Source organism: Curtobacterium sp. ME12 (assembly GCF_903970855.1).
Classification (GTDB): Bacteria; Actinomycetota; Actinomycetes; order Actinomycetales; family Microbacteriaceae; genus Curtobacterium; species Curtobacterium poinsettiae_A.
On the sequence record NZ_CAJCKD010000005.1, the window covers coordinates 1 to 57,671 of the forward strand.

The 57,671-nt window shown below is 71.3% G+C and carries 50 protein-coding genes and 3 tRNA genes (1 of these 53 running past the window's edge); 18 read left to right on the forward strand and 35 right to left on the reverse strand.

Annotated features, from left to right (window positions below):
• Positions 1–103: 103 nt before the first annotated feature.
• Positions 104–490, reverse strand: a complete 387-nt coding sequence (locus tag H7A73_RS04165; protein WP_146250021.1) for a hypothetical protein — start codon at positions 488–490, stop codon at positions 104–106.
• A 123-nt stretch (positions 491–613) separates the two neighbouring features.
• On the opposite strand from H7A73_RS04165, the gene H7A73_RS04170 reads away from it, so the two are divergent.
• Together H7A73_RS04170 and H7A73_RS04175 are read left to right on the forward strand one after the other, a co-directional pair.
• Positions 614–1,291, forward strand: a complete 678-nt coding sequence (locus H7A73_RS04170) for a response regulator transcription factor (protein ID WP_017885962.1) — start codon at positions 614–616, stop codon at positions 1,289–1,291.
• Positions 1,288–2,796: a sensor histidine kinase gene (locus H7A73_RS04175; RefSeq protein ID WP_182064810.1), complete on the forward strand. Its 1,509-nt coding sequence runs from the start codon at positions 1,288–1,290 to the stop codon at positions 2,794–2,796. Before H7A73_RS04170 ends, H7A73_RS04175 begins: the two co-directional genes overlap by 4 nt.
• Positions 2,797–2,840: 44 nt before the next feature.
• Here H7A73_RS04175 and H7A73_RS04180 read toward each other — a convergent pair whose 3' ends face one another.
• The 15 genes from H7A73_RS04180 to rplU form a co-directional block, all read right to left on the reverse strand.
• Positions 2,841–6,251 carry an error-prone DNA polymerase gene (locus H7A73_RS04180; protein WP_182064811.1) on the reverse strand — a complete coding sequence of 1,137 codons (3,411 nt, stop codon included), beginning with the start codon at positions 6,249–6,251 and terminating at the stop codon, positions 2,841–2,843.
• 28 nt (positions 6,252–6,279) lie between these two features.
• The gene (locus H7A73_RS04185) at positions 6,280–7,908 is read right to left on the reverse strand and encodes a DNA polymerase Y family protein (protein WP_182064812.1); all 1,629 of its coding nucleotides are present in this window, start codon (positions 7,906–7,908) and stop codon (positions 6,280–6,282) included.
• A complete protein-coding gene (locus tag H7A73_RS04190) occupies positions 7,905–8,774 on the reverse strand; it encodes a hypothetical protein (RefSeq protein WP_182064813.1) in 870 nt (289 codons plus the stop codon). Before H7A73_RS04190 ends, H7A73_RS04185 begins: the two co-directional genes overlap by 4 nt.
• 45 nt (positions 8,775–8,819) lie before the next feature.
• Entirely contained in the window at positions 8,820–10,337 is a 1,518-nt protein-coding gene (locus H7A73_RS04195; protein WP_182064814.1) for an anthranilate synthase component I family protein, read from the reverse strand.
• Positions 10,316–11,239 (reverse strand): aldose 1-epimerase family protein, encoded by a 924-nt coding sequence (locus tag H7A73_RS04200; protein ID WP_182064815.1) that lies wholly within the window; start codon positions 11,237–11,239, stop codon positions 10,316–10,318. Before H7A73_RS04200 ends, H7A73_RS04195 begins: the two co-directional genes overlap by 22 nt.
• Positions 11,240–11,342: 103 nt before the next feature.
• Positions 11,343–11,415, reverse strand: a tRNA-Ala gene (locus H7A73_RS04205).
• Positions 11,416–11,523: 108 nt separating this feature from the next.
• Positions 11,524–11,898, reverse strand: coding sequence for a ribosome silencing factor (gene rsfS, locus H7A73_RS04210; RefSeq protein ID WP_027464721.1), 375 nt, complete (start codon positions 11,896–11,898; stop codon positions 11,524–11,526).
• 132 nt (positions 11,899–12,030) lie between these two features.
• On the reverse strand, positions 12,031–13,509 hold the full coding sequence (locus tag H7A73_RS04215; RefSeq protein ID WP_182064816.1) for a hypothetical protein: 1,479 nt from the start codon (positions 13,507–13,509) through the stop codon (positions 12,031–12,033).
• Positions 13,506–14,105, reverse strand: a complete 600-nt coding sequence (gene nadD, locus H7A73_RS04220) for a nicotinate-nucleotide adenylyltransferase (RefSeq protein ID WP_182064817.1) — start codon at positions 14,103–14,105, stop codon at positions 13,506–13,508. The genes H7A73_RS04215 and nadD overlap by 4 nt, the downstream gene beginning before the upstream one ends.
• Positions 14,106–14,116: 11 nt before the next feature.
• Positions 14,117–14,317, reverse strand: coding sequence for a hypothetical protein (locus H7A73_RS04225; protein WP_035807661.1), 201 nt, complete (start codon positions 14,315–14,317; stop codon positions 14,117–14,119).
• Between the two features lie 40 nt (positions 14,318–14,357).
• Positions 14,358–15,623 (reverse strand): glutamate-5-semialdehyde dehydrogenase, encoded by a 1,266-nt coding sequence (locus H7A73_RS04230; RefSeq protein WP_182064818.1) that lies wholly within the window; start codon positions 15,621–15,623, stop codon positions 14,358–14,360.
• Between the two features lie 401 nt (positions 15,624–16,024).
• Positions 16,025–16,843 carry a glutamate 5-kinase gene (proB, locus tag H7A73_RS04235; RefSeq protein ID WP_259362697.1) on the reverse strand — a complete coding sequence of 273 codons (819 nt, stop codon included), beginning with the start codon at positions 16,841–16,843 and terminating at the stop codon, positions 16,025–16,027.
• 7 nt (positions 16,844–16,850) lie between these two features.
• Complete coding sequence (gene obgE / locus H7A73_RS04240; protein WP_182064819.1) at positions 16,851–18,413, reverse strand: GTPase ObgE; 1,563 nt, start codon at positions 18,411–18,413, stop codon at positions 16,851–16,853.
• Positions 18,414–18,517: 104 nt separating this feature from the next.
• Positions 18,518–18,769: a 50S ribosomal protein L27 gene (rpmA, locus tag H7A73_RS04245; RefSeq protein ID WP_017885976.1), complete on the reverse strand. Its 252-nt coding sequence runs from the start codon at positions 18,767–18,769 to the stop codon at positions 18,518–18,520.
• Between the two features lie 12 nt (positions 18,770–18,781).
• Entirely contained in the window at positions 18,782–19,090 is a 309-nt protein-coding gene (rplU, locus tag H7A73_RS04250) for a 50S ribosomal protein L21 (protein WP_027464715.1), read from the reverse strand.
• 179 nt (positions 19,091–19,269) lie between these two features.
• Here rplU and H7A73_RS04255 point away from each other — a divergent pair, with 179 nt between their 5' ends.
• Positions 19,270–19,542 (forward strand): DUF4031 domain-containing protein, encoded by a 273-nt coding sequence (locus H7A73_RS04255; protein WP_110859229.1) that lies wholly within the window; start codon positions 19,270–19,272, stop codon positions 19,540–19,542.
• 216 nt (positions 19,543–19,758) lie between these two features.
• Here the strand turns inward: H7A73_RS04255 and H7A73_RS04260 are convergent, their stop codons facing one another.
• The gene (locus tag H7A73_RS04260; protein WP_182064820.1) at positions 19,759–20,676 is read right to left on the reverse strand and encodes a hypothetical protein; all 918 of its coding nucleotides are present in this window, start codon (positions 20,674–20,676) and stop codon (positions 19,759–19,761) included.
• Position 20,677: 1 nt separating this feature from the next.
• A complete protein-coding gene (locus H7A73_RS04265) occupies positions 20,678–23,650 on the reverse strand; it encodes an Rne/Rng family ribonuclease (RefSeq protein WP_182064821.1) in 2,973 nt (990 codons plus the stop codon).
• Positions 23,651–23,997: 347 nt separating this feature from the next.
• Between H7A73_RS04265 and H7A73_RS04270 the strand changes: the two genes are divergently transcribed.
• Positions 23,998–24,600: a vitamin K epoxide reductase family protein gene (locus H7A73_RS04270; RefSeq protein ID WP_259362699.1), complete on the forward strand. Its 603-nt coding sequence runs from the start codon at positions 23,998–24,000 to the stop codon at positions 24,598–24,600.
• A gap of 31 nt (positions 24,601–24,631) precedes the next feature.
• Entirely contained in the window at positions 24,632–25,495 is an 864-nt protein-coding gene (locus tag H7A73_RS04275) for a DsbA family protein (RefSeq protein WP_182064822.1), read from the forward strand.
• 77 nt (positions 25,496–25,572) lie between these two features.
• Here the strand turns inward: H7A73_RS04275 and H7A73_RS04280 are convergent, their stop codons facing one another.
• From H7A73_RS04280 to ileS, 5 genes are read right to left on the reverse strand one after another with little or no spacing between them, the layout of a single operon-like run.
• Positions 25,573–26,421 (reverse strand): DsbA family protein, encoded by an 849-nt coding sequence (locus tag H7A73_RS04280; protein WP_182064823.1) that lies wholly within the window; start codon positions 26,419–26,421, stop codon positions 25,573–25,575.
• A gap of 14 nt (positions 26,422–26,435) precedes the next feature.
• Positions 26,436–26,855, reverse strand: a complete 420-nt coding sequence (ndk, locus tag H7A73_RS04285) for a nucleoside-diphosphate kinase (RefSeq protein WP_182064824.1) — start codon at positions 26,853–26,855, stop codon at positions 26,436–26,438.
• A gap of 35 nt (positions 26,856–26,890) precedes the next feature.
• Positions 26,891–27,307 (reverse strand): DUF4233 domain-containing protein, encoded by a 417-nt coding sequence (locus H7A73_RS04290; protein ID WP_182064825.1) that lies wholly within the window; start codon positions 27,305–27,307, stop codon positions 26,891–26,893.
• Positions 27,304–28,797, reverse strand: a complete 1,494-nt coding sequence (locus H7A73_RS04295) for a bifunctional folylpolyglutamate synthase/dihydrofolate synthase (RefSeq protein WP_182064826.1) — start codon at positions 28,795–28,797, stop codon at positions 27,304–27,306. The genes H7A73_RS04290 and H7A73_RS04295 overlap by 4 nt, the downstream gene beginning before the upstream one ends.
• Positions 28,794–32,051: an isoleucine--tRNA ligase gene (gene ileS / locus H7A73_RS04300; protein WP_182064827.1), complete on the reverse strand. Its 3,258-nt coding sequence runs from the start codon at positions 32,049–32,051 to the stop codon at positions 28,794–28,796. Before ileS ends, H7A73_RS04295 begins: the two co-directional genes overlap by 4 nt.
• A 243-nt stretch (positions 32,052–32,294) precedes the next feature.
• On the opposite strand from ileS, the gene H7A73_RS04305 reads away from it, so the two are divergent.
• Positions 32,295–33,317, forward strand: coding sequence for a cation diffusion facilitator family transporter (locus H7A73_RS04305; protein ID WP_182064828.1), 1,023 nt, complete (start codon positions 32,295–32,297; stop codon positions 33,315–33,317).
• A gap of 31 nt (positions 33,318–33,348) precedes the next feature.
• Here the strand turns inward: H7A73_RS04305 and H7A73_RS04310 are convergent, their stop codons facing one another.
• Complete coding sequence (locus tag H7A73_RS04310; RefSeq protein ID WP_182064829.1) at positions 33,349–33,948, reverse strand: TetR family transcriptional regulator; 600 nt, start codon at positions 33,946–33,948, stop codon at positions 33,349–33,351.
• Between the two features lie 32 nt (positions 33,949–33,980).
• On the opposite strand from H7A73_RS04310, the gene H7A73_RS04315 reads away from it, so the two are divergent.
• The 4 genes from H7A73_RS04315 to H7A73_RS04330 are packed head-to-tail and all read left to right on the forward strand — an operon-like array spanning position 33,981 to position 39,152.
• Positions 33,981–35,600, forward strand: coding sequence for an ABC transporter substrate-binding protein (locus H7A73_RS04315; RefSeq protein ID WP_182064830.1), 1,620 nt, complete (start codon positions 33,981–33,983; stop codon positions 35,598–35,600).
• Positions 35,601–35,605: 5 nt separating this feature from the next.
• Positions 35,606–36,601: an ABC transporter permease gene (locus tag H7A73_RS04320; RefSeq protein ID WP_182064831.1), complete on the forward strand. Its 996-nt coding sequence runs from the start codon at positions 35,606–35,608 to the stop codon at positions 36,599–36,601.
• Entirely contained in the window at positions 36,598–37,497 is a 900-nt protein-coding gene (locus tag H7A73_RS04325) for an ABC transporter permease (protein ID WP_182064832.1), read from the forward strand. Before H7A73_RS04320 ends, H7A73_RS04325 begins: the two co-directional genes overlap by 4 nt.
• Positions 37,494–39,152: an ABC transporter ATP-binding protein gene (locus tag H7A73_RS04330; protein ID WP_182064833.1), complete on the forward strand. Its 1,659-nt coding sequence runs from the start codon at positions 37,494–37,496 to the stop codon at positions 39,150–39,152. The genes H7A73_RS04325 and H7A73_RS04330 overlap by 4 nt, the downstream gene beginning before the upstream one ends.
• A gap of 148 nt (positions 39,153–39,300) precedes the next feature.
• Here the strand turns inward: H7A73_RS04330 and proP are convergent, their stop codons facing one another.
• Complete coding sequence (proP, locus tag H7A73_RS04335; RefSeq protein WP_182064888.1) at positions 39,301–40,836, reverse strand: glycine betaine/L-proline transporter ProP; 1,536 nt, start codon at positions 40,834–40,836, stop codon at positions 39,301–39,303.
• A 329-nt stretch (positions 40,837–41,165) separates the two neighbouring features.
• Between proP and valS the strand changes: the two genes are divergently transcribed.
• Entirely contained in the window at positions 41,166–43,760 is a 2,595-nt protein-coding gene (valS, locus tag H7A73_RS04340) for a valine--tRNA ligase (protein WP_259362701.1), read from the forward strand.
• A 65-nt stretch (positions 43,761–43,825) separates the two neighbouring features.
• Positions 43,826–44,077, forward strand: coding sequence for a hypothetical protein (locus tag H7A73_RS04345; protein ID WP_027464702.1), 252 nt, complete (start codon positions 43,826–43,828; stop codon positions 44,075–44,077).
• Between the two features lie 119 nt (positions 44,078–44,196).
• On the opposite strand, the gene H7A73_RS04350 is transcribed toward H7A73_RS04345, so the two are convergent.
• Positions 44,197–45,036, reverse strand: a complete 840-nt coding sequence (locus H7A73_RS04350; RefSeq protein ID WP_182064834.1) for an alpha/beta fold hydrolase — start codon at positions 45,034–45,036, stop codon at positions 44,197–44,199.
• 122 nt (positions 45,037–45,158) lie between these two features.
• On the opposite strand from H7A73_RS04350, the gene H7A73_RS04355 reads away from it, so the two are divergent.
• Entirely contained in the window at positions 45,159–45,740 is a 582-nt protein-coding gene (locus tag H7A73_RS04355; protein WP_027464700.1) for a TetR/AcrR family transcriptional regulator, read from the forward strand.
• Positions 45,741–45,966: 226 nt separating this feature from the next.
• Positions 45,967–47,991 (forward strand): M3 family metallopeptidase, encoded by a 2,025-nt coding sequence (locus H7A73_RS04360; protein ID WP_182064835.1) that lies wholly within the window; start codon positions 45,967–45,969, stop codon positions 47,989–47,991.
• 108 nt (positions 47,992–48,099) lie between these two features.
• Here H7A73_RS04360 and clpX read toward each other — a convergent pair whose 3' ends face one another.
• Positions 48,100–49,380 carry an ATP-dependent Clp protease ATP-binding subunit ClpX gene (gene clpX, locus H7A73_RS04365; RefSeq protein ID WP_182064836.1) on the reverse strand — a complete coding sequence of 427 codons (1,281 nt, stop codon included), beginning with the start codon at positions 49,378–49,380 and terminating at the stop codon, positions 48,100–48,102.
• 235 nt (positions 49,381–49,615) lie between these two features.
• Between clpX and H7A73_RS04370 the strand changes: the two genes are divergently transcribed.
• Positions 49,616–50,338, forward strand: a complete 723-nt coding sequence (locus H7A73_RS04370) for a YcnI family protein (RefSeq protein WP_182064837.1) — start codon at positions 49,616–49,618, stop codon at positions 50,336–50,338.
• A gap of 50 nt (positions 50,339–50,388) precedes the next feature.
• Complete coding sequence (locus tag H7A73_RS04375) at positions 50,389–50,997, forward strand: copper resistance protein CopC (RefSeq protein ID WP_182064838.1); 609 nt, start codon at positions 50,389–50,391, stop codon at positions 50,995–50,997.
• Between the two features lie 62 nt (positions 50,998–51,059).
• On the opposite strand, the gene H7A73_RS04380 is transcribed toward H7A73_RS04375, so the two are convergent.
• The 5 genes from H7A73_RS04380 to H7A73_RS04400 form a co-directional block, all read right to left on the reverse strand.
• A complete protein-coding gene (locus H7A73_RS04380; protein ID WP_027464696.1) occupies positions 51,060–51,719 on the reverse strand; it encodes an ATP-dependent Clp protease proteolytic subunit in 660 nt (219 codons plus the stop codon).
• A gap of 26 nt (positions 51,720–51,745) precedes the next feature.
• Positions 51,746–52,375 carry an ATP-dependent Clp protease proteolytic subunit gene (locus H7A73_RS04385; protein WP_182064839.1) on the reverse strand — a complete coding sequence of 210 codons (630 nt, stop codon included), beginning with the start codon at positions 52,373–52,375 and terminating at the stop codon, positions 51,746–51,748.
• Positions 52,376–52,543: 168 nt separating this feature from the next.
• Entirely contained in the window at positions 52,544–53,851 is a 1,308-nt protein-coding gene (gene tig, locus H7A73_RS04390; protein ID WP_182064840.1) for a trigger factor, read from the reverse strand.
• A gap of 53 nt (positions 53,852–53,904) precedes the next feature.
• A tRNA-Pro gene (locus tag H7A73_RS04395) sits at positions 53,905–53,981 on the reverse strand.
• A 93-nt stretch (positions 53,982–54,074) separates the two neighbouring features.
• Complete coding sequence (locus H7A73_RS04400) at positions 54,075–54,350, reverse strand: hypothetical protein (protein WP_182064841.1); 276 nt, start codon at positions 54,348–54,350, stop codon at positions 54,075–54,077.
• Between the two features lie 54 nt (positions 54,351–54,404).
• On the opposite strand from H7A73_RS04400, the gene H7A73_RS04405 reads away from it, so the two are divergent.
• Positions 54,405–54,475, forward strand: a tRNA-Gly gene (locus H7A73_RS04405).
• Between the two features lie 259 nt (positions 54,476–54,734).
• Complete coding sequence (locus tag H7A73_RS04410) at positions 54,735–55,520, forward strand: DUF3761 domain-containing protein (protein ID WP_259362702.1); 786 nt, start codon at positions 54,735–54,737, stop codon at positions 55,518–55,520.
• 47 nt (positions 55,521–55,567) lie between these two features.
• Here the strand turns inward: H7A73_RS04410 and H7A73_RS04415 are convergent, their stop codons facing one another.
• From H7A73_RS04415 to H7A73_RS04425, 3 genes are all read right to left on the reverse strand, one after another.
• Positions 55,568–55,900 (reverse strand): hypothetical protein, encoded by a 333-nt coding sequence (locus H7A73_RS04415; protein ID WP_182064842.1) that lies wholly within the window; start codon positions 55,898–55,900, stop codon positions 55,568–55,570.
• 348 nt (positions 55,901–56,248) lie between these two features.
• Positions 56,249–56,539 (reverse strand): DUF1905 domain-containing protein, encoded by a 291-nt coding sequence (locus tag H7A73_RS04420; RefSeq protein WP_182064843.1) that lies wholly within the window; start codon positions 56,537–56,539, stop codon positions 56,249–56,251.
• A 283-nt stretch (positions 56,540–56,822) separates the two neighbouring features.
• Positions 56,823–57,671, reverse strand: partial view of an endo-beta-N-acetylglucosaminidase H gene (locus H7A73_RS04425; protein WP_182064844.1) — the 3' portion only. The gene runs 120 nt beyond the window's last position; only the last 849 of its 969 coding nucleotides appear in the window; its start codon lies beyond the right edge, outside the window; it ends in the stop codon at positions 56,823–56,825.

The following is a 57,671-nucleotide window of genomic DNA, read 5'->3' on the forward strand; positions in this document are numbered from 1 at the left end:
TCGGTCCGCGTCAGCGCGCTGCGCAGGCCGCTCGGTCCGCGTCAGCGCGCTGCGCAGGCCGCTCGGTCCGCGTCAGCGCGCTGCGCAGGCCGCTCGGTCCGCGTCAGCGCGCTGCGCAGGCCGCTTCCGACGCTGTCCGGACGACGTCCGACCAGATCACCGCGGTCGGCACGACGTCGGTCGCGGTCGCACCCGGGATGCCGGCGTCGGCGTACCGGCTGATCTCGGCGACGACGGCCTCGGTGCCGACCTCTCGTGCAGCACGGCTCGCCACGTCCGGCACGGCCGTCCGCAGTTCCGCGACCACGCGGTCGCGCGGTGCGTCCTCCAGCTGCGCGAGCGCGCCGATGCCCTTCCACGCGGCGTCCAGTTCGGCGCGGAGGCGCACGATGGCCGGGTGGTCGATCGAGTCGTTCATGATCCCCCAGTGCGGGCGGCGCATCGGGTCGCGCTGTCCGCTGCCGGAGCCTAGCAACGAAGCAAGCGGCACTCACGTCCCTAGAACGTGGGACAGACCGTTCTGCCTCGTCCTGTGACGAGATTCAGCGAGTCGGGCCCGGAGAACGGCCCTCCGCGGCGGTTCGATGCCACGATGGGTCCGAGGAGGTCCACTATGCGGCTGTTGGTGGTCGAGGACGACGACGAGATGCGTGCCCTGATGGAACGCGGACTCGCGGCTGAGGGGTACCGGGTCACGGCGGTCGAGAACGGTGTCGAGGCGCTCATCGCCCTCGGCGAGCAGGCGTTCGACCTGGCGGTCGTGGACGTGATGATGCCCGGGATGTCCGGCTTCGAGCTCGCCCGGCGGATCCGTGAGCGCGAGGACCCCGTGCGGATCCTGCTCGTGACCGCGCGTGATGCCGTCGACGACCGCGTGTTCGGGCTCGACGCGGGCGCGGACGACTACCTCACCAAGCCCTTCGCCTTCGCCGAGCTCACCGCCCGGCTGCGTGCGCTCGGCCGTCGCGAGTCCGCCGGGGCGCCCCGCACGATCGAGGTCGGGGACGTCTCCATCGACTCCGAGGCCCGCCGGATCTCGATCAAGGGACAGCGCGTCGCCGTGAGCCCCACCGAGTTCGCCCTGCTCCGCCTGCTCGCCCGCTCCGCCGGCAGTGTCGTCGACCGCCCGAAGATCCTCGAAGAGGTCTGGGACGGTTCGCAGCACGTCGACCCGAACGTGGTCGAGCAGTACATCTCGTACCTCCGCAAGAAGCTCACCGCGCACGAGGCAACCGTCGCCATCGCCACGGTCCGCGGCCGCGGGTACCGCCTGGATCTGCTCGGGGCGTGAACGGGGCAGATGCCCCACGATCGGACCGCCGACGCGGCGGTCCGATCCGGCCGCTGCGTCGGCTGTCGCTGCGCGCCCGGATCACGATCGGCTCGACGGCGATCGCCGCGATCGTCATCCTGCTGCTCGTCCTGGTGATGCGCTTCCAGGTGGTGAGCGTCGTCGCGAGTGCGACCCGCACCCTGCTCGACGCCGATGCCGACCCGTACGTCGCCACGCTCGAGGTCGACAGCGACCCCGACCTCTCGCCGCCGGGCAACGCGCAGCTCGTCGCCGTCGTGTCCCCGTCCGGCGAGATCGTGCTGTCGACGATGCCCGATCGTGTCGAGCAGGCGCTCGGCAGTCTGCGGTCCACCCCTGCCGGCACCTCGATCATCACGGCATCCGGCTCGGCGTACCGCGTCGTGGTGGAGCACCCCGTCAACGAGGCCGGCCGCTGGACCGTCGTCGCCGCCCGCAACTCGCAGGCCGAGGCCATCGTCGTCGACGACCTCACGACGACCCTGTCGCTGACCGGCCTGGCCATCCTGCTCGCCTTCGGTGTCGCGTCCTGGGTGCTCGCGACCACCGCGCTGCGCCCGGTGAACCGGATGCGCCGCGAGGCCGAACGGCTCTCCGTCGCCCCGGAGCGTGCCGAACTGCCGGTGGGCCCCGCCCAGGACGAGCTGGCGTCCCTGGCGACCACGCTCAACGCCTTCCTCGCGCGGACCCGGCAGGCGACCGAGCGTGAACGCCAGATGGTGTCGGACGCCAGCCACGAGCTCCGGACGCCCCTGGCGATCCTGACGACCCAGCTCGACCTCGCCTCGCTCGACGGCAACGACGCCGCCGCCCTCGCCGCCCACATCGAACGCGCGAAGCACAGCGTCGCGCGGTTGTCGCGGCTGGCGAACGACCTGCTCGCCCTGTCACGGATCGAGGAGTCGGAGCGCCGCGAACAGGACGGCGACCGGCGCCCCGAGACCGCGTGGTCGGACCTCGGCGACGAGGTGATGGCCGCGGTCGACCGCGTCCGGCTCATCGCGTCGGCGAAGGACGTCACCGTCGACTTCGACCTCGAGCCGCCCGTCGCCGTCGGCGGTTCCGGCCCGGGCATCGGTGGCGGCACCGTCGAACCGCGGTACCGGATCGACACGGGCGGGATGGCCCAGCTCGTCACGAACATCGCGGGCAACGCCGTGGCCGCGCTCCCCCGCGGCGGCGGCATCTTCGTGTCCTGGCGGAGCACCGGCGGCGAGGGCGTGCTGCAGATCACCGACGACGGCCCCGGCGTGCCCGAGTCATTCATCCCGGTGGCGTTCGACCGCTTCACCCGTCCGGACGAGGCCCGGACGTCCCGCCCGAACCCGGACCCGTCGACCGGTGCCGGCGCCCTGCCCGGCGGCTCGGGGCTGGGACTCGCGATCGTGCGTGCGGTGGCGGAACGGGCGGGAGGCACGGCGTCGCTCCGCAACGTGCCCGCCGGTGGACTCGAGGTCACGATCAGCCTGCCCGAGGTGCGGTGAGCACGACCGCCCACACGCACGACCGCTCGCCCGCGCACGACCGCTCACTGGAAGTCCCGCGAGCGGGTGCGGACGGACAGCGACAGGTGCTCGATGCGGTCCGCCACCAGGTTGACCACCCCGTCGGGCGAGCGCTCGAGGATGCCCCGGACGATCACCGCCGGGGACTCCCGCGCCACCCGGCGGAAGCGTCCCCAGACCCCGACGCTGCAGATGACGTTGACCAGCCCGGTCTCGTCCTCGACGTTCAGGAACGTGATGCCGGAGGCCGTCGCCGGACGCTGCCGGTGCGTCACGATCCCGCCGACCTCGACCCGTCGTCCGGTCTCGGCGGTCGCGGTGTCCTGCACGCTGAGCACCCGGCGGGCGGCGAGGCGGTCGCGCACGTGCCGGACGGGGTGGTCGTCGGTCGTCATGCCCGTCGACCACATGTCGGCGATGAGCACGTCCCCGCTCGTCATCTGCCCGAACAGCGGCGGCTGCACGAACACCTGCGTGTCCGGCAACTGGTCCGGACGCTCGGCGGCCGCCTGGGCAGCCGACCACATCGCACCGCGGCGGTCGATGTCGAAGGGGGCGAAGGCGTCGGCCGCGGCGAGGGCCTCGAGCTGCGGCGTGGTGAGTCCGACCCGCCGGGCCAGGTCCGACATGTCGCGGAAGGGGCCGTTCGCGTCCCGCTCCGCGACGATCTTCTCGGCGCTCTTCCGGCTGAGCGACGCGACCTCGGCGAGCCCGAGCCGCACGGCGAAGGCACCGTCGCGCCGGTGGCTCGCGGTGTCGTCGGGGAGCGCCTTGTCGAAGGGCAGCACCGGGGGCTGCTCGGTGGCCAGGCACGCGTCGTCACCGGCCGGAGCGTCCCCGTCCGGCAGCGGTTCGAGCGTGGCGTCGACACCGGACCGCAGGATGTCCGGTCGCAGCACGCGGACGCCGTGCCGTCGGGCGTCGGCGACCAGGGTCTGCGGTGAGTAGAACCCCATCGGCTGCGCCCGGAGCAGCGCCGCCAGGAACGCCCCGGGGTAGTGCAGCCGCATCCACGCGCTCGCGTAGACGATGAGGGCGAAGCTGATCGAGTGGCTCTCCGCGAAGCCGAAGTTCGCGAAGGCCTGGATCTTCGCGTAGATCGCGTCGGCGTCCGCGCCGTGGATGCCGTTGTCCGCCATCCCCGTGTAGAGCTTGTCGCGCAGCCGGTCGATCTTCTCGTGCCCGCGCTTGGACCCCATCGCCCTTCGCAGCAGGTCGGCGTCGTCACCGGAGCAGTTGCCGACCGCGATCGCCATCTGCATGAGCTGTTCCTGGAACAGCGGGACCCCGAGGGTGCGTTCGAGCACGGGTTCGAGCGCCGGGTGCATGTACGTGATCGGTTCCTCACCCGTGCGCCGGCGGATGTACGGGTGCACCGCGCCGCCCTGGATGGGCCCGGGTCGGACGAGTGCGACCTCGATCACCAGGTCGTAGAACCGCCGCGGGAGCAGTCGGGGCAGGGTGCCCATCTGCGCGCGGGACTCCACCTGGAACACCCCGATCGTGTCCGCGCGGCAGAGCTGGTCGTAGACCCCCTGTTCCTCCTTCGGGATGGAGTGCATCTCCCAGCGCTCCCCACAGTGCTCTGCCGCCAGGTCGAACGAGTACTGCAGGGCAGCGAGCATGCCGAGGCCGAGCATGTCGAACTTCACGAGCCCCATGTAGGCGCAGTCGTCCTTGTCCCACTGCAGCACGGTGCGGCCGTCCATCCGGGCGTGCTCGATCGGCACGACCTCGCCCACCGGGCGGTCGGTCAGCACCATGCCGCCGGAGTGGATGCCGAGGTGCCGCGGGAACCCGAGGACGTCGCTCGCGAGTCCGACGACCGCCGGTGGGATGTCGTGGTCCTGGCTCTCGGTCACCGAGCCCCACCGCTCGACCTGCTTCGACCAGGCGTCCTGTTGCCCGGGGCTGTGGCCGAGCGCCTTCGCCATGTCACGCACCGCACCCTTGGGGCGGTAGGTGATGACGTTCGCGACCTGGGCGGCGTTGTGCCGGCCGTACTTGGCGTACACGTACTGGATCACCTCTTCGCGGCGGTCCGAGTCGAAGTCGACGTCGATGTCGGGTTCCTCGTCGCGCATCGCCGACAGGAACCGCTCGAACGGCAGCCCGTACCGGATCGAGTCCACCGCGGTGATCTCGAGCAGGTAGCAGACCGCCGAGTTCGCCGCCGAGCCCCGCCCCTGGCAGAGGATGCCCCGACCGCGGGCGTACTGCACCATGTCGCGCACGATCAGGAAGTACCCCGGGAAGTTCTTCTCCTCGATCACGGACAGCTCACGCTCGATGCGCTCCCGCTTGCGGGGGTCGACGCCGTCGGCACTGCCGGGGTAGAACCGCCGGGCACCCGTCCACGTCAGCTCGCGGAGCCACGACATCGCGGTGTGTCCGTCCGGGACGTCGAGGTCGGGCAGCCCGGGCTGCACGGTCTTCAGCCGGAACCCGAGCTCGTCGGCGAGCTCCACGGTCCGCTCGATCGCGCCGGGGTAGCGCCCGAACCGTCTGGCCATCTCGGCACCGGAGCGCAGGTGGGCGGTGTCCGCGGCCGGCAGCCAGCCGTCGATCTCGTCGAGGCTGCGGCGGGCGCGCACCGCCGCCAGCGCGGTCGCCACCGGGAACCGGTCGGGGGTGGCGTAGTGCACGTTGCCGGTGGCGACCAGGGGCAGCGCGTGCTTCGCGGCGAGGGCGGCCAGGGCGTCGTTGCGGGCGCTGTCGAGCGGGTCGCCGTGGTCGAGCAGCTCCACGACGACGTTGCGGCTGCCGAACCGGTCGAGCAGCACCCGGAGCGCGGTCTCGGCGGCGGACTCGCCACCCTGCTCGAGGGCTTGCCGTACGGAGCCCTTCCGGCACCCGGTCAGGACCCGCCAGTGCCCGTCCGCCCGCGCGGCGAGGTCGTCGAGGTCGTACTGCGGGCTGCCCTTCTCGGACCCGGCGGCCAGGTGTGCGCTCGTCACCGCGCCGGCGAGCCGGTGGTAGCCGTCCTGGCCGTCGGCGAGCAGGAGCAGGTGCGAACCCTCGGGGTCGGGCACACCGTTCTGCGGTTCGGTCAGCCCCAGGGACAGTTCGGTGCCGAAGACGGTGCCGACCTGCGGGTACGACTCGGCGACCTCGGCCATCCGGGCGGCCCCGTAGAAGCCGTCGTGGTCGGTGAGCGCGAGGGCGTGCAGTCGGAGCCGAGCAGCTTCTTCGAACAGGTGCTCGGGCTGACTGGCGCCGTCGAGGAAGCTGAAGGCCGAGTGCGCGTGCAGTTCGGCGTACGCCACCACGGGCCCGCCGTCGGTGTCGAGCGGTGACGGGACGTACGGCTCGCGCTTCCGCGACCACGCCGGGCTGTCGCCGCCGTCGCCGTCGTGCGCCGTGCCCGGGCTCCGCTTGTCGGACAGCGCGCGCTCGAACTGCGACCACGGGATGGGTGGGTTGCTGTAGCCCATCAGGTCACGCTCCTGTCGGTGGTCGGGGTCACGTCGCGATTGCCTCGGCCCACCAGCGGTGGTCCGCCAGCACCAGGTACCAGGCACGCCCCTCGGCGTCGACGAGCTGCAGCCGGTGCAGGCGTCGGCCGCCGGACTCCCACCACCGGACGACGAGCGGCCACGGACCCGCCCAGGCCGTCACGGCCGAGAAGCCGCCGCCCCGGTCGCCCTCGGCACGGAACCGTTCGGGTGCTCCGGACAGCACGCCACGCTCGTCGACGTCGACGCTCGCACCACCGACGGCGACGACGTCGACCGGTCGGGGGCGCTCGAGCACGGTGGCGGGGGGCGGGCCGGGCAGCTTGCCGGGCCACGGGCGGTCGCGGACGGTCGCCAGGGCTCGCTCACCACCGGCGGGTGCGTCGCCCCACGGCACGAGCACCACGCGCTCGGACAGGGTGCGGCCCCCACCGATGCGCGGACTCACCACACCGTCGTGGCCGACCATGCCCTGGATCCGCGCGAGGCCGTGGTGCACGCGCTCGTCCGGGCCGGAGCCCCACAGCCCGCGTTCGTGGTTCGCCATGTCGTCGACGGCGACCGGCTCGAGCACGACCGAGGTGACCGGCGCCTCGAGCCCGCTGGGGTCCACCCCACCGGCGAGCTGCCACCGCACCCGGTCGACCACGTCGGCGGCGTCGAACCAGCGCGGGTGCGCCCAGGTCCGTTCGAGCAGGATGTCGCGCTCGTCGACGATCCCCACTCGGATGGTCGTCGCCACGAGCCCCGCGGCCCGGAGTCGCTCGGCGAAGTCGTCGGCGGATCGCCGGAACGCGAACGCGATCTGGTCGGCACGGTCCAGCGGGGGTTCGAACGACGCCTCGACCCGGAGTTCCGGCGGGATCTCCCGCGCCGCGATCTCGCGGGGGTCACGGCCCCCGGCCAACCGGTGCAGGAACGCCCCGGCCACGCCGAAGCGGTCTCGCACCTGTTCGTCGCCGAGTGCCGCGAAGTCGCCGAGCGTGGTGATGCCGAGCCGGTCGAGCACCGTCGTGAGGTCGGGGTCGCCGAGCACGCCGAGCGGCAGGTGTGCGAGGAAGTCCGCCGATCCCCCGACGGGCACGAGCCGCACCCGCTCGCCGGGACGCACCGGACGGGCCCGGGCGGCCTGGTCCGCCGCGAACGGGGTGTCGGCCACCCCGGCCCGCACCGCGGGGGCGCCGTGGTCGGCCGCGATGCCGGCAAGGGTCGCCGCCGCCGCGCGCTCCCCGCCGTAGTACCGGGCCGGCCCGCGGGCGCGGAGCGCGAGGGTGCCCGGCCGCAGGACCTCGACCCCGGGGACCGCCGCCTCGACCGCACGGATGACGGGCTCGAACGCGCGGTGGTCGAGGGCGTCGTCGTAGGGCTGCACGAGGAGGTCGGGGCACCGCGCCTGCGCCTCACGCACGCGGAGCCCCCGCACGACACCCTGCTCACGCGCGGACGCGGAGCTCGCGAACACGAGTCCCTTGGCGGTCAGGGCGAGGGGCTGCTCCGGCGGGGTGCCACCGGCCCGAGCCGCCGCGATGACCGGCCAGTCCGGGCACCAGAGCACGATCGTCCGGGTCGGGGGTGGTTCGGGCAGCGCCGCTCCCCGCGTGATCGCGTCGGTCCGGACGCGCCCGGAGGCGATCACGACGCCACCGCCACGGGCCGCAGCACGCGGGTGTCCCCGGAGCCCACCGTCGGCACCGGTGTGGCGGCCCGGACCGCACCGTCGGCCGCGGGCAGGAGCAGCTCGGCGGTCGCCGGACGCACCGCGCCGGCACGCCCGGTCGCGGTCACGGTGGCCCGGCGCTCCGTCAGGTGGCCGTGGCCCTGACCGATGCCGCTCCACGTCGAGGACGTGACCCGCAGCGTGACGTCCGCCCCGGGCCAGGAGCCGAGCGCGACGAGTGCGCCACCGCGCTGTCGCAGCCGGGCCGACAGCCGTGCCACGTCGCCCGGCACGACCCGGCCGAGCGGTCGGGTGAGGACGATCTGGGCGACGTCGGCCATCGCCGCCGTCACGGCGAGCCACTGGTCACCGGGATCGGGGACGAGCACGAGCCGTTCGAGGTCGATCCCGGCGGCGGCGGCGGCTTCGATCCCGAAGGACGGCACCCCGACGACCGCACACCACGCTCCGGCCGCCGAGGCCGCCTGCAGCATCGTGATCGCGAGCAGCACCGACTCGGGGACCGCGTACGTGCCACCGACCCGGATCGCGCCGCCGGGCAGCAGGGGTTCGAGCGCCGGGGCCGTGGGGAGCCCGGCGGTGTCGACCCGGGTGGACTCCATGTCGGCCACCCGGGACCGCAGGGACGTGATGCGGTCGAGCGCGGCCCGGGCATCGTTCAGGTGGTCCGTCCCCCGGCGCACACCACCACTGCCCGCACCGCTGCCGCCGCGTGCGGCACCGCTCCGCCCGCCCCGGTCCGGGGTGGGCGACCGGAGTGCCGCCGCCGTCTGCATGCCCTCATATTCGAACATGTGTTCGATGATGTCAATCGCGTCCGACATCTGTGGACAGTCACGATCGAACACGTGTTCGGATCGGGCTTCAGTTCACCAGCTGGCGACCGCCCCGACCCCGTCGAGCACCGACCGCGTCTTGGTCTCGACCTCGTCCGCCTCGTCCGCGGGCACCGACGACCAGGTCACCGCTCCCCCGGCTCCGAGGGTCCGGGAGCGCACCGTCCCCGATTCGTCGAGCACGGTCACGAGGCTACGGATCGCCACCGACAGGTCGACCGCCCCGCTCGCCGAGAAGTACCCGATCGCCCCCGAGTACACCCCGCGCGGCGCCCCCTCGAGCCGGTCCGCGATCGCCGTGGCACTGCTCTTCGGCGCCCCGGTCATCGACCCCGGCGGGAACGCCGCGTGCACCACGTCGGCCCGCGACGTCCCCGGCGGCAGCACCGCCCCGATCGTCGAGACCAGCTGGTGCACGCTGGCGTACGTCTCGACGGCGCACAGCCGCTCGACGTGCACCGACCCGGGCACCGCGGTCCGCAGCAGGTCGTTCCGCAGCAGGTCGACGATCATCACGTTCTCGGCACGGTCCTTCGGACTCGCCGCCAGGTCGTCCCGCGCGGCCGCGTCCGCCGAAGCGTCGGCGAGCCGCCGCCGCGTGCCCTTGATCGGCTCCGCGAGCACCGCTCCGGCCGCGTCGATCCGCAGGAACCGCTCCGGTGACCGGCTCGCCACGCGCAGCGGGCCGAGCCGCAGGAACGCGCCGAACGGCACCGGGTCGGACGCCCGCATCCGCAGGTACTCGCCCAGGTGCGGGTCCGTACCGGGGCCGCCACGGGCCTCCAGGCCGACCGCGAAGGCGGTGGTGAGGCAGACCTGGAACGCGTTCCCCTCGCGGATCTCCGCGCGGCACACGTCGACCGCGCGCTCGTAGGCGGCGCGCGTCACGCGTCCGGTCGCCGCGGACACCCCGGCCGGGAGGCCCGTGGCCGCGTCGGCGACGCCGACCGACGTCGCGGGGGTGGTCGCCTCCTCGAGCCACGCGCGGTTGTGCGCACTGGCCGCCGGTTCCGCGTCGGCGACGAGCGCGAGCGCCCAGGCGCCACCGGTGTGGTCGACGACGACGGCTCGGTCGACGAACCGCAGGTCGGCGTCGGCGTGCCCGTCGGCGGTGCGGTCCGGGCCGCCGGATTCGCGGCCGAGCTCGTAGCCGAGGAAACCGACCCAGCCCAGCGCGAACCCGCACCCGATGACCGGCTCGGGCAGGCGGGGCGTGCGTCGGAGCAGGTCCGCCAGCACCGTGAAGGCCGGACGCTCCTCGGATCGGGCAGGCCCGAACCACTCCTCGGCGGGCGCGGCGACCGTCAGGTGCGCACGACGGTCCTGGTGCCGGAACCGGGCGGCGAACGGTCCGTCCGTCCACGCCAGCACGGACCAGCGCGCCCGGGGCCGAGCCGTGGCGGGAGCACCGTCCGGCAGGCCGGAGTCGAGCCACACCAGGTCCCCGGCGACCTGCGCCGCCAGGGCCGCGAGGTCGGGGACCGGGTCGAGCCGGCGGACCTCGACGCGGACGCCGGGGTCGGGGGTGCTCAGATCGCGGCGATCGTCCATGCGGCGGCGTGCGAGGCACCGGACGCGAGCACCACGAGGCCGCGCTCCTCGCCGTCGTTGAAGGCGTCCGGGGCGCACGTCATCGGCTCGACGGCGAGACCGGCGCGGTGGTACTCGGGGACGACGTGGTCGGCGGTGTGCACCTGGACCCAGCCGCACTCCGTCCCGAAGGTCGCACGGACCCCGTGACCGTCCGCCGCCGTGACCGCGATGGTGGCGAGGCCGGCGGCGTCGCGCTCGAAGCCGGTGAAGGCGTGGTCGATGAACCGGTCGCCGATCAGCGTGGGCGTGCGCAGGTCGAACTCGTCGTGGACGGGGACCAGGTCGGTCGGGACGAGCCGGTCCGACGTCACCTCGAGCACCTGGGCGGCGGGGAGCGTCAGGGTCCAGCCGTCGACGGTGCCGGCACCCGCGACGAGGTACGGGTGCGGGCCGGTCCCCCACGGTGCGTCCTCGGCCCCGGTGTTCGTCCCGGTGATCGTGGTGTGCAGCCCCTCGGCGTCGAGCCGGTACTCCACGGAGACCTCGACGCGGTACGGGTAGCCCTGCTGCGCCTGGACGGTCGTGACGAGCACGACGCGGTCGTCCGCCTGCTCCTGCACGCGGAAGTCCGTCCACGCGACGAGTCCGTGCAGGGCGTGGTGCCGCGCGGGCTCGGTGAGCGCAAGCTCGTGGTCGACGCCGCCGAACGAGTACTCGCCGTCGACGATCCGGTTCGGCCACGGGGCCAGGACGGCACCGCGGAAGACCGGGCGGACCTCGTCGGCGTCGAACGGGACGACCAGGTCTCGGCCCTCGTACCGCAGGGTCCGCAGCGTCGCTCCGACGGTGGCGATGTCGGCCGAGTACCCGGCGGAGGCGATCGTCAGCGGGGACCCGGACAGCGGCGCGTCGTTGCTCATGCGCTCAGCGTATCGGGCCACCGAGCGCTGTCGGACGCACGAGAGGCACCGTCGGACACACGAGAAGACCCCCGCCGTTCCGAAGAACGACGGGGGTTGAGGGTGGATCTGAGGGGACTCGAACCCCTGACCCCCTGCATGCCATGCAGGTGCGCTACCAGCTGCGCCACAGACCCAGATCGTGTTGCTCTCGCACCAACCGGTTCCCCGGAGGCACCATAGAAGCGTACACCATGCGAACGCCGGGCAACGAAATCGAAGCCGTCACCCGGGCGCGTCGCTGATCAGGCGGTGTGGTCCACCGGGAGCTCGAGTGGGATCGTCGGGCAGTCGGCCCAGAGACGCTCGAGCGAGTAGTACTGGCGGTCTTCGTCGTGGAAGACGTGCACGATGATCTCGCCGAAGTCGATGAGGACCCAGCGGCCCTCGGTACGGCCTTCGCGACGGAGCGTCTTGGCACCGAGCTCGAGGAGGCGTTCCTCGACGGCATCGGCGATGGACTGCACGTTGCGCTCGTTCCGACCGGTTGCGAGCAGGAACACGTCCGTGAGCTGCAACGGCCCGGTCACGTCGAGAGCGACGAGGTCCTCGGCCTGCTTGGCGTCGGCCGCGAGTGCTGCGGCCTGCACGAGTTCCAGTGCGCGAGTGGAGGCGGTCACGGATTCCTTCCGGTCGTCGAACCGACGGACAGCCGGTTCGCTTGATGGGTCACGATCATAAGCCACCCCGCCGACAGCGGCCAGGCCAGGGTCGGCGGGGTGGTGGAGAACGGACGTCGAGGACGGCAGCGGTCAGCCGCCGAACGCGTGGGTGGTGAGCAGTGCGGTGATGATGACACCGGCCGCAGCCAGCCCGACCGCGCCGACCGTCACACCGAGGATCAGCGGCGTGCGCGACTCCTTCGGCTTGGCCGCCGCGAGCACGACCTGACGGGTCGAGGTGTGACTGGACACCGCACGGCTGGCCCGGACCGGGCTGGCATCCGTCTCGGGTTGCTCGTCCTGCTGCTCGAGCAGGCGGTCGACCTCGGCGCCGTCGATCGGCCGGTGCGACCCCGTCGACGACAGCGATGCCGGCAGGTCGATCGACCCGGTCAGGATCACCTCGCCCGTCGCGTTGAGGGCGCCGGTGGGGTCGGCCAGGGCCGAGTTCGGCAGGATGATCGCGTTCGTGTTCGTCACCGCGACGCGGCGGGTGCCGGTCTCGGCGTCGTGCACCTCGGAGTCGTTCGAGTCGTGCGCCTGCTGCGACCAGTGGCCGGCGGGCGGCGCGAAGGCCGTGGTCACCGGCTTCGGCTCGGTCGGACGCTGGAACGCGGCGGGGACCTTCGGGGCCTCGGTCGCGGGCTCGGGCAGCGGCACCTCGTTGGTGTCGTCGTCCTCGGCGTCGAGCGAGAGCGGGAACACCGCGGGGGTCGCTGCGGCGGCGTCGGTCGGGATCGGTACCGACGTGACGGGGGGCTGTGCCCCGGCAGCGGGAGCGGGGACGTCGTCGGCCGAGCGGGCCGGAGCGTTCTCGGACGACTCGTCCGCCGTGGCGACGTCGGTCGTCTCGTCCGCAGGCGTTTCGGTCACCGGCACATCGGACTCGGGGACGTCGGTCGCCGACGCGTCGGACTCGGGGACGTCGGCGGGCGGCGACCACGTCGACCGGTGGCGGCGGGGCTCCTCGGCGTGCGCGGCGGCCTCGTCGAGGGGCTCGAGCGCGTCAGGGGACCCGTCGGCCTCGGTGGCCTGGGCGACCGCGGCCTGGTCGAGGACCGTCGGGGCAGCCGGCTGCTCGTCGTGCTCGGCCTCGGCGTCCGGAGCGCTCTGCGGCGCGGCGGCGGGGTCGATCGTGTCCACCGACCCGAGGACGTCCTCGACGGTGCGGTCGGACGACTGGGGCGTGGGGTCCTGCAGCGGGACCGGCAGGACCGCCTGGCGCTCGGCGGCACGGAGCTGCCGGATCTGTCGACGGGTGAGTCCACCGCTGCCGGGGACGATCTCGGTCGCGGAGGCCGGCGGGAACGGTGACACACCGGCCGCGGGCGCCGACGCCGGGGCGGCCCCCGGCGCGGCCTTGGCAGATACCGACACGGACGACTGGGCGGGGCCACCGGGGGCCGGGGCGACGTGCGACCCGGGGCGGCGACGGGACTCGGGGGTCTCGGCGGCGGGTGCGGCGACGGTCGGGGGCGGCGTCGCGGGCTGCGAACCGGCCGCGGCGGCACGCTCCCGCTCGCGCGCCTGGCGCCGCGACAGGGGCGGCTGCGCGTCGGACGAACTCATGCAACGCTCCGATACAGATGGTGCTTGGAGATGTACTGGACGACGCCGTCGGGAACCAAGTACCAGACGGGGAACCCCCGTCGAACCCGGTCACGGCAATCCGTCGAGGATATGGCCAGTGCAGGGACTTCGAGCAAGCTTACGTCCCGCTCGGGCAATCCGGTGATGCTCAAGGCGTGTCCCGGACGCGTCACGGCCACGAAGTGCGCGAGGTCCCAGAGACCATCATGGTCTTTCCAGTCGACGATCTGCTGAACGGCGTCTGCGCCCGAGATGAAGACGAGCTGGGCATCCGGTCGCTGGTCGTGCAGGTCGCGCAGGGTGTCGACGGTGTACGTCGGCCCCGGGCGGTCGATGTCCACGCGGCTGACGGTGAACATCGGGTTCGACGCGGTGGCGATCACGGTCATCAGGTACCGGTGCTCGGCGTCGGTGACGTCGGACTTCATGTACGGCTGTCCGGTGGGGACGAAGACGACCTCGTCGAGGTCGAACGCCCGCGCCACTTCGGACGCCGCGACCAGGTGCCCGTGGTGGATGGGGTCGAACGTGCCACCCATCACGCCGATGCGTGGCCGTCCGGTGGTCTCGAGCATCGAGTGGTCGGTCAGATCTTGGTGTGACCGAACTCGTCGACACCCGTCTCGTGGTGGCGGGTGGCCTCGAACTTCTGGGAGTGGCGGTAGGCCACGTCGCGGAAGCTCCAGGTCACGAAGCCGAGGAAGATGAAGAAGAGGGCACCGACCATCGGGAACACGAACGCGGGCGCCCCGGAGGCGTGCTCAGCAGCTTCTGCGAGGAGGGTCATCGTTCGTGCTCCGTTCGGTCGGGGAAAGACGCCGTTCAGTCTAGCCGCGGATCTGCCCGGACCCGCGCACGATCCACTTCGTGCTCGTGAGCTCCGGCAGGCCCATCGGACCGCGCGCGTGCAGCTTCTGCGTGGAGATGCCGACCTCGGCCCCGAACCCGAACTCGCCGCCGTCCGTGAACCGGGTCGAGGCGTTCACCATCACGACCGCCGAGTCGACGGTCGCCAGGAACCGCTCGGCGGTGTCGACGTCGTTCGTGACGATCGACTCCGTGTGGTGCGTCGACCACCGGGCGATGTGCGCCATGGCCGCGTCGACGTCGGGCACGACGCGGATCGACAGGTCGAGGTCCATCGACTCGGTGGCCCAGTCGTCATCGGTGGCGCGGAGCACCCCGGGCACGATCGCCCGCGTGGCGTCGTCGCCGCGCAGCGTGACGCCGGACGCCCGCAGCCGGTCGGCCAGCAGCGGCAGGAGCCGTTCGGCCGCGGCCTCGTGCACCAGGAGGGTCTCGAGGGCGTTGCACACGCTCGGCCGCTGCACCTTGCTGTTCAGGACGATGTCGACCGCACGCTGCTCGGGCGCGGACGCGTCGAGGAACACGTGCACGACGCCCGCACCGGTCTCGATGACGGGCACCTGCGACTCGGTGACGACGGTCTGGATGAGCGCGGCGCTCCCCCGCGGGATCAGCACGTCGACCAGGCCGCGTGCGCGCATGAGCTCGGTGGCACCGGCGCGGCCGAACTCGTCGATGATCTGCACCAGGTCGCGAGGCAGCCCGACCGACTCGACCGCGTCCTGGATCCGGGCGACGAGCACGGCGTTCGTGTGCTGGGCCGCCGACCCGCCGCGGAGCACGACGGCATTGCCCGACTTGAGCGCGAGCGAGGCGATGTCGACGGTGACGTTCGGGCGTGCCTCGTAGATGGCCCCGACGACACCGAACGGTACGCGCACCTGGGTGAGCTGGAGTCCGTTCGGCAGCTGCGACCCGCGCACGTGCTCGCCCACGGGGTCGGTGAGCCCGACGACGTGCTCGACCGCGGCGGCGAGGGCCTCGATCCGGACGGGGTCGAGTCGCAACCGGTCGAGCAGCCCGGAGGAGAGCCCGCCGTCCTCGCCGGCGACGAGGTCGTCGTGGTTCGCGGCGACGATCTCGTCGGTCGCGGCACGCACCGCCGAGGCGATCGCCCCGAGGGCCGCGTCCTTGACGGCGGTCGTCGCCGTGGCGAGCGCAGACGAGGCGGCCCGTGCCGCCACGAGCTTGTCGGTCAGGGTCGGGGCGGGCGCGATCGACGACATGGACCGATTGTAGGTCCGCCCATCGGTTCGTGACGGGCGTTCCGGACACGCACCGTGCCTCCGGGCCCGGTCCGCCCCACCGACCGGTCACGACACGTCGTGCCCCTCCGCCGAGCGGTCACAGACCGTCGCTCCGCGCCGACCGCACCGACGGTTCCCGACCACACGACCGCGTCCCGACGGGGAGTCGTGACCGCCTGGAGGCCCGGCACCGGTCCCCGGGACCCGCGCCGGGCCTCCAGGCGGTCGCGTCCACACCGCCGGCCGGTCAGGACACGTCGTCCCGCGCCACGCGAGCGGTCGCAGACCGTCGCTCCGCGACGCCCGCGCCGACGGTCGCCGACCACTCGGCGCCGTCCCGACGGGGAGTCCTGACCGCTCCGGGCGTGGTCCGGGCTGCGTCAGCGACGCGGTGCGGCGTGGAACCAGGTGCCGAGGTGTTCGCCCGCCAGCGCGCGGTCGACCAGCGCCGTGTCGGTCACGAGCACCGCGGTGCCCGCCTCGGCCGCGAGCCGCGCGGCGGCGACCTTGGTCCCCGCTCCCCCGGTGCCGACGCCGGCGGTACCGATCGAGCCGAACGTGACCCCGGCCAGCTCGTCGCCGAACGGCACCACGTCGATGCGGGTCGCGCCGGGCTGCTCCGGGGGTGCCGTGTAGAGCGCCTCGACGTCGGAGAGCAGCACCAGGGCATCGGCCTCGAGCAACCGGGCCACCAGGGCCGCGAGCCGGTCGTTGTCGCCGAAACGGATCTCGTGCGTGGCGACCGTGTCGTTCTCGTTCACGATCGGGAGCACGCGCAGGGCGAGCAACCGGTCGATGGCGCGCTGGGCGTTCACCCGGTGCGTGGGGTTCTGCAGGTCGCCGGCGGTGAGCAGGATCTGCGCCGCGACGACACCGTGCCGGTCGAGTTCCTTCTGGTAGCGGAACATCAGGACGTTCTGCCCGGTGGCAGCCGCGGCCTGCTGCGTGGCGAGGTCGTCCGGCCGGCCCTCGAGCCCGAGGAACGGGAACCCGGTCGCGATCGCACCAGACGACACGAGCACGACCTCGGTCCCGCGGCCGTAGGCGGCGGCCAGGGCGTCCACCAGGGGGCCGATCTGGCCGGCGGCATCACCGCTGACCGAGGACGAGCCGACCTTGACCACGATCCGCCGCGCACGCGGGATGTCCTCGCGCCGGGTGACGGGTCCGAGGTCGGTGCGGGCGGTCGTGTCGGTCATGCCGCGGTCAGTCCTTCTGGTCGCTGGTCTCGACCTGGTCGCTCGTTCCGAGCTGGTCGCTGGTCACCACGTCGTCGTCCACCCAGAGCCCGGAGACGCGCTCCTGCTCGAGCTCGGCACGGGCGGCCGCCTTGGCGTCCATCCGCTCGAAGTACTCCTCGCGCCGCTCGTTGCGGGTCGGGCGCGAGGTCGCACCGATACGGGCGTCGGTCCCACGGGCGCTCGTGATGAGCTCCGCGGTCGACGTGAGCGTGGGCTCCCAGTCGAACACCATGCCGCCGTCGCCACCGATGACGACGGTCGAGCCGGCGACGGCTCCGGCCTTGAACAGGCCGTCCTCGACGCCGAGCTTCGCGAGCCGGTCGGCCAGGTAGCCGATCGCCTCTTCGTTGGTGAAGTCGGTCTGCTGGACCCAGCGCTCCGGCTTGGCGCCGCGGACGCGGTAGAAGCGGTGCTCCTCGCCGCCCTCGGCGCGCACGGTGAACGGCTTCTCGTTGACCGATCGGGGCCGGAGCACGATGCGCTCCGGCACGGGCTCGGCCGCACGGGCGGCGCGGGCCTGCTCGACGATGTCGGCCAGGGCGAACGTCAGCTCACGGAGCCCCTTGCGGGACGCCGTGGAGATCGGGAAGACGCGGTAGCCGCGGCCCTCGAGCTCCGCGGTAACGAACTCGGCGAGCTCCTGCGCCTCGGGCACGTCGATCTTGTTCAGGGCGATGAGCTGCGGGCGCTCGAGCAGCGGCACCTGGCCCTCGGGGACCGGGTAGCGCTCGAGTTCGCCGAGGATCACGTCGAGGTCGCTGATCGGGTCGCGGCCCGGATCGAGCGTGGCGCAGTCGATGACGTGCAGCAGCGCTTCGCACCGCTCGACGTGGCGCAGGAACTCGAGGCCCAGGCCCTTGCCCTCGGACGCACCCTCGATCAGACCGGGGACGTCGGCGACGGTGAACCGGGTGTCACCGGACTCGACGACGCCGAGATTCGGGGTGAGGGTCGTGAACGGGTAGTCCGCGATCTTCGGCTTGGCGGCGGAGACGGCCGCGATCAGCGAGGACTTGCCGGCGCTCGGGAACCCGACGAGCGCCACGTCGGCGATGGTCTTCAGCTCGAGGCTGATGTCCCCCGCCCAGCCCTCGGTGCCGAGCAGCGCGAAGCCGGGGGCCTTGCGCTTCGTGGTGGAGAGCGCCGCGTTGCCGAGGCCGCCCTGTCCACCGGGGGCCACGACGACGCGCATGCCGGGCTCGGTGAGGTCGGCGATGACCTCGCCGGACTCGTCGTACACCACGGTGCCGACGGGCATCGGGAGCTCGAGGACCTCGCCGCTGACACCGCTGCGGTGGTCACCCATGCCGGGCTGCCCGTTCTTCGACGAGCGGTGCGGGGAACGGTGGTAGCCGAGGAGCGTCGTCACCTGCGGGTCGGCCACGAGCACGATGTCGCCGCCGTCACCGCCGTTGCCGCCGTCGGGCCCGGCGAGGGGCTTGAACTTCTCACGGCGGACCGACACGCAGCCGTTGCCGCCGTGCCCCGCGCTGAGGTGCAGGGTCACGCGGTCGACGAAGGTCGCCATGGGTCCACTCCAGGTGTTTCGTTGTGCCGACGGGATCGTCGGCGGGAAAAGCGAAGGAGGGGCGGGCACTCGGCCCGCCCCTCCAGCTGCAGTCGTTCGAACGACTACGCGTTGACGATGTTGATGACCTTGCGGCCACCCTTGGTGCCGAACTCGACCGAACCGGACGAGAGGGCGAACAGCGTGTCGTCGCCACCGCGGCCGACGTTGGCGCCCGGGTGGAAGTGCGTGCCGCGCTGGCGGACGATGATCTCGCCGGCGTTGACGACCTCGCCACCGAAGCGCTTCACGCCGAGGCGCTGTGCGTTCGAGTCACGACCGTTGCGAGTGGAACTCGCACCCTTCTTGTGTGCCATGAGTTGACTCCCTTACGCGATCTTGGTGATCTTGACGCGGGTCAGCTCAGCGCGGAAACCCTGGCGCTTCTTGTACCCGGTCTTGTTCTTGAACTTCTGGATGATGACCTTGGGACCACGGAGGTCGTCGAGCACCTCGGCGGTGACGGTCACGTTCGCGAGCTCGGAAGCCGCCGACGTGATCTTGTCACCGTCCACGAGGAGCACGGGGGCGAGGTCGATGTTGCCCTTGTCGTCCGCCTTGGCACGGTCGATGGTCAGGATGGTGCCGACCTCGACCTTCTCCTGACGGCCGCCGGCGCGCACTACTGCGTAAACCACGTGGAAATCCTTACGTAACTCTGCTTGAGGGAAGTCTCGGGTGCCCACTTCTGCACGAGCGGCTCCCGGAAGGCCGGGCCCGATCGGCGACGCAGGCAGAACGGCCCGCTGACACCAGGGACCGAGAATACTCGATCACCCTGGGTCCGGTCAAACGGCGACACCCGTACCATTGCACGGTGACCGTGTTGATCGACCCACCGACGTGGCCCGCCCACGACACACTGTGGTCGCACCTCGTCAGTGATGAATCCTACGCGGAACTCCACGCGTTCGCCGCGCGGGCCGGTGTGCCGCGGCGTGCGTTCGACCACGACCACTACGACGTCCCGCTCGCGCGGTACGACGAACTCGTGGCAGCCGGTGCCTCGGCCGTGACCGGTCGCGAGCTCGTGCTGCGGTTGATCCGCAGTGGGCTGCGCGTGGCGCAGCGCGACAAGCGCGGCCTCTGAGCGCGCGTCCGCACGGCCGGGAGGCCCGGTGCGGGTCCGCCCCGCCCGGCGCCTCGCACGGTGCACCGCCGGCTCGCAGGGCCGCGCGAACGGTGCGAGGTTCCGGGTTCGGTGCGACGCGGAGACCGGCGCACCGAGTACGGAACCCCGCACGGCTCGAAGGGGGCGGCGGTGACGCGGCGGGGCGTCGCACCGTGCGAGGGGCCGCGAACGGGCTCAGCGGGGCGCTGGACCGCCCCAGGGGTTCGCCGGAGGCTGCTGCTGGTCTGGGCGCGGCCCGGCGCCGTACTGCCCGCCGTACTGGCCGTGGGGGTCGGGCTGCACACGCCCCTGCCCGTACGGTGCCGGCGGCTGCTGCGGTGCCTGCGGCTGGATCGTCGACGGCGGGACCGCGTCGGCGGGTCGGACGGTACCCGGCATCCCCGGAGTCGTCGACGTGCCTCGTCCGCGGCGCGGTCGACCGAGCCAGAGCCATGCGGCCGTGGCCGTCGCCAGGAGCATCACGGTGAACGGCAGGCCGTTCTGCAGCGGTCGCGTGAGCACGTCGATGACGAGCTGGGAACCGCCGGCGGTGGCCGCTCCGAACGAGCCGGTGAAGACCCCGACGAGCATCAGGGCGACCGTGCCCGCGGCGCCCGCGAGGACGACCCGGAGCAGGAGCCTCGGCAGCGGGCTGCGGCGGTCGATCGGCGTCAGGAACGCCAGGGCCAGGAACGCGCCCACGTAGTACGGGAACGGCGCCACGAAGACCCCGGTCGTGAAGCCACCGAGCAGGCTCGTGCCGGCGCCGTAGTGCCGGAACGGACTGACCACGAGCGAGGTGCCGAGCAAGCCGAAGAGCCCGGACACGAACTCGACGAGCACCAGGGCCACCACGGCGATGAGCGCACCGGCCGTGTTCGTCACCGAGGCGCCGGGCGCAAAGGCCCCACGCGGGTCGGCGGGAGCGCGGGGCGGCCGCGGCGGGGCGTACGGCGCGCCGGCACCGGGCTGACGCCCGTACTGCGGCACACCGCCCTCCTGCGGCGGCACCGGCCCGCCGGGCTGCTGGGCACCCGGGCCGGGCGGTGCGGGCTGGGACCAGCCCGCACCGTAGTACCCACGCTGCTGCTGCGGGTCGCCCGGGTTCGTCACGTCAGTTCCCCAGGATCACTGCGCCGTCAGAGCCGTCGGCGGCGTCGGTCGACTCCTCCGTCGGCGTGGCGGGAGCGCTGATGCTCGGCGACGAGACCCGGCGGGAGCGCGAGCGCCCCTGTCCGGGCTGCTTCGGCTCCGGGAGCGCCTGGAGCACCGAGTCGAGCAGGGACTCGGCGTCCGGGGCGACCGCGCGGGGCTCGCGCTGGGGCGCCGCGGCGATCGGGATGTCCAGGATCGCCACGGTGTTGTCGGTCGGCGTCACGGTGGCGCTCGAGCTCACGCGACGGCGGGCCGGGGCCTTCGCCTTCGGTGCGGCCGTGGGCTCGGTGACGGCCGGAGCAGCACCCTCCGGCGCGCGCACCTCGGCCTCGACGGTCACGGCGGGCTCGGCGGTGACCGGCGACTCCGGCGCATCGGGCTGCTCGGCGGCAGGTGCCTGCGCCGCATCGGTGGTTCGGGCGTCGGCAGCGGCCTGCTGGTCGCCGCTCTGCTGGTCAGCCCCGCGGCCACCACGGCCACGGCGACGGCGCTTCGAACCGGTCGGCTGCTCGCCACCCGTGCCGTCCGTTCCGGTCGACGCGTCGGCCGACGCAGGTGCCGTGGCCTCCGTCGCGGTCGTCGCGGCGGCTGCCGCCTCCTGCTCGTCGTGCGACAGGGTCGAGGCGGCGATCCGCGACAGCGCGTTCTTCACGTCGTCGGTGATCTGGTGCGCCTGGCTGGTCGCGCCGTTCGACGACCCCGACGACCCCGAGTTGCCGTTGCCGTTGCCGTTGCCGTTGCCGTTGCCGCCGGACCGGCCGTTCTCGTTGCCGTTCCCGCCACGGCCCTTGCGACGACCCTTGCTCGGGCCCGGGTCGGCGTTGTTGTCGTTGATCTTGGCGTTGACCTCGTCGAGGGACTCGCGCAGACCGACACCGATCTTCTTGCGGGTCATCTGCACGAGGCCGAGCGAGGTGATCTCGGCGACCTGGTGCTTCGTGCGGTCACGGCTCAGGCACTCCACCAGACGGCGGAGCACGAGGTCGCGGTTCTCCTCGAGCACCATGTCGATGAAGTCGACGACGATGATGCCGCCGATGTCCCGCAGGCGGAGCTGCCGGACGATCTCCTCGGCGGCCTCGAGGTTGTTCTTCGTGACGGTCTCCTCGAGGTTGCCGCCGGAGCCGACGAACTTGCCCGTGTTGACGTCGACGACCGTCATGGCCTCGGTCCGGTCGATGACGAGCGAACCACCGGAGGGCAGCCAGACCTTGCGGTCGAGCGCCTTGTCGATCTGCTCGTTGAGGCGGAACTCCTCGAAGGAGTCGGGGCCCTCGTACCGGACGACGCGGTCCTTGAGGTCCGGGGCGACGGCCGACAGGTACTCGTCGATGGTGCCGCCGGCGGCCTCGCCGTCGATGATCAGCTTCGTGAAGTCCTCGTTGAAGACGTCGCGGACGATCTTGATGAGCAGGTCGGGCTCGGAGTGCAGCATCACCGGGGCGTGACCACCGGCGACCTTCTTCTGGATGGCCTCCCACTGGCTGGTCAGGCGCTGCACGTCGCGGGTGAGCTGCTCCTCGGTCGCGCCCTCGGCAGCCGTGCGCACGATGACGCCCGCGTGCTCCGGCAGGACCTCCTTCAGGATCTTCTTCAGTCGGGCACGCTCGGTGTCCGGCAGCTTGCGCGAGATCCCGTTCATCGAGCCGTTCGGCACGTAGACCAGGTAGCGACCCGGCAGGGAGATCTGGCTGGTGAGGCGGGCGCCCTTGTGGCCGACCGGGTCCTTCGTGACCTGCACGAGGACCTTGTCGCCCGGCTTGAGCGCTGCTTCGATGCGGCGACCGTGGTTGCCGGTCTCGACGGAGTTCCAGTCGACCTCACCGGCGTAGAGCACGGCGTTCCGGCCACGACCGATGTCGACGAACGCGGCCTCCATCGAGGGCAGGACGTTCTGCACCTTGCCGAGGTAGACGTTGCCGATGAGCGACACGTTCTCGGACTTGGTGATGTAGTGCTCGGCGAGGATGCCGTCCTCGAGCACGCCGATCTCGATCGTCGACGAGCTGGAGCGGACGATCATCTGGCGGTCGACGCTCTCGCGGCGGGCGAGGAACTCGTCCTCGCTGACGACCTGGCGGCGGCGTCCGGCGTCGCGGCCGTCACGACGGCGCTGCTTCTTCGCCTCGAGCCGGGTCGAGCCCTTGATGCGCTGCGGCTCGGTGATGAGCTCCGGCTCGCGGCGGCGCGGCTCCTGGTGGTCGCGCGGCTCGCGGGCCTCGCGGTCGGCGCTCGAACCACGGCGACGCGAGCGACGGCGTGAGCCGCCCTGGTCGTCGCGGTCGTCGCGATCGCGATCGAAACGGTCCTCGCGGTCGTAGCGGTCGTCCTCGTCACGATCACGGTCGCGGTCGAACCGGGGCGCGCGCTGCGGCAGCTCCGGCAGCACCGGCGCGTGGAAGATCAGGCTGAGCGTGCTCGTGGCCTTCGGCACGAACGGCTCGTCGGCGGGCGCGGCGTCGTCGCTCGCCTCGGCCGTCGGTGCGGCGTCGGCCGGACGGGAGGCGCGGCCCGCGTCCGCCCCGTCGGTCGCGCTGCCCGACCGGTCGCCCGTCACGACCGGCAGGTCACCGGTCAGCGTGCTCACGTCGTGCGGCTCGGCACCGCTGTCGGCGACGGCTTCGACCGCGACGGAGACCGCCCCTGTGTCGGTCGGCTCGACGGGCGACGCCGGCGAGGCCGGGGAGTCGGGCGAGTCCGGCGAGTCCGGCGATCCGGGAGAGTCCGGCGAACCGGCCGACGCGACGCTGGCCGCGGGACGGGCGTCAGCGCCGCCCGTCAGCGCGAGGGTCTCGTCGGCGTGGGGTGCCTGCTCGGCGCTCCCACGGGCCTCCTGGCCGGACGACCGGGCGCGGCGACCGCCGAACAGGCGGCTCCGGCGCTTCGGCGCGTTCTCGTCGTTGGTCGTGTTGTCGTTGTTCTGCTCCACCATGGACTGGTGCACTCCTCGGCCCCACTCGCACCCCTTCGGGTGGCGGGAATTCTGTGTCGTGGCGGGCGGCGTCGACGCCCCCGCGCTCGCTGTCTCGTGATCGGTCCGCGTCAACTTCTCGTTGCGTCCGCGCCCGTTCCGGTCCGGGCACCCGGCCCGGTCCGGCTCGGCGTCGGAGTGACGCTGCCCGACCACAGTGCGCTCTCACCGCACCGGATCGTCCGGGTTCGGCCCGGTGGGGCGTCACTCGGAAAGCTCTCTTCGGTGTGCGGTTGGCCGCACGACCTCCAGGCATTATCGCATGCCGCACCCGGAAAGCACCGGAACCCGCATGCGATGATGACCGCGTGACCGCGTCCGCACCTGCCCCCCGTCGTCCGATCGCGATGGCGGTCTTCCTGCTCGTCACCGGGATCGTCGGCCTGTTCGGCTCGTTCCGGCTCGTCCTCGACGAGTTCACGAAGTACGAGAACCCGAAGGCCGTCCTCAGCTGTGACGTGAACCCGTTCATCAACTGCTCCGACGTGATGGCCAGCTGGCAGGGGCACCTGTTCGGCTTCCCGAACCCGCTGCTCGGCGTCATGGGGTTCGTCGCCCCGATCGCCGTCGCGGTGCTGCTGCTCGCCGGGTTCCGGAACGGTTCGCGCTGGTTCTGGATCACGTTCAACACCGGTGTCTTCCTGGCGTGGGTGTTCGTGACCTGGCTGTTCACGCAGACCGTCTTCGTCATCGGCGCCCTGTGCCCGTGGTGCATGCTCGTGTGGTCGATGACCATCCCGATGTTCTGGGTGTTCACGATCTGGAACATGGCGCAGGGTCGCTTCGGCGCCGGGGCGCAGCGCGTCGGGCGGTCGCTCCTGCCCTTCAGCTGGGCGTTCGCGCTGGCGAACTACCTGGTCATCATCGTCACGATCATCATCAAGTTCCCCGCGGTCCTCACCAGCTTCTGAGCCGCGCCCGCTGCCCCTACGCTCGGGATCGATGAGCGAGATCGAGAGCAGCAGCGCGCGCCGGCTGGCCGCGCGGGAACGCGCGCGAGCGGCACGGGCGGCGGAGCAGTCGCGCCGACGCCGCCGTCGCACACTCGGCATCAGCGGGATCATCGTCGGCGGCCTCGCGGTGGTCGCGGTGGTCGTCCTGGTGATCGCGAACTCCGTGCAGCCCGCCGGGCCGGGTCCGCGGAACGCGGCGAGCGACGGCGTCCTGCTCACCGGGGTGCACGGCAGGATCGTGCCCGTCGAGACGAGGGCGGTGCCCGACGGCGGGACGCCGACGCCCACCGAGCAGGACAGCTCGAAGACCGCGATCACGATCTACGCGGACTACATGTGCCCGTACTGCAACCAGTTCGAGACGGCCCAGATGCCTCGGATCCGGCAGTGGGTCGAGGACGGCACCGCGACCCTCGAGCTGCACCCGCTCGGGCTGCTCGACCGCGTGTCGCTCGGATCGCGGTACTCGACCCGCTCCGCCGCGGCTGCCGCGTGCGTCGCGGACCACGACCCGGATGCGTTCCTGGCGTTCAACACCTCGCTCTACGAACACCAGCCGTCGGAGAGCACGCGCGGACTCACGAACGACGAGCTGGCGTCCCTGGCGCGCGAAGCCGGAGCGACGGACCCGGCCGTGCCACCGTGCATCACCGGGCAGGACTTCGCCGGGTGGGTCGCCGACGCCACGAACCGGGCGATGAACGACCCGGTGCCGAACTCGTCGCTCGACGGGATCACGAGCACGCCGACGATCATCGTCGACGGCGAGCAGTACAACGCGGACGGCGCTGCGTCCCTCGCCGACGTCGACGCGTTCGCGGCGTTCGTCCGGGAGCACAGCCGGGCGTTCTAGCCTTCTCCGCTCAGGACGAACGGCCCCCGCTCCCGGATGGGAGCGAGGGCCGTCGGTCGTCGGTCGTTCGGGGAGTGCTACTTCGCCGCGGCGTCGATCGCGGTGATGACGGTGCTCAGGTCGTCCAGGCGCTTGCCGTCGACGACGATCGTCGGCGTGCCGAAGCCCTGCGCGCCCGCGAGCGCCTCGTTCGTGGTGACGGCCTGCGTGGACTTCGTCACCCAGCCCTTGAACTGCTCGGTGGACAGGCACTCGGACAGGTCCGAACCGGTCGCGCCACCTGCCTTGACGAGCTTCGCGATCTCGGAGTTGGTCAGGCCCTTCGTGCCCTCGGCCGGCTGGTTCTCGAAGAACTGCGTCTGCACGTCGAGGAACTTGTCCGGTGCGTAGTTCGCCACGCACATGGCGGCGTTCGCGGCACGGCTGGCGTAGCGGGAGCCCGCGTAGCTGCGGTCGAGGATCGACACCGGCTGGATCGCCAGGGTCGCGTCGCCCGACTTCACCTTGTCGAGGATCTGGTCGGAGTAGGCCGCCTCGAACTGCTTGCAGACCGGGCAGGCCCAGTCGACGTACTCGGTGACCGTCACGGCGCCGTCGCTGTTCGCCGTCGGGACCGGCGAGGCCGAGCCCGTCGCGGAGACGGCCGGCGTCGTCACCGGGGTGACCTCGCCGTCCTGGCCGGTGAACTGGATCGCACCGGTGGCCATGTTCTTCGGCCCCGCTGCGGACACCACGGGCGCGTTGTTCACGTTCACCACGACGATCGCGATGATCGCGGCGATCGCCACGATGCCCAGGCCGATGCCGCCCTGCAGGAACCACTTGTTGCGGCGCTTGCGACGCTTCTCGGCGTCGGCGCGCTGCCGTGCGACCTCTCGGGCGTGCTGACGACGCTCGTTCTTGGTGGGTCGGTCGTTGTTCGTCACGTCGTCCCCGTCGCTCAGGCGAACCAGAGCGCGAGCTCGCGCGCGGCCGACTCGGGGCTGTCCGAACCGTGGACCAGGTTCTGCTGCACCTTGAGGCCCCAGTCGCGGCCGAGGTCACCACGGATGGTGCCGGGTGCGGCCGAGGTCGGGTCGGTGGTGCCGGCGAGCGAGCGGAAGCCCGCGATCGCACCGTTGCCCGCGACGCGCACGGCGACGACGGGACCGGACTGCATGAACTCGACGAGCGGCTCGAAGAACGGCTTGCCCTGGTGCTCGTCGTAGTGCGCGTCGAGCAGGTCGCGCGGCGCGGTGAGCATCTTCAGGTCGACGAGCTCGTAGCCCTTCGCCTCGATCCGGCGGAGGATCTCACCGGTCAGCTGGCGGGCGACGCCGTCGGGCTTGACGAGGACGAGGGTCTCTTCGAAGTCGGACACGCAGTACTCCCTGTGTTCGGGGTCGAATGTGGTGGTCAGTCCTCGCCCATGGCCGCTCGGCGCGCGGCGTTCTGACGGTCCAGTTGACCGCCCTTGACGAAGCAGAAGACCCACAGCGCCAGGAACACCACGGCGACCGCGAACATGAACGGTTCGATGAACCCGGTGGCGAGGATGGCCGCCTGCAGCAGCCACCCGAACCATACACCGGCTCGGTTGCCCGTCAGACGTGAGGCAGCTGCGAGGACGATGATCGCGCCGATGCCGCCGCCGAAGGCCGCGGCGGGCGGCAGCGTGCCCTTGCCGAAGACGACGAGCATGGGGAAGAAGAACATGATCGACTCGAGCACCAGCGTGATCGACAGCAGGCTCTCCTGCGCCCCGCGTTCGCGGCGCGGCTTGCGGGTGCGCGGTGCGCGGCCCGGCCGGGAGGCTCCCCCTGCGTCCGTCACTTCGCCTCGCCTTCGCGGTGCACGAGGTCCATGACCGCGCCCACCATCACGATGGAGCCCGCGACGAGCACGAGGGCGTCCTCGGCGTCCGCCTCGTCGGCCAGGCTGCGCGCTTCCTGCAGTGCGGACGCCAAGGAGGGCTCGACGACGACGCGGTCCTCGCCGACCTCGTCGACGACGACCCGGGCGAACTCGTCCGCGTCGAGCGCACGCTCCCCCGGCGGCTGCGTCACGACGAACGTGGCGACGGTGTCCTTGAGCGCGCGGACGAACCCTCGTGCGTCCTTGTCACCGAGGATCCCGACGACGCCGACGACGTGCTCGGACGGGAACGCGACCGGCAGCGCCTCGGCCAGGGCCTTCGCCCCGTGCGGGTTGTGCGCGGCGTCGACGACGACGGTCGGGTCGGTCGCGATGGGCTGCAGGCGACCGGGGCTGGTCGTGCCGGCGATGCCCTCGGACAGGACGTCCTCGTCGAGGGCCTGGGCCCCGCGACCGAGGAACGACTCGACCGCCGCGATCGCCACGGCGGCGTTGTCGGCCTGGTGCCGGCCGAACAGCGGCAGGAACAGGTCGTCGTAGCGGCCGGCGATGCCCTGCACGGTGACGAGCTGTCCACCCACGGCCGGGGTGACGTCGACGACGCTGAAGCCCGTGCCCTCGACGGCCAGGGTGGACTCGGTGAGCTCGGCGGCACGCTCGAGTTCGGCGAGGGCCTCGGGGACCTGGCGGCTCGACACCACGGCGGACGACGGCTTGACGATGCCCGACTTGGTGCGGGCGATCTCGGCCACCGTGGCACCGAGCTGCTTCGCGTGGTCGATGGCGATCGGCGTGAACACCGACACCTGGCTCTGCACGACGTTGGTGGAGTCCCACTCGCCGCCCATGCCGACCTCGATCACGGCGACGTCCACCGGCGCCTCGGCGAAGCACGCCAGAGCCAGCACGGTGAGCGCCTCGAAGAAGGTCAGCGGCAGTTCGCCCTTGTCGGCGAGCTCACGGTCGGTGATCTCGAGCACCGGTGCGATGTCGTCCCAGTTCTCGACGAACCGGTCCGCCGCGATCGGCTGGCCGTCGACCACGATGCGCTCCCGGATCGACACCAGGTGCGGGCTCGTCATCAGGCCGGTGCGCAGCCCGTGGGCCCGGACGATGCTCTCGATGGTGCGCGCGGTCGACGTCTTGCCGTTCGTCCCCGTGATGTGGATCACCGGGTACGCCAGGTGCGGGTCGCCGAGCAGCTCGACGGCACGGCGGGTGGCGGTCAGTCGGCGCTCCGGGGCCTGTTCGCCGATGCGGGCGTACAGGGCGGCCTCGACGCGGCGGACCTCGTCGTCGTCGCCGCCGTAGGGCACGGCGTCGGTCGGAGCGTCGCCGGAGGGGCCGACCGGGATCCGGATGCCGTCCTCGTCGCGTCCATCGAACTCGTCGTGTCCGACGAACTCCTCGTTCGCCTCGTGGTCGTCGTACTGGCCGTCGTCACTCATGCGCGTGCTACCTCCACGGATACCTTCGCACCGTCACCGACGTCGGTGGTGGCGTCGTCCGCCCCGAGGGGCACGATCTCGACGCTCGTCGCCAGGGTCTCCCCGGCGATGAGCTCCTGGTGCGCGCGGACCGCACCGTCGGCCGTGTCGTCCACCCGGAGGGTCAGGGCGATGCGGTCGCTGACGTCGAGGTCGGCGTCGCGGCGCGCCTGCTGGACGGCGCGGACGACGTCACGGGCGAGCCCCTCGGCCTCGAGCTCGGGCGTCGTCACGGTGTCGAGCACCACGAAACCGCCCTCGTCGAGGAACGCCACGGCCACCGAGGCGTCGGCCACGGTGAGGTCGAGCGAGTACTCGCCCTCGATCAGGTCGACGCCACCGACGGTCACGCCGGACTCGGTCGCGGTCCAGTCGCCCTTCTTGGCGGCCGGGATCACCTGCTGCACCTGCTTGCCGATGCGGGGGCCGGCGACGCGGGCGTTCACGGTGAGCTTCCGCTCGATGCCGTACTGCGCCAGCGATTCCTCGGCCTGGGCCTCGAGCACCACGCGCTTGACGTTGAGCTCGTCGCGCAGGATGTCGGCGAACGGTTCGACCGCGGCCGGGTCCGGTACCACCAGGGTCAGCGTGGCGAGGGGCAGGCGGACGCGCTTGCCGGTGGCCTTGCGGAGCGCCAGCCCCTTCGAGGCGACGTCGCGCACGCGGTCCATCGCGTCGACGAGAGCGTCGTCGGCGGGGAACTCGTCGGGGTCCGGGAAGTCCGTCAGGTGGACGCTGCGCCCGCCGGTCAGGCCCTTCCAGATCTCCTCGGTGACGAGCGGCGCGAGCGGTGCGGCGACCCGGGTCAGGGTCTCGAGCACGGTGTACAGCGTGTCGAACGCCGCACGGGTCTCGGCTCCGGCGTCCGCGTCGGCCCCGGTCCAGAACTTGTCACGCGAGCGGCGGACGTACCAGTTCGTGAGCACGTCGGCGAAGTCGCGGACGGCCTGGGCCGCGAGCGGGGTGTCGAGCGCGTCGAGGTGCGTCCGGACGTCGGTGACGAGGACCCGGGTCTTCGCGAGCAGGTACCGGTCGAGCACGTCGGTCGAGTCGGTCCGGCGCTGGGCCCGGTACCCGTCGGGACCCGAGGCGTTCGCGTACAGGGTGAAGAAGTAGTACGTCGACCACAGTGGCAGCATGAACTCGCGGACGCCCTGGCGGATGCCCTCTTCGGTGACGACGAGGTTGCCGCCGCGGATCACCGACGACGACATCAGGAACCAGCGCATGGCGTCGGCACCGTCGCGGTCGAAGACCTCGGAGACGTCCGGGTAGTTCCGGAGCGACTTCGACATCTTCTGGCCGTCCGAGCCGAGGACGATGCCGTGGCTGATGACGTTCTGGAACGCCGGCCGGTCGAACAGCGCGGTGGAGAGCACGTGCATGACGTAGAACCAGCCGCGTGTCTGCCCGATGTACTCGACGATGAAGTCGGCCGGGCTGTGCGACTCGAACCACGCAGCGTTCTCGAACGGGTAGTGCACCTGGGCGTACGGCATCGAGCCGGAGTCGAACCACACGTCGAACACGTCGGTGATCCGGCGCATCGTCGACCCGCCCGTGGGATCGTCGGGGTTCGGCCGCGTCAGGTCGTCGATGAACGGCCGGTGCAGGTCCACTTCGCCCTCGGCGTTCACCGGCAGGCGACCGAAGTCGCGCTCGATGTCGGCGAGCGAGCCGTACACGTCGGTGCGCGGGTACTCGGGGTCGTCGGACTGCCACACCGGGATCGGCGTGCCGAAGTAGCGGTTGCGCGAGACCGACCAGTCGATGGCGTTGCCGACCCACTTGCCGAACTGGCCGTCCTTGACGTTGTCCGGCACCCAGTTGATGTCCTGGTTGAGCTGGCCCATGCGGTCGCGGAGCTCGGTGACCCGGACGAACCACGACGACACGGCCTTGTAGATGAGGGGCTTCCGGCACCGCCAGCAGTGCGGGTAGCTGTGCTCGTAGGACGCCTGGCGGAGCAGCCGCCCGGCGTCGCGGACAGCCTTGGTCAGCGGCTTGTTCGCGTCCGACCAGAGCATGCCGGCGACCTCGCCGAACTGCGACGTGAAGACGCCACCCTCGTCGAGGGACAGCACGACGGGGATGCCGGCTGCGGCGCAGACCTCCTGGTCGTCGGCACCGTAGGCCGGAGCCTGGTGCACGACGCCGGTGCCCTCACCGGTCTCGACGTACTCGGCGACCAGGACGCGCCACGCGTTCTCGTAGCCTTCCTGGTCGGCCAGGAAGTCGAACAGGCGCTCGTACTCGACGCCGTCGAGCTCGGCGCCCGTGAGCGTGCGCGCGACGGCGGCGAGCGCCTCGTCACCCGAGGCGTAGCCGAGCTCCTTCGCGTGCGCGGCCACGGTGTCGGACGCGAGGAGGTACGAGGCGGAACCCGCTTCGCCACCGTCGGCCGCGCCTCCAGGCCCTGCCGGGACGACCGCGTACGCGATGTCCGGGCCGACCGCGAGGGCGGCGTTCGTCGGGAGGGTCCAGGGAGTCGTCGTCCAGGCGAGCGCACGCACACCGGTCAGGTCGAGCGCGGAAGCGCGGTCGCCGTGCAGCGGGAACGAGACGGTGACCGACTGGTCCTGGCGCATCTTGTAGACGTCGTCGTCCATGCGGAGCTCGTGGTTGGACAGCGGCGTCTGGTCGTTCCAGCAGTACGGCAGGACCCGGAAGCCCTCGTACGCCAGGCCCTTGTCCCAGAGCTGCTTCCACGCCCAGAGCACGCTCTCCATGAAGGTGACGTCGAGGGTCTTGTAGTCGTCCTCGAAGTCGACCCAGCGCGCCTGACGGGTGACGTACTCCTGCCACTCGTCGGTGTACTGCAGCACGGACTGCTTCGCAGCGGCGTTGAAGACGTCGATGCCCATGGCGTCGATCTCGTGCTTCTCGGTGATGCCGAGCTGGCGCATCGCCTCGAGCTCGGCGGGCAGGCCGTGGGTGTCCCAGCCGAAGCGGCGGTGCACCTGCTTGCCGCGCATGGTCTGGTAGCGCGGGAAGACGTCCTTGGCGTACCCGGTCAGCAGGTGCCCGTAGTGCGGCAGGCCGTTGGCGAAGGGCGGACCGTCGTAGAAGGTCCACTCCGGGCAGCCCTGCCGCGCGTCGATCGACGCCTGGAACGTGTCGTCGCGCTTCCAGAAGGCGAGGATGCCCCGCTCGACGGCGGGGAAGCTCGGCGAGGGGACGACGCCATCGGCATCGGCGTTCAACGGGTACGGCACCGGGACTCCTTGTGGGTTCGCTCGATCTCCACGAGGACGAAAGCAGGTTCCGCGGTACCACCTCGTTTGCCGCCCAACGTGCGCTGTGCGACCACTCTGTGTCGGGGTGGTGACGGTCCCGAACCCGCCCGGTTCTACTGACGGAGGCGCTGGTGCGCTCCGCGTTCTTCCGGAAGCTCCCCGGTGATGGCCGGATCGATGCTCTTGGAACACGACTTTACCGGACGGGAGCATGCTTGAGTGATGCCCGCAGAAGAACGCCCCGAGTCACTCGTCACCGTCCTGATCGCGTTCGGGGCGAACCTGCTCGTCGCGATCGCGAAGACGATCGCCTCGCTCGTCTCGGGGTCCGCCTCGATGGTGGCCGAGGCGGCGCACTCCTGGGCGGACACCGGAAACGAGGTGTTCCTGCTCGTCGCCGAACGACGGGGCGGCAAGGAGCGGGACACCGCGCACCCGCTCGGGTACGGGCGCGAGACCTACATCTGGTCGATGTTCGCCGCGTTCGGCCTGTTCACGGCCGGCGCCATCGTGTCGATCTCCCACGGCATCTCGGAGTTCGGGGACACCGGGCCGGCCGAGGACGTCGTGCTCAACTACGTCGTGCTCGGGGTCGCGTTCCTGCTCGAGGGCACGAGCTTCCTGCAGGCCTACCGGCAGGCACACGGTGCCGCGACGAAGCGCAAGGTCCCGGTGCTGCGGCACGTGCTGCAGTCGTCGAACCCGACGCTCCGTGCGGTGTTCGCCGAGGACGCGGCGGCGCTGATCGGCCTGGTCGTGGCGTTCCTCGGGGTGTTCCTGCACCAGGTCACCGGGCTGGCGGTGTTCGACGCGCTCGGCTCCATCGCGATCGGCGTGCTGCTCGGGGTCGTCGCGATCGTCCTGATCGACCGCAACCGCCGGTTCCTGCTCGGCGAGAGCACGTCCCCCGAGCTCGAGAACGCGGTGCTCGTCGAGCTGCTCGGCCGGTCGCAGGTCGAGCGGGTCACCTACCTGCACCTGGAGTTCGTGGGGCCGTCGCGGGTGTACCTGGTCGCTGCCGTCGACCTGACCGGCAACGAGACCGAGGAGCACGTGGCGGTGCGGTTGCGTGACGTGGAGAAGTCGCTCGAGGACAGCCCGTACATCGAGGAGGCCGTCCTCACCCTGAGCTACCCGGGCGACGAGTCGCTGGTGCCGACCGACGGCGACGTGCCCGAGGTCGTGCGGGACGGCACCGTGGAGGACGTGGCGTCCGGCGGTGCGGGAACCCTGCGCACGGAGTGAGCGTGCGGGGATCCCGCGCACCGCGTGAGCGTCAGCGGGCGTCGAGGCCCGCGACCACCGGGGCGAGCGCCGCTGCGACGTACTCGACGAGCGCACGCCGGCCGACGCCGTCGGTGACCCACACCCCGAACGCCGCGGCGGCGGCCCCGAGCATCGCGCCGGACACCGTCTGCGGCCAGAGCGCGCGCGGCTGGTCCCCCGTGCGACCCGCGACGAAGGCGGCGACGGCCTCGTGCTGTGCCGTCACCCGGACGGCGACACCGGCCACCAGCTCGGGTCCGATGCCCATCACCTCGGCCTGCGCGACGGCCCACGGCACCCGCTCGGGGTCGTGCGCACGAGCGGCGGCGAGGAGCGCCTGCTCGACCGCCCGGACTGCGCTCGGCTCGGTCGACGCGGCGAGGTACCCGGGCAGCCCGGCGACGGCGGCGTCGAGTTCGAGCCACATCACGTCGGCCTTCGCCGGGAAGTAGTTGAAGAACGTCGCGCGGCTGACCCCGGCGCGGGCAGCGATCTGGTCGACCGTGGTGCGTCCGTACCCCTGCTCGAGGAAGAGCTCGGCGGCGGCGTCCGCGAGCACCTCGGCGCTCGAGCGTCGGGGTCTGCCACCGCGGCGGATCGGTTCGTCCATGGGTCCCAGTTAACCGCTAGACTCGTTCCGCCATGATCTTGGACTCAGTACAGAAAACCCTCGCCGCAGCCGCGGGTGCCTCGGCGGTCCTGCTCGTCCTGGCGGCCTGCAGCGGACCGGGCACGAGCACCGGGAGCAGCACCCCGGTCGCGGGCGGCACGCTCACCTACGCCTCCGGCGACGCCGAACCGACCTGCCTCGACCCGCACGTCGGCGGCAACTTCCCGCAGGCGCTCCTGGCGACGCAGTACATCGAGGAGCTCGTCGGCCTCGAGGACGGCAAGCCCACGCCGGAACTCGCGACGAAGTGGACCACGAGCGACGACGGGAAGACCCTGACGTTCACCCTGCGTGACGACGTCTCCTTCACCGACGGCACCCCGTTCGACGCAGCCGCGGTCGTGGCGAACATCGAGCACGTGCAGGACCCGGCCACCGCTTCGAGCACCGGCTACCTGGCGCTGCAGTCCATCACGAAGGCGACCGCCACCGACGAGCACACCGTCACGCTGACACTGAGCCGGCCGGACAGCGCGCTGCTCGAGTCCTTCTCGCAGCCCTGGGTGGGCATGGAGTCCCCGAAGGCGCTCGAGCGCGAGCAGGCGACGAACTGCGAGTCCCCCGTCGGCACAGGCCCCTTCGAGGTCACCGGCTGGAAGCACGGCGACCGCGTCACGCTGACGAAGAACACCGGGTACTGGGGGAAGACGAAGCCGCGCCTGTCCGGCATCACGTGGCGGTTCCTGCCGGACTCGACCTCGCGCTACGCCGCGCTGCAGTCCGGCCAGGTCGACGTGATCGACAACGCCCAGCCCGACCAGCTCGAGGCCGCGTCGGCGAAGGGCGCGATCCGCGACCTCGACGCGCCGCGCCCCGGCGCCTCGAACCGGCTCGAGCTGAACTCCGGCCACGGGGTGTTCCGCGACGAGGCGGTGCGCCAGGCCTTCATCGCCGGTGCCGAGATCGACCCCGGCCTGCAGTCGCTCTTCCTGGGTACCGCGGAGCGCTCGTACTCGGTGCTGTCGAGCGCCGAGCCGCTCGCGTACTCCGAGAAGAGCCGGTTCACCTACTCCCCCACCAAGGCGAAGCAGCTCCTGGACGACGCCGGGTGGAAGGTCGGGTCCGACGGCATCCGCGAGAAGGACGGCAAGCAGCTCACCGTGACCTTCCCCGTCTCGACGAACCAGTCGGTGCCGGCCGAGCGCAGCCTGTTCCAGCAGATCCAGGCGTCCGAGAAGGCCGTCGGGTTCAAGGTGGTGCTCGACGAACTCGACCTCTCCAGCTGGTACGCCGCACTGGCCGCGAACGAGTACGACGTCGTGAGCGCCCCGTACACGAAGGTGGGCCCCGACGTCCTGCGCATCCTGTACGACAGCGCGAGCATCGAACCGGCACCGTCCGGCTACTTCGCGAACCTGGCCCAGCTCGACGACCCCGCCGTCGACCGGCTGCTCGAGCAGGCCGCCCGCACCTCGGACGCCGACGAGCGCGCCGACCTGTACGAGCAGGCGCAGAAAGCGATCCTGGCGAGCGACACCGTGCTCCCCCTGTACGACCAGCAGAACCACTTCCTGGTGCGCTCAGCCGTGCACGGCATCCGGACGACCCCGGTCTCGACGCCCTGGTTCGGCACCGCCTGGATCGACCGCTGACCCGGATGCGGTGGGTCTGGTGGGCCCTCCGGCGGCTCGCCGGGGGCATCGGCGTGCTCTGGGCCGTCGCGACGATCGTCTTCGTCGCGATCCGGCTCATCCCCGGTGACCCGGCGCTCGCGATCCTCGGCGGACCGGGGTCGCAGGCCTCGGCCGAGGCCGTCGCCCAGGTGCGGCACGAGTACGGCCTCGACCAGCCCGTCCTGGTGCAGTACGCGGTGTTCCTCGGACGCCTGGCGACCGGGCAGCTCGGCGACTCGTACGCGTTCCGCACCCCGGTCGCGACGCTCCTCGCCCAGCAGCTTCCCGTCACCCTGACGCTCGCAGTCGCCGGCCTCGTCGTCGCCTGGGTGCTGGCGATCATCGCCGCGTGGGCCTCGACGCAGCGCGGCCGGATCGCCGCCGGGCTCACCGGCGCACTGAGCGTCACCGCGAGCGTGATGCCGCACTTCTGGCTCGGCAGCGTGCTCATCGTCGTGTTCGCCACGTCCCTGGGGTGGGTGCCGGCGGTCAGTGACGGCACCGCGCGCGGCTGGGTGCTGCCGGTGCTGACCGTGGCCGTGCCGGTCGCCGGGTACCTGGCCGAGACCGTGCGCGACGGCGTGGTCGACGCGCAGCGCTCCGCCTTCGCCCTCGCCGCCCGGGGCCGGGGCGAGACCCGCCTCGGACTGTTCGGACGGCACCTGCTCCGGCACGCCGCCCTGCCCGGGATCGCGCTGTCCGCGTGGGCCTTCGGGTCGCTCGTCTCCGGGGCCGTGGTCGTCGAGTCCGTGTTCGCCCTGCCCGGCATCGGCCGCGCCCTGGTGACCGCCGTCACCCAACGGGACATGCCACTCGTCGCCGGCATCGCGATGGTGTCGGCGGCCGCGTACGTCGTCGTGCTGGCCGTGGCCGACCTCGTCGAGCGGGTCGTCGACCCGCGCGGCACCGCCCGGAACGCGACCTCCCGCCCTGGCGGTGCGCGACGCCGTGGAACCAGCCGTCCGGCGGGCGCGCGGTGAGCGGGATCGCCGACCCGGGCCTCCAGACCGGAGCACCCGGCCACCAGACCGCCGCCGGCACCGAGCGCGTCCGTGGGGGGACGCTCGGCGCCGGCGGCATCGCCGCGGGGGTGGTCGTCCTGGTCGCCGTCGTGGCGGCGGCCTGGCCCGCCCTGCTCGGCGGCGGTGACCCGCTCGCGGTGCACCCCGCGAATGCCCTGGCCGCACCGAGCGGCGCGCACCCGTTCGGCACCGACGAGTCCGGCCGCGACGTCCTGGCACGGGTGGTCGCGGGCACCCGCGCATCGCTCGTCGTCGGCGTCGCCGCGACCCTGATCGGCGGCGGCGTGGGCGTCCTGCTCGGCGTCGTCGCCGGGCTCGGAGCCGGGGCCGGGCGGCTCGGACGCCTGCTCGACGCCGTCATCGGCCGCGTCACCGAGGTCGCGTTCGCCCTGCCGCTGCTGCTCGTCGCCCTGGTCGTCATCGCCGTGACCGGCCCGGGTCCGGTGCCGGCGGTGCTCGCGGTCGGGTTCGCGACCGCTCCCGGGTACGCCCGGATCGTGCGCGGCCTGGTCCGGGCCGCCCGGAGCTCGCAGGTGGTCGAGACGGCGGTGCTGCTCGGCCGCTCACCCGTCCGCACCGTGGTCCGGCACGTGCTGCCGACGGCGCTCTGGCCCGTCGTCGCCGTCGCCACGCTCGGGGTCGGGCAGGCGGTCGTGTGGGCCTCGGCGCTGAGCTACCTCGGCGTCGGCACGCCCCCGCCCGCACCGGAGTGGGGCGCGATGCTCGCCGACGGCCGCACCTACCTGCAGACCGCACCGTGGATGAGCACCTTCCCCGGGCTCGCGATCGTTGTGCTCGCGACCGCCGTCACCGTGCTCGGCCGAGCGATCCGACGGACCGGGGCCGCGCGGTGAGCGGCGTCCTCGACGTCCGCGGGTTCACCGTCACCATCGGCGGCACCCCGATCGTGCACGGTGTCGACCTGCGCGTCGACGCCGGCGAGTGCGTCGCCCTGGTGGGGGCGTCCGGCTCCGGCAAGACCGTCACCGCCCGCGCCGTGCTCGGCCTGTCCGCGCCCGGCGCCGCCGTGCACGCCGACGTGTTCTCGGTCGACGGCGTCGACGTCGGTGGGTACACGGACCGGCGGTGGCGACGGCTGCGGGGCTCGCGGGTCGGCTACGTCGGCCAGGAGGCCCTGGGCGCGTTGGACCCGCTGCGCCCCGTCGGGCGCGAGGTCGCCGACAGCCTCCGCCTGCACACCGAGATGCGTGCGGCCGAGCGCGTGGACGCCGTGCGCGATGCCCTGGCCGCGGTGGGCCTCGACCCGGACATCGCGAACGACGGCCGGCTCGCCGGGACCCTGTCGGGCGGGATGCGACAGCGGGCCCTCATCGCCGCGGCCACCGTCGGGTCCCCCGTGCTGCTCGTCGCCGACGAACCGACGACGGCGCTCGACGCCGGGGTCGCGGTCACCGTGATGGAACAGCTGCGAGCGGCGCAGAGGCGGGGCGCCGGGCTGCTCGTCATCACGCACGACCTGGGGCTCGTCGCAGGGTGGGCCGACCGGGTCGCCGTCGTGCACGAGGGCCGGATCGTCGAGCAGGGTGCGGTCGCCGAGGTCTTCGCGGCGCCCGAGCACCCCGCGACCCGGGCGCTGGTGCGCGCGGCCGGTGCTGCCGCGGCGCCCGCTGTGGTTCGGTGCGAGGTTCCGGATGCCGTGCGAGGCGTCGAGGCTCGCACGGCATCCGGAACCTCGCACGGTTCGGAGCCGACCTCGCACGGTGCGAGGGAGGTGCTCGCGGCGCAGGGGCTCTCGCGCGGCTACGACGGGGTGCTCGCGGTCGACGACGTGTCGTTCGCGCTCGAGCGCGGCCGGGTGCTCGGGGTGATCGGTGCCTCGGGATCGGGCAAGACGACGCTCGCACGGATGCTCCTCGGGCTCGAGACACCCGACGCCGGCACGGTCACGCTCGACGACGAACCCTGGGTCCCGCTGCTCGAGCGCGAGCGACGCCCCCGACGGCACCGGGTCGCGGCCGTCGTGCAGGACCCCGAGGCGACGTTCGATGAACGGTGGAACGTGGAGCGGGTCCTCGCCGACGCGTTCTCACGCGGGGAGGAACGGCGGGCGCGCGGTGCGCTCGGCGAACGGGTCGACGCGGCACTACGGCAGGTCGACCTCGACCCCGCGCTGCGGTCCCGCTCCCCCCGCACCCTGTCCGGCGGGCAACGGCAGCGGCTCGCGATCGCCCGCGCGCTGGCGACCGAGCCCGAGGTGATCGTGCTCGACGAGCCGGTGACCGCCCTCGACGCGACGGTGCAGGACGCCGTGCTGCGGCTGCTCGAACGGCTCCGCGACGAGACCGGGGTGGCGATGGTGTTCGTGTCGCACGACCTGCGAGCGGTCCGGCGGATGGCGGACGACGTCCTCGTGGTGCACCGCGGCGCGGTCGTCGAGCAGGGCCCGGCCGCCCAGGTCTTCGCGCGCCCGGCGCACCCGGTGACGGCGCGGCTGCTGCACGCCGCGGAGCGGCTGGCGGCGGGCCCCGCCGCCGACCTCGTGGGCTGAGCGACAGTCCACGCTCACGCGTGCCCGTGGACTGTCGCTGCGCGCGTGACGTCACCGACGGCCCCGGAACGGCCAGGAGGCCCGGCGCGCGTCCGCGACGGACGTGCACCGGGCCTCCTGGCCGGGTTGCCGCGGGGCGGCCCCGTGGTCACGAGCCGGCGGGTTCCTTCTTCTCGCCGCCCGACGCTGCGTCGGCCGAGATGATCGGGATCTCGCTCGTCGAGAACTCCTTCGCCCAGTCGGACTGCGCGAGCTCCGACGTCGGGTCGTTGTAGTCCTCGATGACGCCCGCGACCTCGTCCTCGGAGCCGACCGTCGGGCCGGACCCCATGAGCGGGCTGGCGGCGGTCTCCTTGGTGAAGTACACCGCGACCAGACCGATCACGGCTGCGAGCATCAGGTAGAACGCGGGGATGTCCTCGGCCCAGCCGTACCCGGCGTCCTTCGCGGCGTTGATGAGCGCCGAGGTCGCGAGCGGGGTGGTCCCGCCGAAGAGCGACACCGACACGTTGAACGCGATCGCCAGGGCACCGTAGCGGATGATCGTCGGGAACAGCGCGGGGAGCGTCGACGGCATGGTCGAGGTGAACGTGACCAGCACGACGCCGAGGATCAGCAGGCCGGCGAAGACGCCGACCCCGGTGCCGGTCTGGACCAGCTTGAGGGCCGGCCAGGACAGCAGGATGAAACCGATGCAGCCGGCGGCGAGCACCGGGCGGCGCCCGAACTTGTCGGACAGTCGGCCGCCGAAGGTGATGACGACCATCATGAGCAGCATCACGATGACGATGAGGATCAGGCCGAACGTGGCGTTCTGGCCGAGGTTCTGCTCGAGGTAGGTCGGCATGTACGACAGCAGCATGTAGTCGGTGACGTTGAAGACCAGCACCAGGCCGATGCAGATGATGAGCGAGCGCCAGTTCTCGGCGAAGAGCTTGAGGAACGGGGTCTTCTGGCCCTCGCGCTCGGCTGCCTGCTCCTGCTGCTTCTGGAACGCCGGGGTCTCCTCGAGCTTCAGCCGCAGGTAGAGGCCGATCAGGCCGAGAGGGCCCGCGATGATGAACGGGATGCGCCAGCCCCAGCTGAGCAGGGCGTCCTCGGACAGGCCGAACTGCAGGCCGGTGACGATCGAGGCGCCGAGCACGTACCCTGCGAGGGTGCCGAACTCGAGCCACGAGCCCATGAAGCCACGGCGCTTGTCGGGCGAGTACTCGGCGATGAAGGTCGCGGCGCCGCCGTACTCACCACCGGTCGAGAAGCCCTGCACGAAGCGGGCGACCAGCAGCAGGACCGGTGCCCAGAAGCCGATCGTGTCGTACGACGGGATCAGGCCGATCATGAGCGTGCCCGCGGCCATCAGGATCATCGTCAGCGCGAGGACCTTCTGTCGGCCGATCTTGTCGCCGATCGGCCCGAACACGGCTCCGCCGATCGGACGCACGATGAACGCGGCGGCGAAGAAGCCGAACGTGGCGACGATGTTCGCGGCCGGGTCGCCCTGCGGCAGGAACACCTGCGAGATGGTGACGGTCAGGTACGCGAAGATGCCGAAGTCGAACCACTCCATGGCGTTGCCGAGCGCGGCAGCCGCGACGGCACGCTTGAGCAGCGACTCCTCGACGACGGTGACGTCGTCCTTCGTGAGATCGCGACGAGCGCGCTTCGCAGCGCCCTTCGTGCGCAACGGCCGATCGCCGTGCGGATGGGGTGCGTCGTTCGGTGCCAAGTCGTTCCTCCGGGGTGCGGTGCTTCCTTCGGGCGTCCGGCGGACGGCGACGTTGCAGCTCCTGCGAACCCTGCGTTCGCCGGACAAACTCCGACAGACTAGCAGGCTCTTGGCGTGTCCGACAGGTCGGTGTGGTAATCGGCACCCGGCCGGCAGCCGCGGACGCCCCGTGGCCAGGCTCCCGACGTGTACGCGGCCGCTACGATTGGGGCACCGCGCGTCAGGCGCGCAACACTCAGGCACCTCATCACGGACTCGGTGCCGCACACACGGACGGAAGGCGCACCATGACCAAACCCATGCCCGAGAAGCCGAGCGTCGACGGACTGGAGCAGGTCTGGGGGCCCGTCTGGGAGCAGGACGGCACCTACCGCTTCGACCGCGACGCCGCCGGTCACCGCGACGCCGTCTGGTCGATCGACACCCCGCCGCCCACCGCCTCCGGCTCGCTGCACATCGGCCACGTGTTCTCCTACACGCACACCGACCTCAAGGCCCGGTTCGAGCGCATGCGCGGCAAGCACGTCTTCTACCCGATGGGCTGGGACGACAACGGCCTGCCCACCGAGCGCCGCGTGCAGAACTACTACGGCGTCCGCTGCGACCCGACCCTGCCGTACGACCCCGAGTTCACGCCGCCGTTCGAGGGCGGCGACGGCAAGTCCTCGAAGGCCGCCGACCAGCTGCCGGTGTCCCGCCGCAACTTCATCGAGCTGTGCGAGCGCCTGACCGTGCAGGACGAACAGCAGTTCGAGGAGCTCTTCCGCACGCTCGGCCTGTCGGTCGACTGGACCCAGTCGTACCGCACCATCGACGACACCTCGCGGGCCAGCGCCCAGCGCGCGTTCCTGCGCAACCTGGAGCGCGGCGAGGCCTACCAGGCCGACGCCCCGACCCTGTGGGACGTCACGTTCCGCACCGCGGTCGCGCAGGCCGAGCTCGAGGACAAGGAGATGCCCGGCGCGTACCACGGCATCGCCTTCCACCGCACCGACGGCGGCGACGACGTCGTCATCCAGACCACCCGCCCGGAACTCCTGCCCGCCTGTGTCGCCCTGGTGGCCCACCCGGACGACGAGCGGTTCCAGGACCTCTTCGGCACCACGGTCCGCTCCCCCCTGTTCGACGTCGAGGTCCCGGTGCTCGCACACCACCTGGCGCAGAAGGACAAGGGCGCCGGCATCGCGATGGTCTGCACCTTCGGTGACACCACCGACGTCGTGTGGTGGCGCGAGCTGCAGCTGCCGAACCGCGCGATCATCGGCTTCGACGGCCGCGTGCGTTCCGAGGAGCCCGCCTGGATCGAGTCCGCGACGGGCCAGGAGCTCTACGCCGAGATGGCCGGCAAGACCGTGTTCTCGGCCAAGAAGGTCGTCGTCGACGCGCTGACCGAGTCCGGCGAGCTGATCGGTGACGTCAAGACCATCCAGCACCCGGTGAAGTTCTTCGAGAAGGGCGACAAGCCCCTCGAGATCGTGTCGACCCGCCAGTGGTACATCGTCAACGGTGCGCGCGACGAGCAGCTGAAGAGCACGCTCCGCCAGCGCGGCGAGGAGATCGCGTTCCACCCGGACTTCATGCGCGTCCGCTACGACAACTGGGTCGGTGGCCTGTCCGGTGACTGGCTCATCTCGCGCCAGCGCTTCTTCGGCGTGCCGCTGCCCGTCTGGTACCCGCTCGACGCCGACGGCAACCCGGTGTTCGACCAGCCGATCGTGCCGACCGAGGCGCAGCTGCCCGTCGACCCGGCCTCCGAGCCGGCCCCCGGCTTCACCGAGGACCAGCGCGGCGTGCCCGGCGGGTTCCAGGGCGAACTCGACGTCATGGACACCTGGGCGACCTCGTCGCTGACCCCGCAGCTCGCGGGCAAGTGGGAGACCGACCCGGCGCTGTACGACCTGGTGTACCCGTACGACGTCCGCCCCCAGGCGCAGGACATCATCCGCACGTGGCTGTTCACGACCGTGCTCCGCAGCCAGCTCGAGGCGGACGTGGTGCCGTGGAAGCACGCCTCGATCTCCGGCTTCATCGTCGACCCCGACCGCAAGAAGATGTCGAAGTCGAAGGGCAACGTCGTCACGCCGCTGTCCATCCTCGAGCAGCACGGCGCCGACGCGGTCCGCTACTGGGCGGCCTCGTCCAAGCTCGGCACCGACGCGGCGTTCGACCCGCAGAACCCGAAGCAGATCAAGGTCGGCCGTCGACTGGCGATCAAGGTGCTCAACGCGGCGAAGTTCGTCTACGGCTTCCCGCTGCCCGAGGGCGCCACGAGCGTGACCGAGGCCCTCGACGTCGACATGCTCGCGGAGCTCGGCGCGGTCGTCGAGCAGGCCACCGCGGCGTTCGACGGCTTCGACCACGCCCGTGCCCTCGAGATCACCGAGCGCTTCTTCTGGACGTTCTGCGACGACTACCTCGAGCTCGTGAAGGAGCGCGCCTACGGCACCGCTTCCGACGCGACGCACGAGACGCAGGCGAGCGCGGTCCTGGCGCTGCGCGGCGCGATCGACGTGCTGCTCCGACTGCTGGCACCGTTCCTCCCGTACGCGACGGAAGAGGTCTGGGCCTGGACCCACGACACCAGCGTGCACCGGGCCTCCTGGCCGACCGCGACCGACCTGCCGACCGACGCGGCCCCCACGGGGCTGCTCGCGGCCGTCGGGCAGGCGCTGATCGGGATCCGCGGTGCGAAGACGGCGGCGAAGGCGTCCCAGAAGACGCCCGTGACGCGTGCGGTCGTCGCGGCGCCCGCCGAGACGCGTGCGCTCATCGAGCGCGCGGCGGTCGACCTGGCGGCCGTCGGCCGCATCGAGAACCTGTCGTTCGTCGACGGCGACGAGCTCGCCGTCACCGAGATCGAGCTCGCGGAGCAGCAGGCGTAACGTCGCCTGCCCGGGCCGGGTCGCGACCGCGACCCGGCCCGTCAACCACCGGATCGGAGGCACGGATGCAGTTGGGCACACGCTGGAACGTGGGTGGGGAACCGCCTGCGCGACTGCCCGAGACGATGGTCGTCGCCGTGCGCGGGGTCGAGGACGAGCTCGCGGCGGAGTCCGTCGACACGGCGACGTGGGGATGGACCCTGACGTTCCTCGAGGGGAAGCCGATCGTCGAGCTCGACGACGGCACCTCGATCCACCTCGACGCACTCGGCCACGCCCAGGTCACGAACCCCGACGACGCGGGCGAGGAGGACTAGCGCGCGCTGCGCGGTTCGCTTGGAGTGCAGGAATGGTCGGGTCCCCGGTGGGGACCCGACCATTCCTGCTCACCATGCGGGCGTTCCCGCCGGGGAACGTCCGCGTGATCGCCGAGGGATCAGGACTCGGCGAGCCAGGTGCGCAGGACCTCGTTCACCTCTGCGGTGTGCGTGGTGAGCAGGCCGTGCGGGGCGCCCTCGATCTCGACGTACTCCGCCGCGGGCAGTGCCTGGGTGAAACGTCGGCCGGTGGCGTCGATGGGCAGGATGTTGTCCGACGTGCCGTGCACGATCAGGGCGGGGACGGTGACCTTCGGGATGTCCTGGCGGAAGTCGGTCGGCCAGGTCAGGGGTGCGGCCGCGGACGCGATCGAGCCGGAGCCGGCCGCGACGTTCCAGGCGTTGCGGACCCGCTCCTCGGAGATGCGGCTGCCGAGGTTCTCCGACAGGTTGAAGAAGTCCTGGTAGAAGTTCGTGAAGTACGCGTAGCGGTCCTTCGCCACGTCGGCGGCGATGCCCTCGAAGAACGACATCGGGCCGGCGCCGTCGGGGTTGTCGTCGGTGATGGCGAGGAAGGGCTCGAGCGAGGCCAGGAACGCGACCTTCGCGATCCGGTCCTCACCGTGGCGGCCGATGTAGCGGGCGATCTCGCCGGTGCCCATCGAGAAGCCGACGAGGATCACGTCGCGCAGGTCGAGGGTCTCGAGGACCGTGTGCAGGTCGTCGGCGAAGGTGTCGTAGTCGTAGCCGGTGGACGGCTGCGAGGACTGGCCGAAGCCACGGCGGTCGTACGTGATGACGCGGTAGCCGGCCTCGAGGAGCATCGGGACCTGCCCCTCCCACGAGTTGCCGTCGAGGGGGAAGCCGTGGATCAGCACGATCGGCTGCCCCTGGCCCTTGTCCTCGTAGTGGAGTTCGATGTCGACGCTGTTCTCGGTTCCGACGGTGATGGCACCCATGATCGTTCCTTCCCTGAGTATCGCGGAGAACGATCGTTCTCCGCCGATGTGGACTACAGTAGAGAACGCCCGTTCCCAGCGCAACTCGAGAACGGTGAACACTCAGGGAACGGGGTACACACATGGCCACCAGCACCGTCGAGCCGGACGTCCGAGCACACATCGTCGAGGTCGCGGACCAGCTGTTCTACACGCGCGGGATCCAGTCGGTCGGGATGGACGAGATCCGCACGGGCGCAGGGGTCTCCCTCAAGAAGCTGTACGCGGCGTTCCCGGGCAAGGAGCAGCTCATCGCCGCGGTGCTCGCCGGTCGCCACGACATGTGGGAGCAGGGTGTGCACGGCGCGGTCGAGGCTGCGGCCAGTCCGCGCGACAAGCTCCTGGCGGTCTACGACTTCCTCGAGTCGTGGTTCGGCGACGACACGTTCCGCGGCTGCGGGTTCATCAACGCGTTCGGCGAGCTCGGCGCGACCTCGCCTGCGGTCGCCGAGATCGCGCGCGAGCACAAGGACTCGTTCCAGCAGTTCGTGCAGCGGCTCACCGCCGAGGTCGTCGCCGACCCCGAGCACGCCGAGGAACTCGCCGCGCAGCTCGCACTGCTCGCCGAGGGCGCGCAGACCACCGCGGCCATCGCCGGCACCACGGCGCCTGCCGCGCACGCGCGCCGTGCTGCGGTGACCCTGATCGACGCAGCGATGCGCTGACACGCGACCGACGACGGACTGGAGGCCCGTGGCGGCGCCGCCACGGGCCTCCAGTCCGCTCGCTGGTCGCGCCGGGCGCAGGTGCGCTCGCCGGGCCGTTCCGGGCGTACCTGGTCGTTCTGGGCGTACCGGGTCGGTTCTTCCGACCAGGGACGCCCGATCCCGCTTCCCAGTCCGGGTGTCATGGGAAGGAACGGACTCCAGCACCCGTGCATAGGGTGGGCAGATGGCAACCCCGTTCGACGTCCCGAGCACCCTCCCCTACGCCCTGCCGCCCTTCGGCGACGTGCGACTCGAGCACTACCGACCGGCGTTCGAGGCCGGCATGGCCGAGCAGCGCGCCGAGGTCGAGGCCATCGCCACCGATCCACACGCCCCGACGGTCGAGAACACCCTGGTCGCACTCGAGCGGTCCGGGCAGCTGCTCACCCGCGTCAGCCACGTGTTCTTCACGCTGTCGTCGGCCGACTCCACCCCGGAGCTGCACGACCTCGAGGCCGAGGTCTCCCCGCTCCTCGCCGCACACCGCGACGCGATCACGCTCGACTCCCGCCTGTACGCCCGCGTGCAGGAGGTGCGCGACGGCGCCGAGGCCGCCGGACTGACCGGTGAGGCGCTGCGGCTGGTCGAGCGGACCCACGCCGAGATGACCCTGGCCGGCGCCGGTCTCGACGACGAGGGCAAGGAGCGTCTGACCGCGATCAACCAGGAGCTCTCGACCCGCACGACGACCTTCGAGCGGAACCTGCTCGAGGACACCAACGACTCCGCCGTGCACGTGACCAGCGAGGACGAACTCGAGGGGCTCGACGACGGGGCGAAGTCCGCCGCCGCCGCCGCTGCCGCCGACCGGGGCCTCGACGGCTGGCTCATCACGCTGCCGCTCTACACCGGGCACCCGTGGCTGTCCTCGCTGGCGAACCGTGCCCTGCGCGAGCGGATCATGCGCGCCTCGCTCGCCCGCGGTCGTCGCGGCAACGAGTACGACAACCGCGAGGTGCTGCTCCGCATCGTCCGGCTCCGGGCCGAGCGGGCCGAGCTGCTCGGGTTCCCGAACCACGCGGCCGTGGTCACCGCCGACGAGACGGCGAAGACCCCCGAGGCCGTCGACGGACTGCTGTCCTCGCTCGTCGGCGCCGCCGCACGGAACGCCGACGACGAACGCGCGGTCCGGTCGCGCACGGTCGGGTTCGACATCGAGTCGTGGGACTGGGCGTACGCCACCGAGATCCTGCGCGGCGAGCAGTTCGCCGCGGACAGCACCGCGCTCCGCCCGTACTTCGAGGCCGACCGGGTCCTGCACGACGGGGTCTTCCACGCCGCCGGCGCCCTGTACGGCCTGACCTTCACCGAGCGCCCGGACCTGCACGGCTACAACGACGAGGTCCGGGTCTTCGAGGTCACCGGCGACGACGGCGAGCCCGTCGGGTTGTACCTGCTCGACCTCTACACGCGCGACGGGAAGCGCGGCGGCGCGTGGATGAACCCGGTCGTCGAGCAGTCCGAGCTGCTCGGCACCCTGCCCGTCGTGGTCAACAACCTCAACGTCGCGAAGCCCGCTGCCGGCTCCCCCACCCTGCTCATCCAGGACGAGGTCGAGACGCTCTTCCACGAGTTCGGGCACGCCCTGCACGGCCTCATCGCCCGCACCACCTACCCGCGGTTCTCGGGCACGAACGTCGAGCGCGACTTCGTCGAGTTCCCGAGCCAGGTGAACGAGATGTGGCTGTCGTGGCCGTCCGTGCTGGCGAACTACGCGAAGCACCACGAGACCGGGGCGCCCCTGCCGCCCGAGCTCGTCCTGGGGCTCAGCGAATCCGAGGGGTTCAACGAGGGCTTCGGTACGACCGAGTACCTCGCCGCAGCGCTGCTCGACCAGGCGTGGCACCGGCTGTCGGCTGCCGAGGCGGCCGCGGTGACGTCCGTCGAGGACTTCGAACGAGACGCCCTCACAGCCGCCGGCATCGCCGTCGAGGCCGTGCCGCCGCGGTACTCGTCGACGTACTTCGCGCACACGTTCTCGGGCGGGTACGACGCCGGGTACTACGGGTACATCTGGTCCGAGGTGCTCGACGCCGACACGGTGGAGTGGTTCCGCGACAACGGCGGGCTGGACCGTGCGGCCGGCAAGCGGTTCGCTGAGCGTCTGCTCGGGGTCGGCGGGGCGAAGGACCCGCTCGAGGCGTACCGGGACTTCCGCGGCCGTGATGCCGAGGTCGGTCCGCTGCTGCGGCGCCGCGGGCTGGAGTAGCCGGCCCCTCGGGGGGGGGGGAACGACCAGAACGACAGGACACCTCGAGATCCCGAGGTGTCCTGTCGTTCTGGTCGTGTCCGTCGTGGACGGCGAAGAGGCGGCGCGCTACGCCGACTTCTCGACGCGCTTGGCCCGGGGTCGCGGCACGATCGTCGGCGCGGCGTTCTCGAGCACGGACTCGCGGGTGATCACCACGCGGGCGACGTCGTCGTCGGACGGGACGTCGAACATCACCGGGCCGAGGACCTCTTCGAGGATCGCCCGGAGGCCACGGGCACCCGTCTGGCGCAGCACCGCGAGGTCCGCGATGGCCTCGAGCGCACCCTGGTCGAACTCGAGCTCGACGCCGTCGATCTGGAACATCCGCTGGTACTGCTTGACGAGCGCGTTCTTCGGCTCGGTCAGGATCTGCATGAGCGCCGCCTGGTCGAGCTGCGACACCGTGGTGACGACGGGCAGACGACCGATGAACTCGGGGATCAGACCGAACTTGTGCAGGTCTTCCGGCAGCACCTCGGAGTACAGGTCCTGGTGGTCGGTGGCGCTGTGCAGGGGTGCCCCGAAGCCGATCCCGCGCTTGCCGACGCGCGAGGACACGATGTCCTCGAGCCCGGCGAACGCACCCGCCACGATGAACAGCACGTTCGTCGTGTCGATCTGGATGAACTCCTGGTGCGGGTGCTTGCGGCCGCCCTGCGGCGGGACCGAGGCGACCGTGCCCTCGAGGATCTTGAGCAGCGCCTGCTGCACGCCCTCGCCCGAGACGTCGCGGGTGATCGACGGGTTCTCGGCCTTGCGGGCGATCTTGTCGACCTCGTCGATGTAGATGATGCCGGTCTCGGCGCGCTTCACGTCGTAGTCGGCGGCCTGGATGAGCTTGAGGAGGATGTTCTCGACGTCCTCGCCGACGTAGCCGGCCTCGGTCAGGGCGGTGGCGTCCGCGACGGCGAACGGCACGTTGAGACGCTTGGCGAGGGTCTGCGCCAGGTACGTCTTGCCGCAGCCGGTCGGGCCGATGAGCAGGATGTTCGACTTCGCGATCTCGATGTCGTCGCGGTCTTCGGCGGCGGTGATCTGGCCCTGGGCGCGGACGCGCTTGTAGTGGTTGTACACGGCCACCGCGAGGGCACGCTTGGCCGGGTCCTGCCCGATGACGTACTCCTGCAGGAAGTCGAAGATCTCCCGCGGCTTGGGCAGTTCGAAGTCCCCGCTCGCGGTGTCCTCGCCCGCCTCGGCCAGACGTTCCTCGATGATCTCGTTGCAGAGCTCGACGCACTCGTCGCAGATGTAGACGCCCGGTCCGGCGATGAGCTGCTGGACCTGCTTCTGGCTCTTGCCGCAGAACGAGCACTTGAGGAGATCGCCGCTCTCTCCGATGCGTGCCATTCCCGTGCCTCCCTGATTGGACATGCCGGCCGCGCTGTCGCACCACCGCTGGTGCACCGCTGCTGGTGGGCACCTCGTCGTGGACACGAGCCTAACCGCAACCGGTGACACCGACCGCGATGCCCCTCCGGGATCCGCCCGCGCGTTCGCCCAGGGCGTGCGAGCCTGCTACGGTGATCCGGACTTCTCTACATGTTGTAGAACCACAGTGCAGGACCACCCCGGAAGGAACCCCATGCAGAAGCGTCTCGCCGCCGGCGGCGCCGTCACCCTCGGTGTCGCAGCCGTCATCGTCCTCGGCAGCGCCACGGCGGCCAGCGCACACGTGTCCGCCACGGCCACGTCGACCGCGGCGAACTCGTACACCACGGCGACCTTCTCGGTCCCGCACGGCTGCGACGGCTCCCCCACGACGAAGATCGAGTTCCAGGTGCCGGAGTCCGTCATCGAGGTCACGCCCACCGTGAACCCGAACTGGAAGATCACGAAGGCGACCGAGCCCTACACCGACCCGTCCGCCGCCGCCGCCGACGAGCACGAGGCCGCCGCCGAGCGGGTCACCAGCGTCACGTACACCGCGAAGACCCCCCTGCCCGCCGACGAGCGCGACACCTTCGCCCTCTCGTTCTCGCTGCCGGACGGCAAGGCCGGTGACCTCGTCGAGTTCCCCGCGATCCAGACCTGCGAGAAGGGCAGCGTCGAGTGGAACCAGGAGCAGCAGGCCGGCGAAGCCGAGCCCGAGCACCCGGCACCCTCGATCACGCTGACCGCCGCCGAGGCGACGGACGACGACGGTGACCCGATCGCCGCGACCCCGACGGCCGAGGCCGCCGGCACGGCCACCTCGAGCGACCCCGACCTGGTCGGTCGGTTCCTCGGCCTCGGCGGCCTGGTGCTCGGCGCCGTCGCCCTGGTCGTCGCCGTCGCCGGCACGCGTCGTCGGAGCTCCGCCAAGTGACGCAGCGCGGCTCGCGTCGGGCCCGGCCGCGGTCCTCTGCCCGGAGGCTCGTGGCCGGGACCGCCGCGGCCGTCGCGATCGCCGGTGGTTCGGTCCTCGGGCTCGCAGGCCCCGCCAGCGCGCACAACTACCTGATCTCGTCCGACCCGGAGGTCGGCGGCACCCTGACCGAGCTGCCGGAGACGTTCGACATCACGACGAACGACAAGCTGCTCGACATCGGCGACTCGGGGTCGGGTTTCGCGTTCCGCATCGTCGGCCCAGACCGCAGGTACTACGAGGACGGCTGCGTCGACGTCGAGGGGCCGTCGATGACCACGACCGCCGCACTCGGCGACTCGGGCAAGTACACCGTCGAGTGGCAGATCGTCTCCGCCGACGGGCACACCGTGTCCGACGAGTACCCCTTCACGTGGAAGGCGCCGTCGGGCTTCACGCCGGCCTCGGGCGCGGCGAAGCCCCCGACCTGCGCCACCGCGGGTGACGACGACGCCGGTGCGGACACCACCACCGGCACGGCCTCGGGGTCGAGCGACTCGGCCGCGTCGGACGCGATCTGGATCGGCGCCGGTGGCGTCGTGCTGGTCGGCGTCGTCGTCGCGGTGCTGCTGCTCCTGCGCCGCAAGCCGGCCCCCGAGTCCGACGACACCGACGACTGACCACCGCACGACGACGAAGGCCCCGCACCGTCCGGTGCGGGGCCTTCGTCGTTCTGCTGGTGCTACTTGACGAGCGCCGGCAGGTTCTTGCGGCTGGTGAGGACCTGGTCGATCAGGCCGTACTCCACGGCTTCCTGCGCGGACATGATCTTGTCGCGCTCGATGTCGTGGTTGATCTCCTCCGGCGTCTTGTTGGAGTGCTTCGACAGCGTCTCCTCGAGCCAGGTGCGCATGCGGAGGATCTCCGCCGCCTGGATCTCGATGTCGGACGCCTGACCGCCACCCTGCTGGGTCGCGGGCTGGTGGATCAGCACACGGGCGTTCGGCAGTGCGAGGCGCTTGCCGGGGGTGCCACCGGCGAGGAGCACCGACGCGGCCGAGGCAGCCTGGCCGAGGCAGACCGTCTGGATCTGCGGACGGATGTACTGCATCGTGTCGTAGATCGCCGTCATCGCGGTGAAGGAGCCACCGGGCGAGTTGATGTACATCACGATGTCGCGGTCGGGGTCCATCGACTCGAGCACGAGCAGCTGGGCCATGACGTCGTCAGCCGACGCGTCGTCGACCTGCACGCCGAGGAACACGATGCGGTCCTCGAACAGCTTGGCGTACGGGTCCTGGCGCTTGTAGCCGTAGGCCGTGCGCTCTTCGAAGCTCGGCAGGATGTACCGATTGGACGGAGCCGGGACGTTCTGCGCGCCACCGAGCATGGGGAGATGCATTCTCGTTTCCTTTTCTTCGGTGGTGATCAGGACTGGGCGTCGGGCTCGGCTGCGCTGGTGGGCGTCTCGCCGTCGCCGACGGTGCCACCACCGCCGATGACCTCGGCGCTCGAAGCGCGGAGGTGGTCGACGAAGCCGTACTCGAGCGCTTCCTGCGCCGTGAACCAGTTGTCGCGGTCGTTGTCCTTGAGGATCTGCTCGATCGACTTGCCGGTCTGCTCGGCCGTGAGCTCCGCCATGCGCTGCTTCATGTCGAGGATGACCTTGGCCTGCGTCTGGATGTCGGCCGCGGTGCCGCCGAAGCCACCGGACGGCTGGTGGAGCAGCACGCGCGCGTTCGGCGTGATGTAGCGCTTGCCGGGCGTGCCGGAGGACAGCAGGAACTGTCCCATCGACGCGGCGAGGCCGATGCCCACGGTGACGATGTCGTTCGGGACGAACTGCATCGTGTCGTAGATCGCCATGCCGGCGGTGATCGAACCACCGGGCGAGTTGATGTAGAGGTAGATGTCCTTCTCAGGGTCCTCGGCGGCGAGCAGCAGCAGCTTGGCTGCGATCTCGTTCGAGTTGTCGTCGCGGACCTCGGAGCCGAGCCACACGATCCGGTCTCTCAGAAGGCGGTCAAAAACACTGGGGTTCAGTGTTGCTTCGGCCATGGAAAAGCTCCCGTTCAGTTGTCGCTTGTTGTCGAACTTATCGGGTGCAACGCACCAGTTCTCGTCTGTTCGCTGTCGGCAATGCGAAGGTGCGGAAACAACGGACGGGAGGCACGGTGCCAGCTGGCACCGTGCCTCCCGTCCTTCGTGCTGGTGGCGTCGAGATCGTTACTCGGCGTCGCCTGCCGGCTCCTGCGCGACGCCCGCCGTGAAGGCGGACAGGTCGACGGCGTCGCCGTTGGTGTCCTTGACGGTCACCTTGGACAGGACGGTCGCGACCGCCTTCGAACGGGCGACCTCGCCGACCATGCCGGGGATCTGGCCGTTCTGGTCGATGACCTTGATGAACTCGGCCGGCTCCATGCCGTACTGCGCGGCGGCCTGGATGAGGTACTGGGTCAGTTCCTCCTGCGAGACCTGGATCTCTTCCTTCTCGGCGATCGCGTCGAGGAGGATCTGCGAGCGGAAGGCGGTCTCGCTGGACTCGGAGACCTCCTTGCGGTGCTCCTCGTCCTCGAGGCGGTTCTCCTGCTCGAGGTGACGGTGCACCTCGTCGGCGATGAGCTGCTCCGAGATCGGGATGTTGACGTCCTCGGTGAGCTTCTCGACGAGCTTGTCGCGAGCCGCGGCACCCTGACCGAAGGTCTTGGACTTCGCGATCTGCTCCTTGAGGTCCGCCTTGAGCTCGTCGATGGTGTCGAACTGGCTGGCGATCTGGGCGAACTCGTCGTCGGCCTCGGGGAGCTCGCGCTCCTTGACGGCGGTGACGGTGACGGCGATCTGGGCGGTCTCGCCCTCGCGGTCGCCACCGACGAGCTTCGACTCGAAGGTCGTCGACTCACCGGCGGTCAGGGACTCGAGCGCCTCGTCGATGCCCTCGAGCAGGTCGCCGGAGCCGATCTCGTAGGAGACGCCGGTGGCCGAGTCGACCTCGTCGTCACCGATGGTGGCGGTGAGGTCGATCTGCGCGAAGTCGCCGGTCTTCGCCGGACGGTCGACCGTCACGAGCGTGCCGAAGCGGGTGCGGAGGTTCTGCAGTTCCTCTTCGATCTCGTCGTCCGACACCTCGACGGCGTCGACGGTGAGCTCGTACGAGGAGTAGTCCGGCAGGTCGAACTCGGGGCGGACGTCGACCTCGAAGGTGAGGACGAGGTCACCGGTGAAGTCCGCGACGTTCGGCAGCTCGGCGACGTCGGCCTCGGCGCGACCGAGGATGCGCAGCTCCTGCTCTTCGACCGCCTGGCGGTAGAAGTTGTCGATGGCGTCACCGACGGCGTGGTTCAGGACCTCGCCGCGGCCGACGCGCTGGTCGACGATCGCCGGCGGGACCTTGCCCTTGCGGAAGCCGGGGATGTTGATCTGCTCGGCGATGTGCTTGTAGGCGTGGTCGATGCTCGGCTTGAGATCGTCCGGCGTCACGTTCACGGTGAGCTTGACGCGGGTGTCGCTCACCTTGTCGACGGTGCTGGTGGCCAAGGGATGTTCTCCTGTTGGTTGACGTTCGTGTGGTCGGTGGTGCTCGAAGGACCTGGTCGGGGCGACAGGATTTGAACCTGCGACCTCCCGCTCCCAAAGCGGGCGCTCTACCAAGCTGAGCTACGCCCCGTTGGTCTGTGCCAGGGATCGGCCGCGCACGCGCAGGGCGCATGCGACCCCGGTGAGTCTAGCGGTCCGACGGCGCGCTGTTCCCGGGGGTTGCTCAGTCGTCCTCCGCGGCGCGTCGCAGACCCCGCCGCCACCGGATCCCGACGGCCACCTGGACCCCGAGGGCGGCCACGGCGAGCAGCAGCCCGACGACGATCCGCCAGACGTGCAGCAGTGCGTGCGCGGGCTGCGACTGCGGATCACCGAACAGGTCGGGGCGCAGGGACAGCACCGCGGCGGCGAGGACCACCAGTACGTACGAGACCACCCGCGACCAGCGGATGGTGTGCTCGGCACCGGCGTCCGGCTTCGGGATGACGCGCGTCGGCATGTCGGTGCTCGTTCGTCCGCTACGATGGTCGGGCTGCGCCTGGTGCGCAGGCGCGGGGATGTAGCTCAATGGTAGAGCCCCAGTCTTCCAAACTGGCCACGCGGGTTCGATTCCCGTCATCCCCTCTCTTCTTCCTCCTTCGGCGCCGCGCTTCGTCAGCTGATGCGCGGTTCTTCCGGTGCACCGAGGGATCAACCTCGCACCACGTGCGTACCGTGCGCTCGACCCCACCCAGAACTGGGGATGGGACGGCGGGGCTGATCCCAGGACACTTGAGCTGTTCTCGCCATACCAAGGAGCTCAGTGCCGAACCCCCGCCAGACAACAAGCCAGCGCGCGCCACGCACCCGTCGTCGGGTACCGATCATCACGTGGGTCGGCATCGTGGGAACCGCAATCCTCGCGCTTGCCGGCTTCGCGTCGACCGGAATCTGGGGGATGCTGGCGATGATCGCGCTGGTCATCCTGCCCACGACGCTCTATGCCGTCGCCTTCCGGCGGTCGACGTGGCTCCGGATCCCGAGGAAGCGCGCTACTGCCGCGATCGGTGCCGGCATCGCTCTCGCCGCACTGATCGGGTCCACCTCCGCCTACGGCACATCCCACCCGCTGCCAGACGCACCGGCAACAGTCGCCGCCGCGAAGACTTCGAGTGCGACGGTGTCCGCGAAGCCGAAGACGTCTCCGACGCCCACGCGCACGGTGACACCCACACCGACCCCGTCGCCGACTCCGGTGGTCACCACGAAGCAGGTGACCGAGACGGCCCAGATCCCCTTCGGGTCCACGACGGTGGAGAGCTCGACGCTGTCGCAGGGGACCTCGACGGTCACGACACCCGGGGTGCAAGGCATCAACACGAAGACCTACACGGTCACCTACACCGACGGCGTGGAGTCCGGTCGAGTCCTGACGAGCGAACACGTTACGACACCCCCGGTGACGCAGGTCACAACGGTCGGCACCTACGTCGCCCCCGCACCTCCCGCAGCACCGACGTGCTCGAGCGGCACCTACGTCAACTCCGCCGGAGACACGGTCTGTCGGCCCGAAGCCGCTTCGAGCGCGCCGGCCGGAGCCACGGCTCAGTGCGTCGACGGTGCCTACAGCTACAGCCAGTCACGGCGAGGGACCTGCTCCGGGCACGGCGGCGTCGCCACCTGGTTGTGACGCACGACAGCTGAGACGACGAACGGTCGCTCGCTCCCGAGCCTCCCCTAGAGCGCTCCGAGCGGCGCTTCTCCGACTTCCTGCCGCAGCATCCGGTACTGCTGCTCCCAACCGGGAGTGCCGCGTCCAGCGACGTGCAGCGCGGTCCGGACGGCTCCGAGCGCACGGTCGAGCGCACCGGGCTCGTCGTCCGCGTCAACACCGATCGAGAAGGTGAGCGTGCCGGTCGACAGGTCAGTGGTCAGGTCCTGGTCGTGGACGTCGTCGAGGTCGAAGAGTGCTTCTGCGATGGCGTCGAAGTCCGCCGAGAGGGCTGCGCGCGGATCGTCCGCTGCCCCGACTTGTGCCACGCACTCGAGCCGCACGAGGTAGTTCGTCATCACGTTCTCCTGTCCTCACAGCCCGTTCGCGCGAGCCGATACTTCAGATGCACAACGTACCAGGGGTTCGACGGCGTCAAGTGGACCGTGTGTAGGTGTTCGCCGCACGGGCAGTACGCCTTGTAGTACTTCCTCCCCTTCGCGAAGCGCCATCCCCGCACCTCTGCCCCGCGCATGACCCGTTCGATGTCCTTCTTGGGATGTCGTGGTCGTTCGACCATCGCCACCTCCCCTCCACACCATCGACGGTAGGGAGCAGGACCGCGACACCGGGGCCCGACGTCGATGGCTGTGGGGAGGTATCGCGATCGACGGACCTGTGGAGGACTGGCGGTCGGTGGCTCTCCGTCAGGGGCCGGCGAACTCCAGGGTGATCTCCGGGGAGTCGCCGAGTTCCACCCGGGCACGCTTCCGCTCCGCCGCACGCAACGGCACGAGGTACCCACCGTCCTTCGGGAACAGCGACGTCGTCCACGTCACCGAGCCGATCGTCACCCGCGCCGGGATCACACCCCACCCGTAGGTGAGCACCGGCGCGAGGTCAGCGATGACCTCGGCGGCGTCCGGCGGCACGACGGCGAAGAAGAACGGTGACGGGCCGCGCCACTCGATCACCTCGCCGCGGAACTCGAGCTCCATGCGGCGATCGTACGGCCGCGCACCTCGCACGGTGCGAGGTCCGCCGAACTCCGTGCGAGGTTCCGCACTCGGTGCGATGGCCGCGTGCTCGCACCGAGTGCGCAACCTCGCACCAGGGCGAACCCTGGGTCCCCAACCTCGCACCACGCCAAGCGCCGAACGCGGGACCCCTCGCACCAGGCCGCGGGAGCCCGACCAGCGGGACCCGGACGACGGACGCGCCCCGCGCCTCCAGGCCGGAGCCGGGGAGCACGGGGCGCGAGCCGCCGTCAGGACGGACGCGTCAGCGGTACGACGCGGCCTGTCCGTACAGCACCTTCGTGAACGACGAGACGTAGGCGGACTCGTCGCCTCCCGGCAGGTTGTACGTCATGAACACGCCGTACCCGTCGGCCTTCGTGCGCTGCGCGAGCGAGACGGCGGTGGCCTCGGGGGTGTTCTGGATGTCGACCGCAGCGGCGGACAGCTTCGACTTCGGCAGGCCCGGGATCGTCGGCGCCGTGTAGGTGCCGTAGTACGGGTTCCAGGCGTAGTCGAGCTTGCCGCCGATCGACGGGTTCGCCGTCTTCAGAGCGTCGGACGACAGGCCGATGTCGTAGAACGAGATGATCTTGCCCGGCATGTCCGCACGCAGGGCACTGATGAGCCAGCCGATCGACTGCTGGTTCGGCTGCGGGGTGCCGTCCACGCCGTAGTCGGAGTACTCGTCGTCCAGGTCGACGCCGTCGAGTCCGTACTTCTCGACGGTCGCCGACACCTGCGCCGCGAAGTCCCGTGCGGCTGCCTTCGAGGTGAAGTTCGCCAGCCCGGTGCCCTGGTGGTTGCCGAGCACCGAGAGCGTCACCTTGATGCCCTTGGCCTGCAGCGGGCGGATCTGCGTGGCGGCCTGGTCGAGGGTTCGCTGCACGTTCTCGTTGGCGTACAGGACCGCCTTGCCGTCCGCGTCCCGGTTGATGTTCGCGGCGAAGATGATCGCCACGTCGAAGGCGTTCGCACCGTTCTCCAGCGTGTACCGCCCGACGTTGGCGAGCTCGTCGTTGTTGACCTCGACGTAGGCGATGCTCGTCGGCCCCGACTTCGTGGGGACGGCGTGGTGCCCGTGTCCGTGTCCGTGGCGTCCGCCGTGTGACGT

What these genes read in the sequence shown, in the direction of transcription:
- H7A73_RS04275 (WP_182064822.1), top strand. Translation starts at nt 24,632, where the DNA reads ATGAGCGAGATCGAGAGCAGCAGCGCGCGCCGGCTGGCCGCGCGGGAA.
- H7A73_RS04190 (WP_182064813.1), bottom strand. Translation starts at nt 8,774, where the DNA reads ATGTCGGACGCGATTGACATCATCGAACACATGTTCGAATATGAGGGC.
- H7A73_RS04200 (WP_182064815.1), bottom strand. Translation starts at nt 11,239, where the DNA reads ATGAGCAACGACGCGCCGCTGTCCGGGTCCCCGCTGACGATCGCCTCC.
- H7A73_RS04320 (WP_182064831.1), top strand. Translation starts at nt 35,606, where the DNA reads ATGCGGTGGGTCTGGTGGGCCCTCCGGCGGCTCGCCGGGGGCATCGGC.
- H7A73_RS04310 (WP_182064829.1), bottom strand. Translation starts at nt 33,948, where the DNA reads ATGGACGAACCGATCCGCCGCGGTGGCAGACCCCGACGCTCGAGCGCC.
- H7A73_RS04400 (WP_182064841.1), bottom strand. Translation starts at nt 54,350, where the DNA reads ATGCCGACGCGCGTCATCCCGAAGCCGGACGCCGGTGCCGAGCACACC.
- H7A73_RS04265 (WP_182064821.1), bottom strand. Translation starts at nt 23,650, where the DNA reads ATGGTGGAGCAGAACAACGACAACACGACCAACGACGAGAACGCGCCG.
- H7A73_RS04385 (WP_182064839.1), bottom strand. Translation starts at nt 52,375, where the DNA reads ATGGCCGAAGCAACACTGAACCCCAGTGTTTTTGACCGCCTTCTGAGA.
- clpX (WP_182064836.1), bottom strand. Translation starts at nt 49,380, where the DNA reads ATGGCACGCATCGGAGAGAGCGGCGATCTCCTCAAGTGCTCGTTCTGC.
- H7A73_RS04420 (WP_182064843.1), bottom strand. Translation starts at nt 56,539, where the DNA reads ATGGAGCTCGAGTTCCGCGGCGAGGTGATCGAGTGGCGCGGCCCGTCA.
- H7A73_RS04180 (WP_182064811.1), bottom strand. Translation starts at nt 6,251, where the DNA reads ATGGGCTACAGCAACCCACCCATCCCGTGGTCGCAGTTCGAGCGCGCG.
- obgE (WP_182064819.1), bottom strand. Translation starts at nt 18,413, where the DNA reads ATGGCGACCTTCGTCGACCGCGTGACCCTGCACCTCAGCGCGGGGCAC.
- rpmA (WP_017885976.1), bottom strand. Translation starts at nt 18,769, where the DNA reads ATGGCACACAAGAAGGGTGCGAGTTCCACTCGCAACGGTCGTGACTCG.
- H7A73_RS04370 (WP_182064837.1), top strand. Translation starts at nt 49,616, where the DNA reads ATGCAGAAGCGTCTCGCCGCCGGCGGCGCCGTCACCCTCGGTGTCGCA.
- H7A73_RS04360 (WP_182064835.1), top strand. Translation starts at nt 45,967, where the DNA reads ATGGCAACCCCGTTCGACGTCCCGAGCACCCTCCCCTACGCCCTGCCG.
- H7A73_RS04315 (WP_182064830.1), top strand. Translation starts at nt 33,981, where the DNA reads ATGATCTTGGACTCAGTACAGAAAACCCTCGCCGCAGCCGCGGGTGCC.
- H7A73_RS04380 (WP_027464696.1), bottom strand. Translation starts at nt 51,719, where the DNA reads ATGCATCTCCCCATGCTCGGTGGCGCGCAGAACGTCCCGGCTCCGTCC.
- H7A73_RS04415 (WP_182064842.1), bottom strand. Translation starts at nt 55,900, where the DNA reads ATGACGAACTACCTCGTGCGGCTCGAGTGCGTGGCACAAGTCGGGGCA.
- H7A73_RS04170 (WP_017885962.1), top strand. Translation starts at nt 614, where the DNA reads ATGCGGCTGTTGGTGGTCGAGGACGACGACGAGATGCGTGCCCTGATG.
- H7A73_RS04345 (WP_027464702.1), top strand. Translation starts at nt 43,826, where the DNA reads ATGCAGTTGGGCACACGCTGGAACGTGGGTGGGGAACCGCCTGCGCGA.
- nadD (WP_182064817.1), bottom strand. Translation starts at nt 14,105, where the DNA reads ATGCTCGAGACCACCGGACGGCCACGCATCGGCGTGATGGGTGGCACG.
- H7A73_RS04305 (WP_182064828.1), top strand. Translation starts at nt 32,295, where the DNA reads ATGCCCGCAGAAGAACGCCCCGAGTCACTCGTCACCGTCCTGATCGCG.
- H7A73_RS04230 (WP_182064818.1), bottom strand. Translation starts at nt 15,623, where the DNA reads ATGTCGTCGATCGCGCCCGCCCCGACCCTGACCGACAAGCTCGTGGCG.
- H7A73_RS04215 (WP_182064816.1), bottom strand. Translation starts at nt 13,509, where the DNA reads ATGAGTTCGTCCGACGCGCAGCCGCCCCTGTCGCGGCGCCAGGCGCGC.
- H7A73_RS04195 (WP_182064814.1), bottom strand. Translation starts at nt 10,337, where the DNA reads ATGGACGATCGCCGCGATCTGAGCACCCCCGACCCCGGCGTCCGCGTC.
- H7A73_RS04355 (WP_027464700.1), top strand. Translation starts at nt 45,159, where the DNA reads ATGGCCACCAGCACCGTCGAGCCGGACGTCCGAGCACACATCGTCGAG.
- H7A73_RS04350 (WP_182064834.1), bottom strand. Translation starts at nt 45,036, where the DNA reads ATGGGTGCCATCACCGTCGGAACCGAGAACAGCGTCGACATCGAACTC.
- H7A73_RS04225 (WP_035807661.1), bottom strand. Translation starts at nt 14,317, where the DNA reads ATGACCCTCCTCGCAGAAGCTGCTGAGCACGCCTCCGGGGCGCCCGCG.
- valS (WP_259362701.1), top strand. Translation starts at nt 41,166, where the DNA reads ATGACCAAACCCATGCCCGAGAAGCCGAGCGTCGACGGACTGGAGCAG.
- H7A73_RS04295 (WP_182064826.1), bottom strand. Translation starts at nt 28,797, where the DNA reads ATGAGTGACGACGGCCAGTACGACGACCACGAGGCGAACGAGGAGTTC.
- proB (WP_259362697.1), bottom strand. Translation starts at nt 16,843, where the DNA reads ATGACCGACACGACCGCCCGCACCGACCTCGGACCCGTCACCCGGCGC.